Raw genomic sequence first — 57,671 nt, forward strand, 5'->3', positions numbered from 1 at the left:
GATCCGGTCAAGCTGAACTTGACGCTCAGCGCGGCCGCCGAGGCGCTCAACGGCCTGGGCACCAAGTTCGGCCAGTCGATCGTCAACGGCAACGCGGTGCTCGACGACGTCAACCCGCAGATGCCGCAGATCCGCAGCAACATCCGGCAGCTGTCGAACCTTGCCGACGTCTACATCAAGGCCAGCCCGCAGTTCTGGGACTCCCTCGACCACGCGGTCACCACCGCCCGCACGCTGAACGCCCAGCAGAAGGATCTCGACGCCGCGCTGTTGGCGTCCACCGGATTCGGCAACACCGGCGCCGACATCTTCGAACGCGGCGGCCCGTACTTCGTGCGCGGCCAGGCCGACCTGGTGCCGACCGCCCAGCTGCTCGACACCTACAGCCCGCAGCTGTACTGCCAGATCAAAGGTGAGGCCGAGGCCCTGCCGCAGGCGCTGGATGCGTTCGGCGGCAACGGCTATTCGCTGGACACCGTCACCGAATTCCTCGGTGCACCCAACCCCTACGTCTATCCGGACAACCTGCCCAGGATCAACGGGCACGGCGGCCCCGGCGGTGCGCCGGGTTGCTGGCAGAAGATCGATCGGAACTTCTGGCCGGCGCCGCACCTGGTGGTCGACGACGGAGCCTCCCTCGCGCCGTACAACCACTTCGAACTCGGCCAGCCCATCCTCACCGAGTACGTGTGGGGTCGCCAAGTCGGGGAGAACACGATCAACCCATGAGAATCACTGGCACAGCAGTCAAACTCGCGGCATTCTCGTTCGTGCTGCTGCTCTTCACGGCGGTCATCGTCATCGTGTTCGGGCAGTTCCGCTTCGACCGAACGACCGCGTACACAGCCGAATTCAGTAATGCGAGCGGTCTGCGGGACGGTCAGTTCGTCCGCGCCGGCGGCGTCGAGGTCGGCAAGGTGTCCGACATCAAGCTCATCGGCAACGGCGACCGCGTGCAGGTGACGCTCAACGTCGACCGCTCGTTGCCGCTGTACCAGTCGACCACCGCCCAGATCCGCTACCAGGACCTGATCGGCAACCGTTACGTCAACCTCGACCGAGGCACCGGCGAGGGCGCCGACCGGATCCTGCCGCCGGGCGGCTTCATCCCGATGTCGCGCACTCAGCCTGCACTGGATCTTGACGCACTCATCGGCGGATTCAAGCCGCTGTTCAAGGCGCTGGATCCACAGAAGGTCAACACCATCGCCTCCTCGCTGATCACCGTCTTCCAGGGGCAGGGCGGAACCATCAACGACATCCTGGATCAGACGGCTCAGCTGACCTCCGCGCTGGCCGATCGCGATCAGGCCATCGGTGAGGTGATCACCAACCTGAACACCGTGCTCGACACCACGGTCAAGCACGAGAAGGACTTCGATCAGACGGTCAACAACTTCGAGGTTCTGATCACCGGGTTGAAGAACCGCGCCGACCCGCTGGCCCAGTCCACCGCCGACATCAGCAATGCGACAGGAACGTTGGGAGATCTTCTGGCCGACGACCGCCCGCAGCTGCAGAACACCATCGCCAAGCTGGAGACCATTCAGCAGCCGCTGGCCGACGGTCAGGACCGGCTCGACGACCTGCTGACCAAGCTGCCCGCAGCCGTGAAGATGATCGGCCGCGCCGGCGGTATCTACGGCGACTTCTTCAACTTCTATCTGTGCGACATCAACCTGAAGCTCAACGGACTGCAGCCGGGTGGACCGGTCCGCACCGTGAAGATCACTCAGCAGCCCACGGGTAGGTGCACGCCGCAATGAGGACGCTAGAGGGTTCCAACCGCATCAGGAATGGCCTGGCGGGCATGCTGATCGTCATCCTGGTGATCGGCGTGGGACAAAGCTTTTCGGGCATTCCGCAGCTGTTCGCCCAGCCGAACTACTACGGCCAGTTCACCGACAGCGCCGGGCTGAACGCGGGCGACAAGGTCCGCATCGCCGGGATGGATGTCGGCACCGTGAAATCGCTGAAGATCGACGGCGACAAGGTGCTGATCGGATTCGACCTGGGCGCCAGGCAGATCGGCACCGAGAGCCGGCTGGCGATCCGCACCGAGACGATCCTGGGTAAGCGCGTCCTGGAGATCGAGCCCCGCGGCAGCAAGCTGTTGCGGGCCAGCGGAGTACTGCCCGTCGGCCAGACCACCACGCCATATCAGATCTACGATGCGGTGTTCGACGTGACCAAGGCCGCCGCCGGCTGGGACATCGACACCGTCAAGCGATCGTTGAATGTGTTGTCGGAGACCGTCGATCAGACCTACCCGCACCTCAGTGCGGCGCTGGACGGGGTGGCCCGGTTCTCCGACACCATCGGCAAGCGCGACGAACAGTTCAAGCAACTGCTGGCCAACGCCAACAAGGTCGCCGCCGTGCTGGGTAACCGCAGCGAGCAGATCAACCGACTCGCGGTGAACGCCCAGACGCTGCTGGCCGCGGTCAACGAACGCCGTGCCGAGGTCGACTCGCTGCTGTCCAACATCTCGCTGATCTCCCAGCAGTTCACCGGCTTCGTCAACGACAACCCGAACCTCAATCACGTTCTGGAGCAGCTGAAGACGATCAGCGATGTGCTGGTCAAGCACAAGACGGATCTGTCCGACGTGCTGATCACCGCCTCGAAGTTCATGGGCGCACTGGCCGAGGCCATCGGTTCCGGCCCGTACTTCAAGGTGCTCGTCGTCAACCTGGTGCCGTACCAGATCCTGCAGCCGTGGGTGGACGCCGCGTTCAAGAAGCGCGGCATCGATCCCGAGGAGTTCTGGCGCAACGCGGGTCTGCCGGCCTTCCGCTTCCCGGATCCCAACGGTCAGCGCCAGCCCAACGGTGCGCCGCCGCCGGCGCCGATCCCGTTGGAAGGCACGCCGGACCATCCCGGCCCCGCAGTCGGCCCCGGCTCGCCGTGCTCGTACACCCCGCCGCCGGACGGCATCCCGACGAACGCCAATCCGCTTCCGTGTGCCGGGCTGACCCAGGGCCCGTTCGGGGGGCCGGGTTACCCGAGCGCCGACGTGCCGATCTCGGCGCCCAACCCCGCCGCGGGTTACGCCCCCGGTGTTCCGAGCGCCGCCTTCCCGGGTGAACTCTCGCCGAGCATCCAGGGTGTGCCTGCCCCGCCGCTGGCACCCGGTCCGCCGGGGGCGCGCACGGTGCCGGTCGCCCCGACACCGGGCCCGGCCACTGACATCCCCGGATACGCCCCGCCGCCCAACGCCTTGATCGGCCCGATCCCGCCGCCGGGACCGGGACCGCAGGTGCCGCCGGTCGGTGACTTGGCGCCCGTCGACCAGGGAGGGGGAGCGTAAATGTCGACAGTCTTCAACATTCGTAATCTGGGCCTGCCCAAGATGTCTCGGACGTCGGTCATCGTCGGCACCCTCGTGGTGGTCATCGCGCTGGTCGTGGCGGTGGTCGGTTACAAGCTGTACGAGAAGCTGACCACCAACACGGTGGTGGCGTACTTCCCCGAGGCGCTGGCCCTCTATCCGGGTGACCGGGTGCAGATCATGGGCGTGCGGGTCGGCGGGATCGACAAGATCGAGCCGGCCGGCGACAAGATGAAGGTCACCTTCCACTACGACAACAAGTACAAGGTGCCCGCCAACGCGACCGCGACGATCCTCAACCCGAGCCTCGTCGCCTCCCGGGTGATCCAGCTGGCGCCGGCCTACACCGGTGGCCCGGTGATGGCGGACAACGCCGTCATCCCGATCGACCGCACCCAGGTGCCGGTGGAATGGGACGACCTGCGCAACCAGATCTCCGACATCGTCACCAAACTCGGCCCGACACCCGAACAGCCCAAGGGCCCGTTCGGTGATGTCCTGGAGTCCTTCGCCAACGGCCTCGAAGGCAAGGGCCAGCAGATCAACACCACGTTCACGGCCCTGTCCGATGCGGTGAGCGCGCTCAACGAGGGTCGCGGTGATTTCTTCGCCGTTCTCAAGAGCCTGGCGTTGTTCGTCAACGCGCTGCACAAGAGCGATCAGCAGCTGGTGGCGCTCAACACCGACCTGGCCACGTTCACGAACTCGTTCTCCAACTCCGATCAGGAAGTCGCCAAGGCGGTCAAGGACATCGACACCTTGCTGACCACCGCGCGCAAGTTCGTCAACGACAACGGTTCGGTGCTGACCAAGGACATCCAGAACCTCTCCGACACCACCACTCAGGTGTTGCAGCCGGAGTCGCGCAACGGTCTGGAGACGGTGTTGCACGTCTACCCGAACCTGGCCGCCAACCTGCAGAACATCTACCACCCGACGCACGGTGCGCTGGTGGCCATTCCGACGATCGCGAGCTTCGCCAACCCGATGCAGTTCATCTGCAGCGCGATCCAGTCCGGCAGTCGGTTGGGTTACCAGGATTCTGCGGAGATGTGCGCCCAGTACCTGGCGCCGATCATGGATGCCATCAAGTTCAACTTCCCGCCGTTCGGCGTGAACCAGTTCTCGACGGCGGAGACGCTGCCGAAGTACGTCGCCTACTCCGAGGAACGGCTGCGGCCGCCGCCCGGATACAAGGACACGACGGTGCCCGGCATCTGGTCCCGCGACACGCTGTTCTCGCACGGCAACCATGAGCAGGGCTGGATCGTGGCGCCGGGCATGCAGGGCGTCGACGTCCAGGCGTTCACCGCCAACATGCTGACCCCGGACTCGCTGGCCGCGTTGATGGGTGGACCTGATCCGGTGAACTACCCGCCGGGTGGTCCGAGGGGTGGCGCGCCGTCGAACTCGTATGACCAGAACAATCCGCTGCCGCCGCCGTGGTATCCGGGAGCGATCCCGCCGCCACCGCCGGGTCCGGACGTGGTCCCGGGACCGTTGCCGGTCTCGCAGCAGATCAACGGCGGGGCCCCGCCCCCGGCCGGGCCGGCACCGGCCGCACCCGCACCCGCGGGTCCGCCGCTGCCCGCTGAGATGGGAGGTGGACAGTGAGCACGATTCTGAGCACCACCCGTCGGTACGGCTGGCGTGGGTTCGTGCTGGTGCTGACGGCGCTGATCCTGACGTCGTGCGGGTGGCGCGGTATCGCCAACGTGCCGATCCCGGGTGGTCCCGGCACCGGTGAAAAGGCCATGACCGTGTACGTCCAGATGCCGGATACGTTGGCGCTCAACGTCAACAGTCGGGTCCGGGTCGCCGACGTCTTCGTCGGTACGGTGCGCGCCATCGAACTGAAGAACTGGATCCCGACGCTGACGCTTGGGCTGCAGCCGGGGGTGAAGCTCCCTGCCAACGCCATTGCGCGCATCGGCCAGACCAGCCTGCTGGGCACCCAGCATGTCGAGCTTGATCCGCCGCCGAACCCGTCGCCCGAGCCGTTGCGCGACGGTGCGACGATCCCGCTGAAGAACTCGCAGTCGTTCCCGACCACCGAACGCACCCTGGCCAGCATCGCCACCGTGCTTCGGGGCGGCGGCATCTCCAACCTGGAGGTCATCCAGACCGAGGTCGCCAACATCCTGGACGGCAACGGCGAACAGATCCGCGACTTCCTGACCAAGCTGGACACGTTCACAGATCAGCTCAACCAGCAGCGGGACGACCTGACCCGGGCGATCGACAAGACCAACGAACTGGTGTCGATCGTGGCTGCGCGCAACAACACCCTGGATCGCGTGCTGACCGAATTCCCGCCGCTGATCAAGTATTTCGCCGACGCCAGGGACCGGTTCACCGGTGCCGTCGAGGCGCTCGGCCGGTTCAGCAAGGTCACCGCCGACACCTTCTCGGAGGCGCGGGCGAACTTCGACACCAACCTGGCATTACTGCAGCGGCCGTTGAAGCAGCTCGGCCGGGCGGCGCCCTACCTGATCGACTCGCTGAAGCTGGTCATCACCGCGCCGTACCCGATCGACAACATCCCGAAGGTGATCCGCGGCGACTACATCAACACGTCGGCCACGTTCGACCTGACGCTCAGTTCGATCGACAACGCGTTCCTCACCGGTACCGGTGTGTCCGGAATGCTGCGTGCGCTCGAGCAGGCGTGGGGCCGCGACCCGCAGACGATGATCCCGGATGTCCGGTTCACGCCTCACCCGAACATGACCGACGGGGGACCGTATGTCGAGCGCGGCGAGTGAAGGGGTGACGGCTAGATGTTGACCCGTTTCATCAAGACGCAGCTCGTCATGTTCGGTGTGCTGACCGTGATCGCCCTGCTGGTGCTGGGCTGGTACTTCCTGCGCCTGCCCACGCTGGCAGGCATCGGGCAGTACGAGCTGAAGGCCAACCTGCCGTCCTCGGGCGGCTTGTACGCGACTGCCAACGTCACCTACCGGGGCATCACGATCGGGCGCGTCACCGAGGTGGAGCCCACCGAAAACGGTGTCCGGGCGACGATGAGCATCAGCGACAAGTACAAGATCCCGGCTGACGCCACCGCCAACGTGCACTCGGTGTCGGCGGTCGGCGAGCAGTACCTGGACCTGGTGTCGGACGGCAATCCCGGGCAGTACTTCTCGCCCGGGCAGACGATCACCAAGTCGACGGTGCCGGAGGAGATCGGCCCCGCGCTGGACGCCGCCAACAAGGGGCTTGCGGCGCTACCTGCCGACAAGATCCCGGTGCTGCTGAACGAAACCGCCCAGGCGGTTGGCGGTTTGGGGCCGGCGCTGCAACGTCTGGTCGACGGCACGCAGGCGATCGTCACCGACTTCAAGACGAACATCCAGGACGTCAACGACATCATCCAGAACTCGGCGCCCGTCGTCGACAGTCAGGTCAACTCCTCGGATGCGATCCAGCGGTGGGCGGCGAACCTCGACACCATCACCACCCAGACCGCCGCGCAGGATCAGGCGTTGCGCAACGGGTTGAGCCAGGCCGCACCGACCGCCGACGCGGTCAACGCGGTGTTCAGCGACGTGCAGGAAGCGCTGCCGCAGACGCTGGCCAACCTCGAGATCATCCTGGACATGCTCAAGCGCTATCACAAGGGCGTCGAGCAGTCGCTGGTGCTCCTTCCGCAGGGCGCATCGGTCGCCCAGTCGGTGTCGGCGCCATACCCGCACCAGGCCGCGCTGGACTTCGGTTTGACGATCAACCAGCCGCCGCCATGCTTGACCGGCTTCCTGCCGGCCAGCCAGTGGCGCGCGCCGGCGGACCTGCGGCCGATGCCGGTGGAGAACGGCCTCTACTGCAAGATCCCGAAGGACACCCCGGCCAACGTGGTCCGCGGCGCGCGTAACTTCCCGTGCGCCGACGTGCCCGGCAAGCGCGCCGCCACGCCGATGGAGTGCCGCAGCAGCGAGCCCTACACCCCACTGGGCAACAACCCCTGGTACGGCGACCCCAACCAGGTGCTGAACTGCCCCGCGCCCGGTGCTCGATGCGATCAGCCAGTGAACCCCGGTACCGTGATACCGGCACCGTCGATCAACAACGGGATGAACCCGTTGCCGGCCGATCTGCTGCCGGGCCCGACACCGCCCACGAGTGACCCACTCACTCCACCCGGGACCGGCACCGTTCAGTGCAACGGTCAACAACCGAACCCGTGCACCTACACCCCGGCAGCGGGTAACACGGCCGTCTACAGCCCGCAGAGCGGGGAGTTGACCGGTCCCGATGGCGTGAAATACGACGTCAAGAACTCGAGCAGTACAGGAGACGACGGATGGAAGGAGATGCTGGCTCCGGCCGGCTGACCCCACCGCCAGCCGACGATGCCGACCACAGTGCGGCTGAGGAGACGGCGAATCCGACCCCACCGGTCGACGAGACCGAACCGAGCGACGGCTTCGGGCCGCGCGGGTCACGACTGAGCGGACGCCGCCTGGCTGTGGTGTCGGTCGGACTGGTGATCGCTGGCCTGCTCGTCGCCACCGGCGGATTCTTCGCACTGCGGGCGCACGAGAAGAGCGCCGCCGCGGAGCGCGCGGAGGCCGTCGCGCTGGCCGCGGCCAAGGACTGTGTCACCGCCACCCAGGCGCCGGATGCGACCGCGATGGCAGCCAGCCAGCAGAAGATCATCGAATGCTCGACCGGCGATTTCGCGGCCCAGGCGAGCCTGTACAGCGGGCTGCTGGTCGACGCCTATCAGGCCGCCAAGGTCCAGGTTCAGGTCTCCAACATGCGCGCGGCCGTGGAACGCCACAACGACGACGGTTCGATGGACGTGCTGGTCGCGGTGCGGGTGAAGGTATCCAACTCCGCGGCCCAAGACCAGGAGCAGGGATATCGGCTGCGGGTCAAGATGGCGCCTGAGGGAGGCACGTACAAGATCGCCAACCTCGACCAGGTGAGCAAGTGACGGTGACGGTCCCCGAAGCGGACACCGGCGCCGAGGCCGACGTCGACGCAACCGAGATCGCCCACGAGGCCCCCGCCGGGGTGCCGGCCGGCTGGTCGGCACGGGCCGGTGCGTTCGTGGTCGACGTGTTCTTCGGTATCGGCGTGGTGATCACCTGCCTGCTGGTGGCGTGGACCGCGCCGCTGCGCGGATGGCTGTGGTGGGTCGCGGTCGCAGTGGCCGGCGTCGTGTTCTTGGCGGTCGCGGTCAACAGGCTGCTCCTGCCGGCCATCACCGGCTGGACGCTGGGCCGCTCGCTGGCCGGAATCGTCGTCGTCGGCAGGGACGGCAGCCCGGTCGGGCCGTGGCGGCTGCTGGTCCGCGATCTTGCCCATCTGCTCGACACGGCCGCGATCTTCCTCGGCTGGCTGTGGCCGCTGTTCGACTCGCGCGGCCGCACCTTCGCCGACCTGCTCACCCGCACCGAGGTCCGCCGCGTCGACGGCGAACGCCCCAACCGTCGACGACTGGCCGGTGTGGTGTTGGCGGTTCTCGCCGTGCTGGCCGCCTGTGCCACCGCGCTGGCCTACTTCGGGGTGTATCGACCAGAACTCGCGGTCGAACAGGCCCGCCAGCAGTTGGCGGTGGACGGCCCCCGGATCGTCTCGCAGATGCTGAGTTATGACGTCACGTCGATCGACAACGACTTCGCGCGGGCCCGCGGCCTGGCCACTGACGCCTACCGACCGCAGCTGGTTGCGCAGCAGGACGCCGTGCGCAAGGCCGGACCCGTCGACAACGACTACTGGGTGACCAACAGCGCCGTGCTGACCAACACCCGCGACAAGGCCGCCATGCTGCTGCTCATGCAGGGCCAGCGCGGTGAGGCGCCCAAGCAACGGCTGATCACCGCCACGGTGCGGGTGAACTTCGAGCGGTCGGCGGCCGGCCAGTGGCAGGTCGCCAATCTGTCGGTGCTGGCCAAGCCGAACCCGGCCGGGGAGCCGAAGTGAGCCCGCGCCGCAAGCTCGACGCCGACCACCGGGACCTGTTCCGGTTGCCCGACCCGCAACCGCGCCGCTGGGTGCTGCCTCTGGTCGAGGGGCTGGCGGCGGTGTTGATCATCGCCGCGATCACCGCCAGCACACTGCTGCTGGTCAAACGCGAGACCCAGCGGCACGACGCGGTCCGGGATGTGGCCGTGCTCAGCTTCGTTCGCGGCTTCGTCACGCATTACACGTCCATCGACCCGTTCCACGCCAACGACTACGCCGACAAGGTGCTGGCGCAGGGCACCGGCCAGTTCGCAAAGCTGTACCAGGACAAGATGAATGAGGTCGTCATCCAGGTGGCGCGGGCCGAGCCGACGACGGGAACCGTCCAGGATCTCGGTATCGAGCGCTGGAACCGCGACGGCAGTGCCGACGTGGTGGTGGCCGCGACCACCAAAACCCGTATGCCCGACGGCAAGACCATTGAAAGTGGCAGCCGCTGGGTGGTCACCGCAACCCAAGAAGGAGGTGCAGGAGGTCCGTGGAAGATCAGCAACCTGCTGCAGGTGATCTGACCGACGCCGCACCCGACGCCGCGCCCGAGGACGAGACGACCGACGCCGACGCCGGGACCGTGGAGCCGGCCGCCGCGGAACCGCCGAAGCAGCCAACCTGGTTGAGCCGCAACAAGACTGCGCTCGCTGTGGGGGCCTCGGCGGCCGTGTTCGTCGCCGGGGGCGCTTTTGCGGGTGCCGCCGTCCAGCCGTACCTGATGGATAAGGCCACCGTCGACACCAAGCTCGTGATCGCCCGCACCGCCGCCGACGCGATCACGACACTGTGGACCTACACCCCGGACGACATGGACAAGCTGCCGGACCGATCGGCGAAGTACCTGTCCGGCGATTTCGAGGATCAGTACCGCAAGTACGTCGACGCGATCGTGCCGACCAACAAGCAGGCGAAGGTCACCAACAGCACCGAAGTGGTCGGCGCAGCCGTCGAATCACTGACCGGCTCGGAAGCCACTGCAATCGTCTACACCAACACCACGTCGAAGAGTCCGCTCACCAAGGACATTCCCGCGACGAAGTATCTGTCGTATCGCGTCCAGCTGACCCGCGAAGGATCGCACTGGCTGGTCACCAAGATGACGACGGTGACCTCACTGGACCTGACGCCCAAGCTGTAACTCGTTGCGATACTGGGCTGATGGCCATCGCCTCGCCCGTCTCGCAACGCTCCACCGTGGTCGGGTTGCTGTTGCTGACGTTCGCGACCGGACTGGTCGACGCGATCAGTGTGCTGGTCCTGGGTCACGTATTCGTGGCGAACATGACCGGCAACGTGATCTTCCTGGGGTTCTGGTTCGTGCCGCATTCCGGGGTGGACATGACCGCCGCGGTCGTCGCGTTCGTCAGCTTTCTGGCCGGAACGGTGCTCGGCGGACGCTTCGCGCGCCACCTCGATCATGAGGTGGCGGTGCGGACCTGGCTGACCGCCGCGCTTGGCGCCGAGGTGGTGCTGCTGGCGGTCCTGGCCGCCCTGGCCGGTAGCGGTGTGGTCGACTACCACGACGACGGCAAGCTCATCCTGATCGCCGGGCTGGCGGTGGCGTTCGGTGGGCAGAACGCCGCGGCCCGACAGTTCGGCATTCAGGAACTGTCCACCACGGTGCTGACGACGACGCTGGTGGGGATCGGCTTCGACAGCCGGCTCGCCGGCGGCACCGGGCAGCGGGAGAAGTTGCGCTACAGCGTGGTTGCGACGATGTGCGCGGGCGCAACCATCGGCGCGACGATGTCGCGTTTCATGGTCGCGCCGGTGATCGCCCTGGCGGCGGTCGTGGTGGCAGCCGGCCTGGCCGTCTTCCGATACGGTCCGCCACCCGTGCCGGCTTCGGGCGAGGAGCACTAGAGTCGCGGCTATGCCCACTGTCCTGGTCACCGGCGCCGCCCGGGGAATCGGCAAGTCGATTGTGAAGCACCTGGCCGCGGCCGGTTGGGATGTCATCGGTGGGGTGCGCAACCCCGCCGATGCCGACGCGTTGGCGATGCTGCCGAGGGTCAGTGCGGTCACCCTCGACGTAACCGATGACGCCCAGGTCGCTGCGCTCGCCGACGCACTGCCCGCCCGGCTCGACGCGGTGGTCAACAATGCGGGTATCGCGGTCAGCGGACCGCTGGAAGGCTTGACTCCCGCCGAGATCCGTCGGCAACTGGAGGTCAATGTGGTCGGCCAACTCGCCGTCACGCAGGCGGTGCTTCCGCTGCTGCGCGAGTCGCACGGCCGGATCGTGTTCATTTCCAGTGTGAACGGCCAACTTTCGGCACCGATGATGGGCGCCTACAGTGCGTCGAAGTTCGCCCTGGAGGCGGCCGCCGACGCGTTGCGAATCGAGCTGCGGCCGTGGGGCATCGCGGTCAGCGTGGTTCAGCCGGCGCAGACCGACACCGACCTGTGGCGCGATGCGGATCGCAGTGTCGTCGAGATGGCGGCCGCGCTGTCGCCGCAGCATCGCGCGCTGTATTCCAAACATGTTGCGGGGATGCGTAAGTCGATCCCGGCGTCGCAGCGCATGGCGGTGGACCCGGAGAAGGTGGCCGCGGTGGTGCTCCAGGCGCTCACCGCCGCCAAGCCCCGGGCGCGGTACCCCGTGGGCCTGCCCGCCGCGCTGCAGATGACCCTGATGACCAAGCTACCGACCCGCGCCCGCGACGCGGTGCTGCGCCGGGTACTCGGCCAGCCCTGACAGCGCTGATCAGTTGAAGGCAAGCCAGGCGGGCAGCGCGCGCTCACGCGAATCGCACAGCACAGCCATCGTGTCGCACGAGCCCTTCGGCACACCGGCACCGGCCCACATGCCGCCGGTGTCGCGGCGAAGCACGATCGCCGACGAGCCGCCGCCGTCGAGCAGGATGGCGGTGTCGCTGCCCAAACCCCGGAACAGATCCTGGATCTGATCCGGGGTGTAACTGCCGCCCTGGAACACGTACATCTCGTCCTTGTCGCGGGCGTAGGCCAGCGCGGTGCGGGCGGCGCTGGGCCCGCCGTCATTCATCTGCCCGGTGTCACCCGGGGCCAGCAGGCCGAGCCCGCTGACCGCGACGAAGCGAGTGCCCTTGTCCAGCAGGCCTTGGATCACCGGGGTGGCGGCGTCGTAGTCGGTGGGTGATTTGGGCGTCACGACAAACGGCGCCCCGGCGACGGGCAGGATCATCGTGGTCAGCGCGGTCCACACTTCGTCGCCGCCGGACAGCGCCTGCTTGCCTGCGTAGGCGATGGTTCCGGTGACCGCGGCATTGGCCCGGCCCTGTCCCTGGGTGTTGTCGACGTACGCGCCCAGCGGGGAGCTGCACCCCGTCGACTTCCACGAACCGGCTTGCTGCCCACGGACATCGAAGAAGTTGGCGTTGATCGCGATGGTGGGCTGGCCGAGTGCCTGCCAGGCCTGTAGGGGGGTGTAGGTCTCCGAGGCCTGCACCAGGCCCTCCCGAGTGCGGGTGCCGGGCGTTCGTTCACAGCGCGCCTGATAGCCGGAGTGGCTGTCGACGAGCAGTCGCGGCGTCAGCCGACTCGAGGCCGCCTTGATGATCATCAGGTGGCCGCCGTTGGTGAGCTCGTACCAGTTGCCGCCGGCATTGAGCATCGGTGCGGGGAAACCGCTGCCGAAGTTGTACACCAGGTAACTGCCGCGGGTGGTGGCGATCGCCTGGGCCAGCTGCGCGCGCGCATCGGCCGCCGCGACGGGAGTGCCGGTGGTGGCTGCCAGGGTCAGACAGCTCACCGCGGCCATGCTGCCCGCGACCAGGCGGCGCAGCTTCGCGGCGATGGTTGGCACAGTTGCCCTTTCATGACGGTCGGCGCCCTACGGCACGTACACCATCATTCTCAGCAACCACACAGTCAACTTAGGTAACAGTCTCGCGGCGGTTCGGCACCGGCGTCGTCACGACCTGCAGCAATGCACTTCGACGACGGAAATTTACGCGGGAACGGTTATCCGTGCGGTGAGTGGGGAACCACTGATCCACGCGGTGCCCGCCTGGACCCGCCGGAACATGAGGAGCAGCAATGATCGGAACGATTATCGGAGCCATCGTCGTCGGCCTGATCGTCGGCGCGCTGGCGCGACTGGTTATGCCCGGTAAGCAGAACATCGGCATCATCATGACGATCCTGCTCGGTGCGGTGGGATCCTTCTTGGGCTCGTGGATCACCTATCAGGTCGGGTACGCCAACTCCAACGGCGGATTCGCGATCATCCCCTTCCTGGTCGGAATCGTCGTCGCCGCAGTGCTGATCGCGATCTACGTCGCGGTCACCGGACGCGGCAGCCGAGTTCACCACTGAGCGGTCAGCGGCCCGGTGGCGCAAGCCGGTACACCGCCCCGGCGTAGTCGTCGGTGATGTACACCGCGCCGTCCGGGCCGGCGACAGCAGCAACGGGTCGCCCCCAGCGCGAGCCGTCCTGGTCCTGGAAACCTCCGACCAGGGTCTGCTGAGGACCCAAGGCGCCAGCCAAAGGGCCTGCGCGCCAAGCGAAGAACGAAACCTCCGGCGCTCTGGGAGGGGTACGGTTCCACGAGCCGTGCACCCCGACCAGGGCGCCGGAGTCGTATGGGGCGGGGAGCGCTCCGGTGGTGAAACTCAACCCCAGCGGTGCGGAGTGCGCACCGAGGGTCTGCTCCACCGGCGGTAGCGCCGCGCAGTCGAGCTTGCTTCCGTCGGCGTTGGTCTGGACGTCCCGCACGAACGCCGGCGGCCCATCGATGTCGGGATTGCAATAGGGCCAACCGAGTTCGCGTCCCGGCGTCAGCCGCGCCACAGACTCCGGCGGGTGATCGTTGACGTAGTCGGTGACTCGGGAGTACGACGGCCCGGGACGCGGATCGGCAACTTGGTCGCGATTGTTGACCGCGGTCCACAGCGCTCCGTCGGGCGCGGTCGCGAGGCCGGTCCCGTTGCGCACGCCGGTGGCGAACGGCGCCGCCGGGCCACCCCCGGGCGGGACCCGCATGATCGTCGCCCGCGGCGGTTGCGCCGTCCGATCGTCGGCGGTGATGTTGCCGGTCGAGCCGATCGAGAAGTACACCGCGCCGTCGCGACCGACGGTCACGCTTTTGAGGGCATGGGCATACGCCCCACCGAGATCCGGACTGCGAGCGTCGGGCAACCCGGCAGCGACGACGCGGGGGCCATCGGCCCGGGTGCCGCGATAGTCGAAGGCGTCGATCTGATCGCTTTCGGCCACGTACAGGGTGCCGCGATCGAAGGCCAGGCCGTGCGGCTGGTCCAGCCCGTCGAGGAGGACCGTGCTCTGTGGTTGAGGGCGATCGGGTGCCAGTCGCAATACCTGGCCCGCCGCGGGGACCGACACCAGCAGCGCCCCGTCCGGTGCCCAGGCCGCCAGCCTGGCCCGTGGCACCCGGGCCCACACCGACAGTGTCCAGCCCGGCGGGACGAGCGCTTGGCGCGGCGTGTCGAACGGCGCGGCGTCGAGGCCGGCCGGGACGACGACGGCGACCGGCGCCAACCCGGTGGGAGCCGAGGCCGGGGGAGCCGGCGGCGCGGAATGTCCGCACGCCGCGGTCAGCACCGCGGCGGCCGCGCAGGCGGCCCTAGCCCGCCAGCCCGGCATGCATCTCCCACACGAGGATCTCGGACGGGGCGGTGGCGGTGACCCGCTGGCCGCCGGCGGCGGTGAATCGCACGGCGTCGCCTTCGTGCAGCTCGCCTGCGCCCTCGAGCGTCACCTCGCCGCGCGGAACGAACAGGTGCAGGTAAGGAGCCTCGGGCAGCTCCACGGCCGCACCGGGTTGCAGCCGGGCACCATGCAGCGCCGCGTTTCGGTTGCGGATGGCGATCGCGGTGTGGCCGTTGTGCTCGGGCATTCCGGAGGCGATCGTCACCAGCCCGCCGCGCAGCAACTCGTCGTCGATCTCCAGCTGCTGATAGCCCGGATCGATCCCGGATTCGTCGGGAACCACCCACATCTGCACGAAATGAACTGGCTCACTGTGGGTTTCGTCGCCGGTGAGCGTCCAGGAGTCGTTCTTCTCCGAGTGCAGGATGCCGCGGCCCGCCGACATCCGCTGCGCCAACCCCGGGTAGATCACGCCGGAGTGTCCGGTGGAGTCCTGGTGGACCAGGGATCCCTGCAGTACCCAGGTGACGATCTCCATATCGCGGTGCGGATGGGTGTCGAATCCTGTTCCGGGCTTGACGATGTCGTCGTTGTTCACCAGCAGCAGGCCGTGGTGGGTGTTGTCGGAGTCGTAGTGGTGCCCGAAGGAGAACGAGTGCTTCGAATTCAGCCAATCGATCTTCGTCGCAGCGCGGTCGGCGGCACGTCTGATATCGACGGTTGCGGCCATGTCATCACCCCTTGGGTCGTTGCCAGCCTAGGTGGCGGGCTTGCATGCGACAACATGGATGACGTGTCATGTATTCCGGTAGGGTGAGCGGTATGGCCCAGCGTTGGTTGACCGGCGACCAGCAACGGATCTGGCGCAACTACCTGGCGTTGAACGGCCGCCTGCAAGCCGCGATGAACCGCCAGCTGCAAGAACGGTGCGGACTGTCGCTCGCCGATTACGAGGTGCTGGTTGAACTTTCCGAGCGAGGACCGGCCCGGGTGCTCGAACTGGCCGGGTCGCTGGGCTGGGAGCAGAGCCGGCTCTCCCATCACCTCGCCCGAATGCGGGGCCGTGGCCTGATCGAGCGGAACGGCACCGAGCAGGACCGCCGAGGCGCCAGTGTCGAGATCACCGCTGACGGAAACGACGCGCTGCACGCGGCAGCCCCCGACCACGTCGCGCTGGTTCGTTCGGTGCTCTTCGAAGGGATGACGCAGACGCAACTGCGAGCCTTCGACACGGTGATCACCACGGCGCTTGACCGGCTCGAAGGCACCTAGTTGTTGCAACGATTCAGAACTCAGAGCGAGTTTTTCACAAAATTCTCGCTCTGAGTTCTGTCTCGATATCAATCAGTCCGTGAACGACGGCGTGACCGCCGCACTCAATCAGCCGGCCATGAACATGTCGTAGGCCGACGCCAGATCCGGCGGCAGCACCGTGACGTTGCACGCGCGCTGGGTGTCACCGATCGGGGCCAGGATGCCGCGCAGGTCGTAGTACTCGCCAGGGTTCGCGGTGAAATACCCGCGCACATTGGCTTCGGCCTGCGGGCGGGGCTGGGTGTATGCCGCAGTCAGAACCTGATTGGCGCCGGGATGTCCAGCCAGGTACTGGTGCGCCGAACCGGTCACCGAGCTGACGGTGCTGGCGACTCCGACGCTGCTGCAGTCCGGTGCTGCCGAGGCCATCGGCGCAGCCATTGTGGCCACCGCCATGCCCCCCATGAGCAAACCGGTACCCACGGCCGCGACCCTTTTGCTTGACGCGATACCGCTGAACTTCATGATCACTTCTCCCTCCGACGCGCGGTCGGTGATTGGTTCCCCCGTCCTGAAACCCAAAGTACCCATGAGGTTTTGCGGCAAACCCGCGCGCGGAGACGGGGGATAGCCGAATTGCGAAGTGTTACAGCCCAACCCGGTGACATGCCTCTCAAAACGAGCCAGACCGCGTCGCAAACGTTGCGTGGGCTCTGAGAAGACTTATTGGGTACGCCGGTCTCTTAATTGATCGCGAAGAACGGTGTTATCCAACTGTGACGCGGGCAAACGCTCGGCTACCTGAGGATGAATTACCAAGGGAATTGACGGTTTTGATAGTTACTCGTGGCCGGTGGTGCCGGTGTGGCCAGCGTTGTCCAGCGGTGTGAGATGGCTTGCAGAATGCCGTGAGCCGGCTCCGAAGCGCATACCGATCGGGGGGATCGGGTAGACGCCGTCACGAGGTGCAAACCCCGCGCCGGCACGAATCCGTCAACGCACTAGGGGAGAGACACAATGACAGAACCCGATACGACTACCTTGCTCGCCCAGCTGCGGGCCATTCTCGATCTGACCAACACGGAAGTTCAGATCGCCGAGACCAGGGTGACTCAGGCTCGCACCGACGCGGTGCGCACCGAGCTCACCCAGAACGCGGCCAACGGCCGCGAACGGGCGGAGGCCATCGAGAGCGCGATCCGCGACCTCGGCGGATTCCCGGACGTCATCGGCCCGTTCTTCGGGCGCGCCGCCGCAGCCGTCAAGGCACTGACCGAGCAGGCGCAGCCGTTCGACGAAGCCCTGTTGGGTGACCTCGCGCTCGAGGGGCAGCTGCTCGACCGCGCCCGCTACATCAAGGCGCTGGCGGTGGCCGCTCGCAAGCCCGACATCGAAAGCCTGGCCAACCGACTGATCACGGCACACTCCGCGACTGTCGACTGGCTGACCACCGTGCTGGCCGAGGACGCGCTGGGCGGCCCGGCGGCCCTGCGCCGCACGCCGCTGCAGATCCTCACCGGTCTGACCGTTCGGGTGGCCAACTGGCCGATGATCTCGTCGGCTCGCGGTATCGACCGCGCGCTGGAGGCACTGCGCAACACCCGGCCGGCCGTGGACCAGTTGGTCAATCGCGGCGCCCACGCCGGTGAGGTCGCCGTCAAGGCCGCGACCGGCGCCCGGGACGCGGCGCTGGAATCCGCCGAGAAGGTGGCGCGTCGCGAAGGCGCCGACGGCGCTGCCGACGCGATCCACTCGCTGCGGAGCTCCACCGGCATCCTGTCGCCGGAGGAACTGCCGATCGCCGGCTATGACGAGCTCAACCTCAGCGAGGCTGTCGCCGCGGTGAAGGAGCTGGAGGATGCGGCCGACATCCGGGCGATCATCGCCTACGAAGAGGCCAACAAGAATCGTCAGCGGCTGGTGTCGGCTGCCCAGACCCGGCTGGCCGCAATCGCTCAGGAAATCGTCGGTATCGACTGACCGCCCAGGGCCGCGCGCCGTGCCCGATGATGGTGAGGTGTTCGTACACCGGAACCGCAAAGTCGCCATCATCGGGGCCGGCAGCGTCGGCACCGCGATCGCCTACGCCTGCCTGATCCGCGGATCGGCAGGCGTTTTGGCGCTCTATGACACCAACCCGAAAAAGGTGCGTGCCGAGGTCCTCGACCTCAACCACGGCAGTCAGTTCGTTCCACACTGCACCGTGACAGGTTCCGACCAGATCGACGTCACCGCCGGGTCGGCGGTCGTCGTGGTCACCGCCGGGGCCAAACAACATCCGGGACAGAGCCGGCTGGACCTGGCCGCCACGAATGTGGCGATGGCGCAAGAACTCACGCCGCAGCTGCTGGAGCTGTCCCCGCACGCGGTCATCGTGTTCGTCACGAACCCGGTCGACGTCGTCACCTACGCCGCCGCACAGGCCGTCGACGCGCCGACCGGACGCATCTTCGGATCGGGAACGCTGTTGGACAGCAGCCGGTTTCGATACCTGATAGCTCAGCGCGCGGATCTCGCGGTCGGCAACGTACACGGGTTCATCGTGGGTGAGCACGGCGACTCCGAGATTTCGCTGTGGTCGAGCGTCTCGATCGGCGGTGTGCCCGCCGCGCAGTTCCGCGCCGAAGGTGCGGCGGTCTTCGACGAGGCGACTCAGAAGGCCATCTCAGCAGCCGTGGTCAACGCCGCGTACGAAATCATCGAGGGCAAGGGCGCGACCAATCTGGCGATCGGCCTGTCCACCGCGCGCATCATCGAAGCCGTGCTCGGAGACCAGCACCGGGTGCTGCCGATTTCCACAGTCCAGCGCGGTGCCTACGAAATCACCGATGTGGCACTGTCATTGCCGACCGTTGTGTCGGCGGCCGGCGCCGGTGAGGTGTTGGAGGTTCCGCTCGCGGTTCCCGAACTCCTCGGGCTGCAGGCCTCGGCGACCACGTTGCGACAAGCCCAGCATTCCCTGGGGCTGTAGCGGCTACGGAGAGCTAAAGCACTTCCGGCAGGCCGAATTTCGCGAACAAGCTGGTGTCCAGGAACGCCACCACGTGCGAGATGCCGTCGGCGCGCATGTCGAGAACGTGCAGCTGGAACGGCACATGCCGGCCGCCGGTATCCGGGAGCCGCATGTACATCGCCGCAGCGGGCTGGCCGTTGGCGGTCAGCGGCAGCAGCCGCATGTCGCCGGCCTTCTCCGCGGGGCAGTTCTGGTGAATGAGCGCCCCGATGACCGGGCCGCCCTGATACCAGCCGTCGAACGGCGGCATCTCCCAAATCGCTTCGTCGGTGAACATTTTCACCAGTCGATCGATGTCGTAGTCCTCGAAAGCCGAGATGTAGCAGGCCAACTTTTCGCGTGCCTCATCGGACTCCGGCGGCGAGAGTTCGTCGTCCTGGCTGGGACCGACGGTCTCCAGCTGGGCGCGCGCCCGCTGCAGCAGACTGTTGACCGCGGCCACCGAGGTGTCGATGGCGTCGGCCACCTCGGCGGCGCGCCACTGCAGCACATCGCGCAGCACCAGCACGGCGCGCTGGCGCGGGGACAGGTGTTGCAGCGCCGCGACGAACGCCAGCCGGACCGATTCCCGGGAGCCGACGATCACCGACGGGTCGGCCGGGTCCTCGTACAACGAATCGGGGAGCGGCTCCAGCCAGGGCACCTCGGCGCGCTCGACGAGATCGTCGTTCGGGTTCGAACTCGGCGCGCCCAATCCGGTCGGCAGCGGCCGCCGCTGCCTGCCTTCCAGCGCCGTCAACGAGGTGTTGGTGGCGATGCGGTGCAACCAGGTGCGCACCGACGACTTGCCCTCGAAGCGGTCATAGGACTTCCACGCGCGCAGGAAGGTCTCCTGCACCAGATCCTCAGCGTCGTGCAGCGAGCCGGTCATCCGGTAGCAGTGCGCCAGCAGTTCGCGGCGGTACGGCTCGGCTTGAGCCAGGAAATCGCCCCGGCCGGGGTCCAGCCCGTCATCGAGATTATGGGCGAGCACGCTCACCGTGCCGAGCTTACGCACGAGCACCGACAGCCGGAACCGACGTGTGCACGAGCACCCCGTTAGGCTCCCCTGATGGTCACAACGCGCACCGAGCGGACGTTCGACGGGGTCGGCGGCGTCCGCATCGTCTACGACGTGTGGACACCAGACACCGAACCGCGCGGCGTCGTCGTCCTCTCGCACGGCCTCGGTGAACACGCCGGCCGCTACGGCCACGTCGCCGAGCGCTTCGGCCAGGCCGGGCTGATCACTTACGCCCTCGATCACCGCGGGCACGGCCGCTCCGGCGGCAAGCGGGTGATGGTGCGCAGCATCGACGAGTACACCGGGGATTTCGGCACGCTGGTCGCGACCGCCACCGCCGAGCACCCAGATCTCCCGCGCATCGTGCTGGGCCACAGCATGGGTGGCGGCATCGTTTTCACCTACGGGGTGGAACACCCGGGGGACTACGACCTCATGGTGCTGTCCGGCCCGGCGGTCGCCGCCAACGTCGGCGTACCGCCCGTCAAGGCCTTTTTCGGCAAGGCGGTGGGCTCGCTGCTGCCGAACCTGCCGGTCGAGGAACTCGACGCCAGCGCCGTGTCCCGCGACCCCGCGGTGGTGGCCGCCTACAACGCCGACCCACTGGTGTGGCACGGCAAAGTTCCCGCCGGCATCGCCAAAGCGCTGCTGAAGGTCGGGGAGACCATGCCGCAGCGGGCACGCGGGCTCACCGCACCGCTTCTCGTCGTCCACGGCGGCGCCGACCGGCTGGTTCCCGCTGCCGGCAGCGAACGGTTGGTCGAGTGCGTCGGCTCGTCCGACGTCAACCGCAAGGTCTATCCGGAGCTCTATCACGAGGTGTTCAACGAGCCCGAGCGCGACCTGGTGCTCGACGACGTGACCACCTGGATCGAAGCAAGGCTGTGAGCCTGCGCCGTCGCCTCGCCCTCGCGGCGATGGCTGTGATGCTGGTCGCCGGATGCTCGTCGAACAGCCAGTCGGCCAACGCCTGGGTCGAAGACGAGGTGACCTTCGACGCCGCCGGGCTGACCGTGCACGGCACCTACCGCCACCAGCGCGCTGACAAGCAAGCGCCGGCGGCGCTGCTGATCTCGGAGAGCGGACGCACGGACCGCAACGGCGACAACAACGTCGCCGGGCCGATCGGCAACATGCGCCAGCTCGCCGAATACCTCTCCGACCACGGAGTGGCCTCGCTGCGCTACGACAAGGTCGGCACCGGAAAGACCGGCCTGGGACCGTACGCCGACCACCCGGCCGACGTCGGCAGCGCCGTCTACACCACCGGGGCCAAGGCCGCGGTGCGGTTCCTGGCAAGCGAGGCCGCCACCGACAAGAACCGCATCTCGGTCTACGGCCTCGGCGAAGGAACCGTGCACGCGATGACGCTGGCCGACGACACCTCCGCCGACGCCCCCAAGATCCACTCCGTGGGTCTGTTGCAGCCGCTGGCCGGCCGCTACCTCGACCTGATCACCAACCGGGTCAGGGCCGACGTCGCGGCCGCGGTCAAGGCGGGACAGAAGAACCAGCAGCAGGCCGACCAGACGATCGCGGCATGGACCGCCGCCGTGGAGCAGGCGCGGAAGACCGGTACCGCGCCCGCCCAGCTGCCCGACGGTCTGAGCGCGATCCTGAACCCCGGCAACGTCAAAGCAGTCGTCGAGTCCGACGCGATCGACCCGCTGAAGCTGGCCGCGGCCATCCCCGCCGCCACCCCGGTGCTGCTGACCTGCTCGGACTCCGACGGTCAGGCCAACTGCGCGGACATCACTCCGCTCGCCGACGCTCTGGAGCACACGTCGTTGTCACTGGTCGCGCTCAAGGGCGTCAACCACGTACTGCGCGACGACCCAAGCGACAACGTCGGCAACTACGCGAAGCCGGGACCGCTGTCACCGCAGCTGACGGCGGCGCTGAACGGGTTCATCAACAGTTGACTCAGCTGCCGGCGCACCGATGTCACGGGGCTCGGCTAGGTTGCCAAGCGTGACCGACGACAAGATGCTGGCACGTATCGCCGCGCTCCTGCGCCAGGCCGAGGGCACCGACAACGCCCACGAGGCGGAGGCGTTCATGGCCGCCGCCCAGCGGCTGGCCACCGCCACGTCGATCGATCTGGCCGTCGCACGGTCGCATTCAGCCACCCGCAGTGCCGCGCAGGCGCCGACTCAGCGCACGATCACCATCGGTGAGCCGGGTGCCCGCGGTCTGCGCACCTACGTGCAGTTGTTCGCCGGGATCGCCGCGGCCAACGATGTGCAGTGTGACGTCGCGTCGAACTCGGCGTTCGTCTACGCCTACGGGTTCGCCGAGGACATCGACGCCAGTCACGCCCTGTACGCGAGTCTCGTCGTGCAGATGGTGCGGACCTGCGACGCCTACCTTGCCACCGGCGCGCACAAGCCGACGCCGACGATCACCGCGCGGCTGAATTTCCAGCTGGCATTCGGCGCCCGCGTCGCCCAGCGCTTGGCGCAGGCGCGTGAGGAGGCCCGCCAGGAGGCCACCCGCGATCGCACGACCGCCCCGGGAACCGCTCTGGCACTGCGCAACAAGGAACTCGAACTGCGCGAGCACTACCGCCAGACGTCCAAGGCGCGCGGTACCTGGCGGGCCAGCCGCGCCTCCGCGGGGTATTCCTCGGCGGCCCGCCGCGCGGGAGACCGTGCGGGCAAGCAGGCCCGGTTGGGGTCCAGCCCCGAGTTGCCGGGGGCGCGGACCCGGCTGCCGCGGTGACGGCGCGCGACAGTCAGCGCTCCCGCGTCTACGCGGCCGAAGAGTTCGTCCGGACACTCTTCGACCGTGCCGCCCAACACAGTTCACGCACCATCGACTTCTTCGGCACCCAGCTCACGCTGCCCCCGGAGGGGCGGTTCGCCTCGATGCCGTCGGTGCAGCGGTATGTCGACGAGGTGCTCGCGCTGCCCGCGGTGACCTCGCGATGGCCCGCCCCGGGCCCGCTCACTGTGCGCCCCCGCCGCGCCGCCACCGCGGCCCACTACGAAAACAGCGATGGCACAGGAGTTATCGCCGTTCCTGACCGCTCGACCGCTGACTGGGCCATGCGAGAGCTGGTGCTGCTGCACGAGATCGCCCACCACCTGACCCCGCAGGGTCCCGCCCACGGTCCGGGATTCGTCGCGACGTTCTGCGAGCTGGCCGCGCTGGTGATGGGACCGGAGGTGGGCCATGTGCTGCGCGTGGTGTACGCCAAGGAAGGTGTCCGCTGATCGGCGCGGTGGAGGATACTGAGGCGATGCATCGTGAAGTGACGACCGTTGCCCAACTGCGGGAGATCGTTGGCGAACCCGACCACTACGTGGCGAACAAGGTGAAGGACCGGCTGTCGCCGGTGCAGCGCGACTGGTTGGCGCATTCACCGCTGGCGTTCGTGGCGACTACCGATGCGCAAGGCCGCGTTGATATTTCGCCGAAGGGGGATCCGGCGGGATTCGTCCACGTGATCGACGACCGCACCATCGCCATCCCGGATCGGCCGGGCAACAAGCGCGTCGACGGGTATCTCAACGTGCTGCAGCGTCCCGGCGTCGGCACCCTGTTCGTGATCCCGGGCCGCGGCGACACGCTGCGGATCAACGGCCGGGGCCGCATCCTGGCCGACGCCGACTATTTCGACGCCATGGCGGTCAAGGGCAAGCGGCCGCTGCTGGCGTTGGAGATCGACATCGACGAGGTGTTCTTCCACTGCTCCAAGGCATTCCTGCGCTCGGACACCTGGAAGCCGGAATCCTGGAATCCGACCGCGCTGCCCAGCGTGGCCCAGATGGCCAAGGCGTTGCGGCACGACTGGTCCGACGCCGAACTCGAGGAACGCTACTGCGAGGACAACATTCGCAAGGTGTTGTACTAGCCGGCCGGAGCCACCTCCACCGGCAGCGCGTTCAATACCGCGGTGCCCGACAACGGATCCAGCAGTGTGCCGTCGTTGAGGTTGTTGACGTTCACGCCCGGGTGCTGTGCGGCCACCCGCATCCGGGTCCCCGGTTCGGTGTGCCCCCACCCATGCGGCAGTGACACCACGCCGGGGCGGATCGCATCGGTGATCTCCACGGGCACTTCGAGTTTCCCGCCCGGGCCGGTGACCACAGCCATCTCCTCGAGGCCGAGCCGGGCGGCGTCGTCCGGATGGATCTGCAGTGTGCAGCGGTTGGTGCCGCCGGACAGGGCGGGCAGATTGTGCATCCAGCTGTTGTTGGACCGTAGGTGTCGCCGGCCGATCAGCAGGAATCCCGGCTCCGACGTCAGCGCGGCCTGCAGCCGCGGGACGTCAGCGAGGATCGGCTCAGGATCCAATTCGATTGTGCCCGAGGGGGTCCGGAGAATCTCCGGGATCCGCGGGGTCAGCGCGCCGAGGTCCACCCCATGCGGGGTGTCCTTCAGCCGCTGCAGGGTCAGGCCGTCCGGCTTCGCGCCGAAACCGTCCCCGAACGGGCCCAGCCGCAGCATCATGTCCAGCCGTCGTTCGAAACCGCGGCCCTCGGGCAGCATCGCGGTCAGTTCCTCGACGGATCGGCCCGCCACCGGCGAGTGCTCGTCGGCGACCTCCTTGCCCAGGGTGGTCGCGATCACCTGCTCGTCCACCAGGGCCGGATCGGCGTCGGGGCCCATACCCAGCACGATCAGCGCCAGCCGCGCCAGGATCTCGCACTCGTCGGGCCTGCCTTCGGGCAGCGGCAGTACCGGCGGTGAATACCGGGCGTTGTTGCGCACCGCCGCCCCACTGAGCGCGAGGTCGTAATGCGCTGCGCGAGAAGGCGCAGGCGGCGGCAGGATCACGTCGGCGTGCCGGGTGGTCTCGTTGAGATACGGGTCCACCGACACCATGAAGCCGACGCCATCGAGGGCGTCGGACAGCCGGGCGCCGTCGGGCGCCGATAACACCGGGTTGCCCGCGATCGTGATCATCGCCCGCACCTGCCCGTCGCCGGGGGTCTCGATTTCCTCGGCAAGCGCGACCGCGGGCAGTTCGGACAGTGCCTCCGGATGGCCGGAGACCCGGCTGCGCCAGCGTCCGGTGGCGAATCCGCGGCCCGGACGCGGCGGGCGCGGCGCCCCGGCGATCGGCGAGCTGGCGAACATCACCCCGCCCGGGCGGTCCAGGTTGCCGGTCAGGATGTTCACCACGTCGACCAGCCAGCTGGTCAACGTGCCGAACTCGACGGTCGAGGTGCCGATGCGACCGTAGACCGCTGCGCTCGGGGCCGCGGCGAGTTCGCGTGCCAGCGTGCGGATTTCGTCGGCGTCCACCCCGCAGTGCCCGGCCACCGCCTCCGGCGGGAAGTCCTGCGCCGCCGCCCGCACCCGCTCCAGACCGGAGACGTGCTCGGCCAGCCTGCCCAGCTCGACCAGGTCCTCATCGAAGAGCACATGCGCGACCGCGAACAGCAGTGCCGCGTCGGTGCCGGGGCGGGGCGCGATGTGCCGGTCGGCCAGTTCGGCGGTGCGGGTCCGGTTGGGATCGATCACCACCAGGGTGCCGCCGCGACGGCGCAATGCCTTGAGCTTGCCCGGGAAGTCGGCGGCGGTTGCCAGAGAACCGTTGGACACCAACGGGTTTGCACCCATGACGACGAGGTAGTCGGTGCGATCGAGGTCGGGCAGGGTGAAGGCCAGCGGGTTGCCGAACAGGTATCCGCAGGACACGTGTTTGGGCATCTGGTCCAGCGTGCTGGCCGAATACACCTGCCGGGTGCCCAGCGACTTGATCACGACCGGCCCGTACAGCGACCCGGCGATGGTGTGCGCGTTTGGGTTGCCCAGGTACACCGCGACCGACGAGCCGCCGGTGTCGGTGATGACGCGCTGCAGCCCGTCGGCGGCCGCGGCGAAAGCCTCCGGCCACGAGGTCTCGACCAGTTCACCGTCGCGGCGCACCAGGGGTTTCTGCAGCCGGTCGGGGTCGTTGTCCAACTCGGGGAAGCTGGCGCCTTTGGGGCAGATGAAGCCGTGACTGAACACATCGTCACGATCGCCTCGGGCGGCACTGACCCGGTCGTTGTCGTCGATGGTGAGGACCATCCCGCAGGTGGCCTCGCAGAACGGGCAGATTCGCAAAGCGGTGCGGCTCATCTGGCCCCCTCGCAGGCTCGGGTCCCAGATGTCGGCTGTTGATTCGCTCCGCAAGCGTCGCTCATGGTTGCCACTGTGCTCTGCGATCGACCCCGGTGGCAAGCCCAACCAACCGGATGGTCAGAATTGATTCAGTCCGTCCAGACCGGTGACTCCAAAGCCTCGCGCAGGGCGGCGACGATGCGGTCGGAGTGGGCGTTGAACCGCCCGGTGGGGGCGGGCACCGAGATCGCGACGATGTTGCCGCCGGCCGCGCGGCCCGCGATCCCCGCGGCCGAGATGCCGTCGGTGTGCTCGTCGCGATCGAACGCCACCCGCTCGGTGCGCACGGTCCGGATCTCGGTGCGCACCCGATCGGCCTGGCCCGGGTCGAGGGCGGCGAGCGCCTGCTCGAGGTCGTCATCGTCCAACAACGCCAGCGCGGCCTTGCCATTGGCTGTGTCGCACAAGGTGAATCGCCCGCCGATCGCCGAGACCGCGCGTAACCGGTGCGGCGACTCGATCTGGTCAATGAACAGCATCTGGCCACCGCGATGCACCGAGAGGTCGACCGTCTCACCGGTTGCCTCGGCCACCCGCTCCAACGTGGACCGGAATGCGGACGTGATGTGGGCGGCGTCGGCATTGACCAGAGCGAGCAGGCGATCCCCGAGCACGATGCGGCCGTCGTCGTCCACCGCGGCGAACCCCACCTCGACCAGACCGACGAGCAGCCGCCGCGCGGTTGACTTGGCCAGCCCCAGTCGGCTGTGCAGGTCCACCAGGCGCAGCCGGCCCGGCGCGGTGGCGATTTCGTCGAGCGCGGCCGCGGCGCGGCGCAGTACCTGAATGCCGTCGTCCCGGGCATTCGAGGGACGTTCGGCGCCGACCATAGAAATTTTCGCGTCAGTCAACTGACATCCCTTCCGTCGGCGTGGCCGCAGCGGTAATGTGCCGCATTACGGATCATAGCGATTCGCTATGTGAACCATAGGAGGCTTCGGTGGGGTCACTTCCTGAGGGTCGGCATTTCTTCCGCGGTGACGACGGGTACGAGAACGCACGCCGGGCGACGGTGTGGAACCAGCGGGTGCCCGACCGCTATCCGGACGTCATCGTCCAGGCGGTCGACGCCGACGACGTCGTCGTGGCCGTGCGCTACGCGAAGGCCAACAACAAGCAGATCAGCATCAAGTCCGGCGGCCACAGCTGGGCGGCCAGCCACCTGCGCGACGGCGCGGTGCTGCTGGACATGAGCCGAGTCGACCAGACCAGCATCGACGTCGACGCGATGACCGCGGTCGCGGGGCCGGGCAAGGGCGGCAGCGTGCTGGCCGCCGAGCTCGATGCGGTCGGACTGTTCTTTCCCGCGGGGCACTGCAAGGGCGTCTGCATCGGCGGTTATCTGCTGCAGGGCGGTTACGGCTGGAACAGCAGGGTGGTCGGGCCGGCCTGTGAAAGCGTGACCGGGCTGGACGTGGTGACCGCTGACGGCGACCAGATCTACATCGACGCCGACCACCACCCGGACCTGTACTGGGCGGCCCGCGGCGCCGGACCGGGCTTCTTCGCCGTCGTCACCGCGTTCCACCTCAAGCTGTATCCGAAGCCGGCGGTGCTGGGCAGCAGCTTCTACGCCTACCCGATCGAGCTCGCCGACGAACTCTTCACCTGGGCCCGTGGCATCTCCGCCGACGTCGACCGCCGCGTCGAGTTGCAGATCGTCGCCACCAGGAGCGTGCCGAACGCGGGCATCGACCGGCCGGCGATCGTGATGGCCTCACCGGCGTTTGCCGACACCGAGGCCGAAGCCAAGGAGGCCTTCAATCTGCTCGACCAGTGTCCCGTCGTCGACAAGGCACTGATCGCCGTTCCGTATGCGCCGATGGCCCTTGCGGATTGGTACACCGCGGTGATGAGCAACTATCTGGAGGATCATCGCTACACCGCCGACAACATGTGGACCAACGCCTCGGCCGCCGAGCTGATGCCGGGTATCCACCGCATTTTGGACACCCTGCCGCCCCACCCCGCGCACTTCCTATGGCTGAACTGGGGCCCGTCGCCGCAGCGCCAGGACATGGCCTACAGCTTGGAAAGCGAGATCTACCTGGCGCTGTATGCCGGTTGGCTGGACCCGGCCGACGACGACAAGTACAGCGACTGGCCACGATCCAATATGGCGTCGATGGCATCGCTGGCGACCGGAATCCAGCTGGCCGACGAGAATCTGGGCCGCCGCCCCGCCAAATTCGTCACCGATGAGAGCATGGCCCGGCTCGATCGGGTACGAGCCCAGTACGACCCCGACGGCCGGTTCCACAGCTGGATGGGACGACCCTGATGGCCGAGACGTATCTGGGTTACCGCCCCGGTGACGGGGACACCGGGTGGGGCAAGTACTTCGATCCGCAGATGGCCGATCTGCCGCGGCACGCCGTCGTCGCACTCGAGCACGGTCCGCAGGCCGATCAGACGATGCTCGGATTCGATTCGGCGGCAACGCTTCTCGACGAGGGGTATCAACAGACCGAGAACGGCTACGGCGCGCTGCGCGGCGGCGGATTCCACGTCGCGATCCGCACCGACATGCCCGGGGTCACCCCGGCGATGTGGGACTGGTGGTTCGGCTGGCACGGCAGCGAGTCCAGCCGCTACAAGCTGTGGCATCCGCGTGCGCATGCCTCGGCGCACTGGGGTGACAGCGGGCCCGACGGCAGCTACGTCGGACGGACCTCGATCATCGAGGAATACCTGGGCTCGGCCTACGCCAAGGCGGCCATCGCATTCCTCGAACCGTCGGCGCTTGGCCTCGACGCATCCCGGCTGGGCGCCGACGTCGCGGTGTGCGCGCGGCTGGGGTCCAGCGAGGTGCCGGTCGACATCGGCTGGTTCATCCACCATGTCCGGGCAGTGCCAGGCGGGGCGGAAATGCGATCGCGGTTCTGGATGGGTGGTCCCTACATCGGGGTGCGCCGCGGCAACCGGCTGGCCGATTCGGTGATCCGCCCGATCGCCGCACATCAGCTGCCCGAGCCGCGGGATCTGCTGGTGCACTGTGCGCAGGAGATGAACCACCTCGCGAGCTTCCTGCCGAGAATTTACGCGGAGTTCGCTGAAACCTGACGGCTGTCACCGCTGGCAACAGAGATTGCCAAATCCCCACCACCGCCGACCTGAGGGGTTATCTTCGCAAAACAGCCTCGTGGGGGCGGCGATCGGGGGTTTCAGATGGTAGCTGTGGCGTTTTCAAACAAGATCCGGCGGGCAGTGACGGCCGGGAGCAGGAAGTCCGCGTTGCTCGGCGCAGCGGCTGCCACCGCCGTGGCGATGACGATGGGCACCGTCGCCGAACCCGTGGCGCCCGCCGCAAACGCCCTGACCCTCGACACCACCACGACCGGGCCGCTGCTGTGGCTGATCAACGAACTCGGGGTGGACAGCTTCACCTTCGACAACATCCCTGTCATCGGGTCCATCACGCTGGCCTTCGACTGGCAGAAAGCGGACCCGGTCGGACTGAACAACACCCTGAACGCGGCGCCTTTCGGTGGCTACGTTCTCGGCACCGCGACCCGGCCGAACATCCTGGCGAGCAGTCCTACCGGTCCGCTACTGATCGCCTCGGGCACAGGCGTTCCCGCTGCGCTCCAGACCTATCAAGCCCTACTGTCCAGCGCCAACGGCAACACGCTGCCGGGATACGATCCGCTGGTTGCCGCCGGCAAGGTCAGTTCAATCACGGGCCAGCCGTGTTCGTCGGGCGTCACCTGCGTCCAGGGCACCAACGTCACCAACCTGCCGATTGCGTTGGTGCGCAATCCCGAGACTCCCAATGGGGGTCTGTACGCGCGTTTCGCCCCGATCTTCAACCTGTTCGGGACGAACCCGGTCAGCCCGAACGCCGGCTCCGGTTCGAGCCTCGGAATCAAGTTCAACGGTGCGTTCGTCAACGTCGCCCTCGGCTATGACATGCTGTCGGATTTTCCGGAGACGCTGAACCCGTTCTCGCTGGCCAACTCGTTCATGGCGAGCGTGCTCCCGACCTACCTGCTCGGCGGCGCGGAGCTGCAGGGCGCCAGCATCAACACGATCGAGGGCAACCTCATCGCGTTGCTGACCCTGGGCGCCCCCAGCACCACGTACAGCACACTGGTGCCCACCGACCTGCCGCTACTGGAGCCGCTACGGCTGCCGTCGCGCATCCTCAACGCGGTCTTCAAAGCGGCGAAGATCCCGATCACGCTGGGCACCCCGCTGGCCGACGCGTTGCAGCCTGCGCTGTCCATTCTGGTGAACATCGGCTACACCGACGTGCAGACGCCCAGCGAGGGCGGCACCTACAACCGCACGTATGACCAGTCGTCGCAGTACATCCCGTTCCTGTCACAGGCGACGCTGACGCCGCAGGAGTGGGCCGCGGTGCCCGGCGACGTGGCCAAGGCACTGTTCACCGGATTCAGGGATGTGTTGAGCGGCAAGTCGACGACGACGACGCCAGCACCGGCGCCGGAGCCCACGGTGACGGCGGCCGCGGTGGCCACGCCGTCGACAGTGACGCCGTTGGCGCCCAGCGCGAAATCGGGCAAGCCGTCGAAGAAGTCGACTACGACGTCGAGCAAGAAGAGTTCAGCGCCGAAGGCATCTGCCAAGAAGGGCGTGGGCGGGTCCAAGCGGGCCAGCTAGTCGCGGGTGCTCCCGCGCCGAGGGGCACCATGTGTTTGTTCAGAACGCGATATCACTGGTGCTATCACGTTCTGAACAACACACACCCGCACCAGCAGGCGGCGGCTGACCGCGGGATCACCTACCCGCAGACCGCGCCGTTCGCTGCCGAGCCGACCAGCTTGCGGTACTTGGCCAGCACACCGGTGGTGTACTTCGGCGCGGGCGGGGTGAATCCCGCCTTGCGCGACTCGAATTCGGCCTCATCGACCAGCACGTCCAGCGTGCCGTTGCCGACGTCGAGACGGATCCGGTCACCGTCGCGCACGAACGCGATGGGGCCACCGTCGACCGCCTCCGGCGCGATGTGCCCGACGCACAGGCCGGTGGTGCCACCGGAGAACCGGCCGTCGGTCATCAACAGCACGTCCTTGCCGAGCCCGGCGCCCTTGATCGCGCCGGTGATCGCCAGCATCTCGCGCATGCCGGGGCCGCCCTTGGGGCCCTCGTAGCGGATGACGACGACGTCATTGGCCACGATCGTGCCGTCCTCCAAGGCGTCCATCGCTGCGCGTTCGCCGTCGAAAACCCGTGCGGTGCCCTCGAACACGTCGGAGTCGAAGCCGGCCGACTTCACCACCGCGCCCTCCGGTGCGAGCGAGCCGTGCAGGATCGTGATGCCGCCGGTCGGGTGGATCGGATTGCTCAGCGCGCGAAGCACTTTGCCGTCCGGATCCGGCGGCGCGATGTGGGCGAGGTTGGCGGCCATGGTCTCACCGGTGACCGTCATGACGTCACCGTGCAGCAGGCCAGCGTCCAACAGTGCTTTCATGACCACCGGCACACCGCCGATGCGATCGACGTCGAACATCACGTGCTTGCCGAACGGCTTGACGTCGGCCAGGTGCGGCACCTTGGCGCCGATGCGGGTGAAGTCCGCCAGGTCCAGCTTCACGTTGGCCTCGTGCGCGATCGCCATCAGGTGCAGCACCGCGTTGGTGGACCCACCGAACGCCATCACGACCGCGATCGCGTTCTCGAAGGCTTCCTTGGTCAGGATGTCGCGGGCGGTGATCCCGCGGCGAAGCAGCTCCACGACCGCCTCGCCACTGCGCCGGGCATAGCCGTCGCGGCGACGGTCGGTGGCAGGCGGTGCCGCGCTGCCCGGCAACGACATCCCCAGCGCCTCAGCCGCCGACGCCATCGTGTTGGCGGTGAACATGCCGCCGCAGGCACCCTCGCCCGGACAGATCGCCCGCTCGATGGTGTCGACGTCCTCGCGCGACATCAGCCCCCGCGCGCACGCGCCGACAGCCTCGAACGCGTCGATGATCGTCACGTCCATCTCCGTGCCGTCCGACAGCTTGGCCCGGCCCGGCAGGATCGAACCCGCGTAAAGGAACACCGCGGCCAGATCCAGTCGCGCGGCGGCCATCAGCATGCCGGGCAGCGACTTGTCGCAGCCGGCCAGCAGCACCGAGCCGTCCAGCCGCTCGGCCATCATGACCGTCTCCACGCTGTCGGCGATCACCTCGCGCGACACCAGCGAGAAGTGCATGCCCTCGTGGCCCATCGAGATGCCGTCGGACACCGAGATGGTGCCGAACTCCATCGGGTAGCCGCCCGCGGCATGCACGCCGTCCTTGGCCGACTGCGCGAGCCGCTGCAGCGACAGGTTGCACGGCGTGATCTCGTTCCAGGACGACGCCACCCCGATCTGCGGCTTGACGAAGTCCTCGTCGCCCATGCCTACCGCGCGGAGCATCCCGCGGGCGGCGGCCTTCTCCAGACCGTCGGTGACGTCGCGACTGCGGGGCTTGAGATCGGGGGTTTGGCTCACCGGACAAGTATGCCGTGGTCGGGGGTGCCCACCAAATTTCTTTTTATACCCCCGAGGGGTATTGAAGGTACGGTGAAAACATGACATCCACGCTCAGCCGCATCGTGGCGGTTGCCGCAGCCCTTGCCACTGCCGTCGTCGTCTCGTCCTGCAGCAAAACCGAGGGCATGAGCGAGCACGCCACGTCGACCGCACCGGCCAGCCAGGCGGTGGCCGCGCACAACGCCGACGATGTCATGTTCGCGCAGATGATGATCCCGCATCACCAGCAGGCCGTGGACCTGGCGGCGATAGCCGCCGTACACACCACCAACCAGGCCGTCCGCAGGCTGGCCGGCAAGATCTCGGACGAACAGCAGCCGGAGATCGACGCGATGAAAGCGCTCCTGGTGCAGTGGGACGTCGACCCCACGATGGGAGACCACAGCGGGCACGGCGCGGCGATGCAGGGCATGGTCGACGACGCCACGATGACCAGACTCAAATCGCTCAACGGGCCGCAGTTCGACACACTGTGGTTGCAGGCGATGATCGGCCACCACCAGGGCGCCATCGAGATGGCCAAGGCCGAGATCGCCAACGGTCAGAGCGCCGACCTGACCGCGATGGCCAAGTCCATGGTCACCGCGCAACAGGCCGAGATCGACCAGATGAAGCAGATGCTTGGAGGCTAAATGACTGGCGCACATGGTTATTCGTCGCAGAAAGACAACTACACCAAGCGGCTGCGGCGCATCGAGGGCCAGGTCCGCGGCATCGCGAAGATGATCGACGAGGACAAGTACTGCATCGACGTGCTGACCCAGATCAGCGCCGTCAACAGTGCGCTGCAGTCCGTCGCGCTCGGCCTGCTCGACGAACACCTCGGGCACTGCGTCAGCCATGCGGTCGCCGAGGGCGGTGACGAGGCCGACAAGAAGCTGGCCGAGGCCTCCGCCGCGATCGCGCGCCTGGTCCGTTCCTGAGGCGGCACTGCCCGGCGACATAGCCGGTCAGATAAGCCGGAGCCGGCGCGGGAGCCGATACCGTGAACCCGTGCCCACAGTGCAGCGCACGTGGACACCGCGAGTCGCCACAGCGCTGGCCGTGCTGGCCGCCGCGGCGTTCATCTACGTCACCGCCGAGATCATGCCGGTCGGTGCGCTGTCCGCAATCGCGCGCGATCTACACGTCAGCGAAGCGATGGTGGGCACCCTGCTGGCCAGCTACGCCCTGGTGGCCGCGCTGGCCACGATGCCGCTGGTGCGCTGGACGGCGACATGGCCGAGACGGCGCACGCTGCTGTGGACCCTGGCCTGCCTGTCGATCTCGCAACTGATCTCCGCGCTGGCGCCCACCTTCACCGTGTTGGCCGTCGGCCGGGTGCTGTGCGCGCTGACCCACGGATTGATGTGGTCGGTGATCGCGCCGATCGGTGCGCGGCTGGTGCCGCCGAGCCACGCCGGCCGCGCCACCATGGCGGTGTACGTCGGCACCGGCCTGGCGCTGGTGGTCGGCAGCCCGCTGACGGCTGCGATGAGCGAGCTGTGGGGCTGGCGGCCCGCGGTCGGTGTCATCGCCGTGGCGTCGGTGCTCGTCCTGGTGGCGGCACGGCTGGCGCTTCCGGTGATGGCGTTGACCGACACGGCCGGCGGTGCGCGGCCCCGCAGAGTGATCCACCACCGCAACCGCCCACTGCTGATGCTGAGCGTGCTGACGCTGGTGGGTGTCACCGCACACTTCATCTCCTACACGTTCATCGTGGTGATCATCCGGGATGTGGTCGGCGTGCACGGGGCGCAGCAGGCCTGGCTGCTCGCGGCGTACGGGGTGGCCGGCCTGACCGGCATGGCGTTGCTGGCCCGGCCGGGAGACCGGCGGCCCAAGGCCGCGGTGATGGGTTGTCTGGCCGCATCGTCGCTGGCGTTCGCGGCACTGGCGGCGCTGGGTCACCTGAGGTGGCACACCGTCGCCGTCGCAGCTGCCGGGGCGGCGGCGATCGTGCTGTGGGGTGCGACCGCCAACGCGATGCCGCCGATGCTGCAGACCGCCGCGATGCGGCATTCGCCGCAGGATCCCGACGGTGCCTCCGGGCTCTACGTCGCGTGCTTCCAGGTCGGCATCATGGCCGGATCGCTGACCGGCGGACTGCTCTACCAACGAGCGGGAGTCGCGGCGATGCTCACCGCGTCATGCGTGCTGATGCTGGGCGCATTGGCTTGCGTGGTGGTCAGCCGCGGGCTGTTCGCGGACCACCCGGCTACCAGCGAAAAGTAACGCTTGTCACCCCACGCCCGACGATCTGCACAGTTCAGGGCAGTGACGGAGTTCGCGGCCGGGTTCGCTGGCGAATGAACTCCAGAAGTGCACCCAGCGTGTTATGTCAGACTGGGTCAAAGTCGGTTTCGAGGGAGTTTTGGTTATGACGCTGCGGGTGAAGGGGCCCATCGCCACCACGCTGTGCGTGGTCGGAATGGCCGCCGGAATCAGTCTCGGCAGCGGTTCGGCGCTCGCCGATCCAGACCAGGCGCCCGCCGATCCGGGGATCGCCGACGTGCCGCCCGCGCAGGTGCCCGCGCCCGATCCGTTCGCGCCGCCAGCGGTCAACCCGGCGGCGTTCCCGCCGCCCGCCCCGGCGGGTGACCCGGCCGTCCCGCCGCCCGACCCCTTTGCTCCGCCGCCACCGCCACCGGTCGATCCGGTGGCCGCTCAGCAGGCCGCCGCCGCGGCCGCCGGTCCGGTGAAGGGCCAGAACCCGACGCCCTACACCGGGGATCCGGTGTTCGCGCCGCCGTCATTCAACCCGGTGAACGGCGCCATGGTCGGCGTCGCCAAACCGATCATCATCAACTTCGCCCGTCCGATCGCCAATCGGCCGATGGCCGAGCAGGCCATCCACATCTCCTCGGTGCCACCGGTTCCCGGCGCGTTCTACTGGACCACCGACACCCAGGTGCGGTGGCGGCCGTACAACTTCTGGCCGCAGGGCACGGTCGTCAACATCGACGCCAGCGGCGCCAAGTCCAGCTTCCGCGTCGGCGACAGCCTGGTGGCCACCGTCGACGACAAGACCCACCAGATGACGATCACGCGAAATGGCAAGGTGGAGAAGACCATGCCGGTCTCGATGGGCAAGCCGGACGGCAAGCACGAGACCAAGAACGGCACCTACTACGTGCTGGAGAAGTTCCCCGACATCATCATGGACTCCTCCACCTACGGGGTTCCGGTGAATTCCGCCGAGGGTTACAAGCTGAAAGTCCAATGGGCGGTGCGTATCGACAACAGCGGCGCGTTCGTGCACAGTGCGCCGTGGTCGGTGGCCGATCAAGGCAAGCGCAATGTCAGCCACGGCTGCATCAACCTGTCTCCGGACAACGCCAAGTGGTTCTACGACAACTTCGGCAGCGGCGACCCCATCGTGGTCAAGAACTCCGTCGGCACCTACAACAACCCCGACGGCGCCGACGACTGGCAGTGGCAGCTGTCCTAGCCAGTCGTCAACTGGCCTAACCGGTCTCAAAGCTTAGGCACAGAAACGAACTCCACAATGGGGTTCGTGCCGCCCACCCCGACACCGCCGCCGACGCCGACGGCACCGCTGCCTCAGCTGCCCGCGCCTGATCTGCACCAGTACGCGCACGGAGTTTCGCTGCTGGGCGGCTGGCTGCCGCTGACCATCGAAATCGTCGCCGCTGTAGCGCTGATCGTCGCGATCGGATGGCGGCGCAGCAGGCGCTGGTGGCTGCTGTGGCTGCCGGTCTGTGTGGTCGTCGGCCTGCTCGGCGCGCTCGCCGCGCGCCTCTACGTCAACTCCGAGGGGCTGGCCTCAGATCCGGCACCGTTCTATTTGTGGGTCTGGATAGGGGTTTTCGCGGCCGGGGTCGCGGTGGCGGTACTGGGCTGGCGCGGAAATTCCTGGTGGCGACGAGGTGTCGCCGTCCTGGCGATTCCGTTGACCTTGGTGGCGGCGTTGCTGGCGCTGAACAAGTGGGTCGGGTACTACCCCAGCGTGCAAACCGCCTGGGGCGCCCTGACGGCCGGGCCGCTGCCCAACCAGATCGACGCCGCCGAACTGCCCGGCCTGCGCAACACCGTGCAGACGACCGGCAAGCTCGTCGAGGTCGACATCCCGGCAGACGCAAGTGGATTCAAGCACCGCAGTGAGTACGTCTACCTGCCGCCGGCCTGGTTCGCCGGCGCGACCCCACCCCGGTTGCCGGTCATCATGATGGTGGCCGGCGAGTTCAACACCCCAGCCGACTGGATGCGCAGCGGAAACGTGATGCCCGTCATCGACGGCTACGCGAAAGCCCATGGCGGACAAGCACCCATCTTCGCGTTCGTCGACTCCGGCGGCAGCTTCAACAACGACACCGAATGCGTCAACGGTCCCCGCGGCAACGCCGCCGACCATCTGACCAAGGACGTCCGGCCCTATGTGGCACAGCATTTCGGCGCATCTGATCAGGCGGCCAACTGGGCGGTGGTCGGCTGGTCGATGGGCGGCACCTGCGCGATCGACCTGACCGTCATGCATCCGGATCTGTTCAGTACCTTCGAGGACATCGCCGGCGACCACGGCCCGACCTCAGGGACCAAGGACCAGACGATCAGCCGGCTCTACGGCGGCGACGCCGCCAAGTGGGACGAGTTCGACCCGCGGACCGTGATGATGCGGCACGGCCCGTATCAGGGTGTCGCAGGCTGGTTCGAGGACACCGTGACGCCGACCAACACCGCATCGCCGTACGGCGGGGGCGGTGGGCACCGACCGCAATCCGACGCACCCACCGGCTTCGGCGGGCACGACGAGTTCAAGGACTCCGATGAGGCCGGGGCGGCCGACGATCTGTGCGCGACGGCGAAGACCGTCGGCATCTCCTGCTCAGTGCACCGCATCATCAGCTTCCACACCTGGCAGTTCGCCGAGCGGGCCTTTTCCGATGCGCTGCCGTGGCTGGCGGCTCAGATCAAGACGCCGGGCGCGACGGACTCGCCGGCCTGACGTCATGTCTGAAGCCGACCGCCGCAGCACCCAGGCAGGCCAACGCCACGATCAGCGCGAACCACGGGAACACCTGCGCCAGAGGCCATTTCGTGGCAGCCCAGCCCGCGGCGATCGTCGGTAGCGCCATCGCGGTGTAGGCCAGCAGGTAGAACGCCGACATCGTTTCGCCGCGGCGGTCCGTGGGCACCACGTCGGACAGGTGGCGCAGCGAGCCGCCGAAACCGAGTCCGAACGTCGTACCCAGTAGAGCCGCGGCGGCGAACACCAGGGGCCAGCGGTGGGTGAGCAGCACCGGGATCGTCAGCAGCAGCGCGACCGCCATGCCGATGTCGCCGATCACCGCCGAGCGCCGGGCCGGAAGTCGGGTGGCCACCAGCTGCGCCATCGCCGCGGAGAACGCGGTCACCCCGACCACGCCGCCGCCGAACACCAGGTTGTGCACGTGGGTCTGCTGCGCGGCCAGCGACGGATACAGCGACAGCAGCACCCCGAGCACCGACCAGGACGCCATCGCGCCCAGGGCCGCGAACCAAAAGTCCTCACGGATCGCCTGTGGCACAGCCGGTTTGCTGATCCGGATTCGGCCGCCGGTGCGGCCTTCGTGGGTTTCCCGCAGCGCCACCACACCGATGCCGACGATCGCGCACACCACCGCGACAACCGCGTAGGGGGTGCGCAGCGGATGCGCGACGTACTGCGCCAGCAGCGACGAGCCGACGATCGCCACCGTCATGCCGATGTTGAAACTCACCCCGCTGAGCTGGCCGCTGCGCACCCCGTGGTGCGGCCGTAGGTCGAGCAGCGCCGCGGCGGAGGCGACGACGATCGAGCCGACGGCGGCGCCGTGGATGGTGCGGGCCAGTAGCAGCATCTCGATGCTGTCGGCGATCAGGAAGATGCCCAGACCGGCGATCAGTGCGATCAGCGCGCCGAGGAGTACCGGCTTGCGGCCGACCACGTCCGAGATGCGGCCGGACACCAGCACCGCCGCCAGGGCGGCGAAGGCGTACACCGCGAACACGATGGTGGTGGCCAGCGGCGAGAGATGCCAGTTCGATTCGTAGATGCCGTACAGCGGCGCGGGCAGGCCGGAGACGCCGAGCGCGACGCCGCTGAGCACCAGAAGCAGGGGGTACGCCCAGCGCTGGCCGGTGACGTCAGCGGGCGGGGTGTCCTGCACACAGGCCATGACAACTCCGGAGTAGTTTGATGGTCATCGAACTCGTTCGAGCGTACGCTAGGTTTGATGTTGATCAAACTTCGCAGGCCGTGACGGCGAACACAGGAGACAACCGTGGTTGAGGTGCAGGCATTCCCTGCCGACGGCTATCCCGTCCATCAGGTCGGCCCGTTGCACCAGGTGCTCGCGGCGCTACAAGATCCGGCCCGGCTGGAGATGGTCCGGCGGCTGCGCAACGCCGGAGCACCCCTACAGTGCAGCGCCCTGTACGACGGCATCAACAAGTCCACCGCCACCCACCACTTCAAGATCCTGCGCGAAGCCGGATTGCTCGAACGATTGGTCGTGGGCGGCCTCACCCATCAGCGGCTGCGCGCCGACGAAGTCGACGCGGTACTACCCGGGCTGCTGGCCTCGGTGGTCGACGGCGCCAACCGCGAGGCCGCCGCCCACCCCTTGCCGAGCCTGTAGTCAGCGTGCTGCTTACTCGAACTCTCGCTCGATAACTACAGCCTGGGCCACTGTCTGGGCGCTGACCTACCAGCTGCCGCGGTGGACGACCTCGTCGAACGGGCGACGCTTGGGCTTGCGAATCGGTGTGAGCGGACGGTCTTCGGGATAGCCGAGGCCCAGCAGATAGGCGACCAGATAACCCGGCGGGACATCGAGGATCGATCGGGCCTTGTCCTGTTCGCCGATCGCCGAATGTCCGGTGCCGATACCCAGGTCGGTCGCGGCGATCGCCATCGCCATGGTGGCCTGGCCCAGGTCGTACTGGTCGAGGAGCTTCGTCCGCTCGTCAGGCGGTTCGGGAATCACCAGTGCGATCGCGGCGCGGGCCTTCGCGATGTGGCCGGCGCCGACCCAGACCGTTGAGAGTTCTTGCAGCGTGGCCGCATCGGTGACGATCACGAAATCCCAATGCTGGTTGTTGCGCGCCGAGGGTGAGCGCCATCCGGCCTCCAGAATCCGGTCGATGTCGTCGCCAGGTATCGCGTTCGAGGTGTACGTACGCACATTGCGCCGCGCGCAAATGGCATCCCAAGCTTCCATGGCGTTAGCTCCAGATGCGGACGCGCCGTTCGGGTTCCAAATACAGTTCGTCGTCCTCGCTGACGTCGAACGCATCGTAGAACGCGTCCATATTGCGGATCACGCCATTGCAGCGGAACTCCGGCGGCGAGTGCGGGTCGGTCGCCAGGCGTCGAATCGCCTCGGCCTCACGAGATTTCGTACGCCAGACCTGCGCCCAGCCGAAGAACACCCGCTGCCGGCCGGTCAGCCCGTCGATCACCGGGGCTTCCTTGCCGTCCAGCGACAGCTCGTAGGCCAGCAGCGCGATCGACAGCCCGCCCAGGTCGCCGATGTTCTCGCCGACGGTGAACGCACCATTGACGTGCTGAGACGGCTGGAGCCCACGCGGCACGAACGTCTCGTACTGCTCGATGAGCGCCTTGGTGCGCGTACCGAACTCGGCGCGATCTTGGTCAGTCCACCAGTCGACCAGATTGCCGTCGCCGTCGTACTTGGCGCCCTGGTCGTCGAATCCGTGACCGATCTCGTGTCCGATCACGGCGCCGATTCCGCCGTAGTTCGCCGCGTCGTCAGCCTCGGCATCGAAGAACGGCGGCTGCAGAATCGCCGCGGGGAACACGATCTCGTTCATGCCGGGGTTGTAGTAGGCGTTGACCGTCTGCGGGGTCATGAACCACTCGTCGCGGTCGACCGGGCCGCCGAGCTTGGCCAGTTCCCGGTCGTGGGCCACCTCGGCACCGCGAATCACATTGCCGTACAAATCAGTTCGATCGATCACCAGCGTCGAGTAGTCGCGCCACTTCTTCGGGTAGCCGATCTTGGCGGTGAACTTGTCCAGTTTGGCGAGTGCGCGCTGACGGGTTTCCGGCGTCATCCACTCCAGGTCGTTGATGCTGACCCGGTAGGCCTCGCGCAGGTTGTCCACGAGTACGTCCATACGGGCCTTGGCATCCGGCGGGAAATGCCGCTCGACGTAGAGCCGTCCGACAGCGTCGCCCATCAGGCTCTCCACCAGCGACACCGCCCGCTTCCAGCGTTCGCGGATCTGCTCGGTGCCGGACAGGGTGCGACCGTAGAAGTCGAAGTTCGCCTCCACCACCGCCTCGGTCAGGTAGGCGGCCCTGGCGTTGATCAGTCGCCAGCGCGCCCAGTCCTGCCAGTCGGCGAAGTCGTGACTCGACCACAGCTCGGCGAACGCGGTGAGGTAATCAGGTTGGCGCACAACCAGTTCGGCCACCACGTCCGGGGTGGTGCCCTGCGCGCCGATCCAGCCGGCCCAGTCGAAGCCGGGCGCCTCGGCAGGCAGATCGGCGAAGTTGCGCAGGTTGTAGGTCAGGTCCGCGTCGCGGCGCTTGACGACATCCCAATGTGCGGCGGCCAGTTTGGTCTCCAGTGCGACGATCCGCGCGGCCCGCTCGGTGTGATCCTCGGCGGTGCCGCCCAGGACGAGTGCGAACATCGCGGCGATATGCGCCGGATACGCGCCCAGGATGGAGGCGTGCTGCTCGTCGCGGTAGTACGACTCGTCCGGCAGACCGAGACCCGACTGCGTGACGTGCAGCAGGTAGCGCGTCGAGTTCTTGGAATCGGTGTCGATGTAGAGCCCGACTCCACCGCCCACACCGGTGCGCTGCAGCGAGCCGACCACCGCGGCCAGTGCAGCCGGATCGGCCGCGGCATCGATGTGCGCCAGCTCGTCGAGCAGCGGCTGCACCCCGCGTCGCTCGACGGCCTCGGCGTCCATGAAGCTGGCATAGAGGTCGCCGATCCGCTGCGCATCGGTGCCGGCCGAACCGCTCGCCTGCGTGATGAGCTCGCGCACGTGCTCCTCGGCCCGGTCGTACAACGTCCGGAACGCGCCGTCGGTGGCCCGGTCACCGGGGATGGTGTACTCGGTCAGCCAGCGCCCGTTGACGTGGCCGAACAGATCGTCTTGGGGGCGAACTTGGGCTTCGACATGGGACAGGTCGATACCCGAGCGCAGCGTTTCTACCGTCACCCAACCATCCTTACCAGAGGTCCGACCTCGGCGTCCGGCCCGCAGGTGGCCGCCCGGTAGCCTCGCCTTCATGCCTGAGGCCGAACCGACCGATGACGGTGCCGACGAGCGGACCTTCACCGGCTACGGCGTCGCCTCCGCCGTTCTCGGTGTGGTGGCCATCGCGGCCGTCGTATTGGGCGTACTGATCTGGTCCGGGCACCACGACGCCGCCGACGAGCGGGCCTATCAGTCCAAGGTGATGTCGGCCGCCGCGAACTGGACCAGCGTTCTGATCAACATGAACGTCGACAACGTCGACGCCAGCCTGGCGAAACTGCACGACGGCACCGCCGGCCAGCTCAACTCCGATTTCGAAGCCGCCATCAAGCCCTACCGCGAGGTGGTCCGCACCCTGCAGGCCCGCACCACCGGACAGATCGAGTCGGTGTCCTTCGAAGCGGTGCACCATGACCTGAACGCCAAGCCGGGTCAGGCCCCGCAGGCACCTGCCCTGCCGCCGGAGCTGGCCACCCGCACCGACTCCGTGCTGGTGATCGCCACCTCGGTCAGCGAGAACTCCGGCAACAAACCCACGACCGTGCGCTGGAACCTGCGGCTGGGTGTCTCCGATGTGGACGGCAAGCCGATGATCTCGCGGCTGGAGTCGCTGCGATGAGGAACCTGGCCCGCGTCCTGGCCTTCGACATCGTGGCACCACTGGCCGCCATCGCGGCCCTGCTCGCGATCGGTGTCGTGCTCGGCTGGCCGCTCTGGTGGGTGGCGGTCAGCTCGATGCTGTGCCTGCTCATCGTCGAGGGCGTGATCGTCAACATCGTGCTGTTCCGCCGGGATTCGGTGACCGTCGGTACCGACGACGACGGCCCCGGCCTACGCCTGGCCGTGGTCGCGGTGGCCACCACGGCGCTGGTCGCCACCGTCGTCGTCGGCTACACCCAGTGGACGCGGCCGGACCGGGATTTCACCCGCGATTCCGCCGAGGTGGTGCGCATCGCCACCGCCGCGTCCGAAGCCACCGCGACGTTCACACCGGCCGACCCGATGTCGTCGATCGACCGGGCCGCGACGTTCATGGCGCCCGACCGGGCCGATGCGTTCAAGAACGAATTCGGCAAGTCCACTTCGGATCTGGCCAAGAAGAACATCTCCGCCACGGCGCAGACCATGTCGGCCGGGCTGGAGGCGCTGGGTCCCACGGCAGCCAGTGTGGCGGTGGTGATGCGGGGCACCCAAAGCCAGCCGGGTCAGCAGCCCAGTACCGCGGTACTGGCGTTGCGGGTCAGCCTGGCCAAGCAGGACGGCCGGTGGCTGGTGCTCGACATCTCGCCGATCAACGCCCGATGAGCCTGGCGTAGTCCACCTTCAAACACCGGTCCATCACGACGCGCAGCCCGGCGGCGCGCGCCTGCTCAGCCACCTCGCCATGCCACAGACCTTGTTGCAGCCACAGGTATTTCGGCTGCGGGCTCAGCGCGAGCGTGTCCGCCAGTACCCCCGGAAGATCGTCGTGGCGGCGGAACACGTCGACCATGTCCGGCACGACGGGCAACTCGGCCAGCGACGGATAGACCCGGGCGCCGTCGATGTCACTGATGTTGGGGTTCACCGGATACAGCTCGAAATCGCTGAACCGCGCCAGATACTGATACACCTCGTGGCTCGGCCGGGCCGGATTGTCGGAGGCGCCCACCACCGCGACCGTGCGGGTGTCACGCAGAATCGCTTCCAGCTCAGCCGAATTCGGATTCACCGGCTCAATCTCCGCCGGACGCGCGCTGGGCGCGCATCTTGGCGAACCGGTCCGAGAGCCTGCGCATCCGGATCATCAGCGACGCAGGCGGACTGACCGTGGCGTCGAGGTAGGAGTCCAGATCCGATTGGGCCACCCCGATCCGGGAGGCGAATTCCTGCTCGGCCAAGCCTGACCGGTCGAGCAGCAACCGGACGTGCCGGGCGGCCTCGGCGCGCTCGTTCGCCTCCAGGTGGCTGCGGGCACGCAGCAGCACCTCGGCCAGTGCTTTGGAGATGCCATACGGCTGGGAGTGTTCGAGCACTTCCTCGACCTGGCGGGCGGTCCGGCCGTAGGGATCTCGCTTGATGGCCATCACGATCCGCTGCCAGACGGTGATGTCGCCGCTCTCGAGCGCCTCGCGGATCGAGGCCGTGGGCCAGAACTCGACGGGACGGGGGTCGATGAATGATTGCGCGGCCGCTGCGGGTACGGCATCGCGTTCCGCTGCCACCGTCACCTCGCCTCCTCCAGGATCGCCACCGCCACCGCAAGGCAACGCTGCCTGATCCGCTCCCATTCGGCGGCCCCCTCCGGCCCTGCCCACCGCTCGTCGTCGCCGACATCGGACGGGTCGGGGTCGGCCAGCCGGCGGACCAGCTGAGTCGCCACCCATTGTCGCTTAGGTTGTCCAGAACAGTAATACCGGTCCATCCCTGCGAGTACCACCGCGGCGGTCTCGGTATCCATCCCACCGACCAGGTCGGCGAACTCGGCGAAATCCGACCGGCTGTTGCGGCACATGATCAGGAACGCCTGCATGCGCAGCGTCTCCGCACACGTCGGGATCTGCAGCCGGTCACCCGTCGACAGCTGGACGTGGGTGGTCTCCACCGGGCTGAGCCGCTCCACGCCGCCGCGCCGGTCGCCGGCGGCCCCGGTCTCCAACGCATCGAGTGCGATCGCCAGCCGTCCCCGCCACATCGTGACCGGATGGATCGGCCGCGGCGTCGACGTCCGCGCGCTGCGGTAACCGCGGATCAGCTTGACGGTCGACGTACCGCCCGGGCCGAGGCGGACCGGGCGGGCGCGGGCGTCGTCGCTGCCCTTGACCTTGCCGGCCAGCTCGCTGCATCCCGTGAACGCCAGCGGATCTGCCACGCTGACGGCGTCCGGGGCCAAGGTCTTCAGCTTGGCGGCGCCCTTGACCACCATCTTCAGATCGGCGGCGGGCGGCGCCAGCGACGAGATGTCGTCGGGGATGACGACGAGGTCGCCGAGGTCGACCTTGGGCAGCGGCTTTTCGAAGTCGACCGACGGCAGGATCCGGGCCAGCCACGCCGGCAGCCACCAGTTCCACTGGTCGAACATCGCCATCAAGGCGGGCACCAGGATCAGCCGGACGATCGTGGCGTCGACGGCGATGGCCACCGCACACGCCACCCCCAGCTCGGCGACCAACGGCATGCCCGCGAACGCGAACCCGATGAACACCGCGATCATGATCAGCGCGGCGCTGGTGATCGTGCGGGCGCTGGTGGACACGCCGTAGGCGACGGCGTCACGGGTGTCACCGACCTGCACGTAGCGCTCCCGGATCCGGGTCAGCAGGAAGATCTCGTAGTCCATCGACAGGCCGAACGTCATCGCCAGCACCAGTGGCGGGATCGTCGAGTCGATCGAGGTGATCCGATGGAAGCCCAGCCCTTCCAGCCAGCCCCACTGGAAGACCATCACCAGGCTGCCGTAGGCCGCGGCGACGGACAGCACCGTCATCAGCACGCCCTTGAAGGCCAGGAACACCGACCGCACCGAGATCAGCAGCATCACGAACGCGATCGCCGCGACGAACACGAACACCAGCGGTTGGGTGTGCCCGACGCGGTCGTCGAAGTCCTTGATCAGTGCGGTCGGGCCGCCGACGTCGATCTGCGCGCCCTTCGCCGCGGGCAGCGCGGTGAGGTGGCTGCGCATCCAGTCGATCGAATTGCGGGCGGCGAGGTCCTCGGGGTCCACCGACAGGATCGCCGAGATCAGTGCGCTGCTGTTGTTGTCGGCGAACACCGGCGTCGACACCGAGACGACGTCGGGCGCCTTCGAGATCTCGGTGTTGATCGCGTCCAGCGCGGCGGCGTTCTTCGGGTCGGAGGCCGCGCCGCCCGGGAAGGTGACCAGCACCCGTACCGGGCCCAGCGCGCCGGGCCCGAGTGCCTGGGCGGCCGCGGCCACCCCGCCGCGGACCTCATGGGTGGCCGGGAACTGGCGCTGCATGCTGTTGCCGAGCACCATCGAGAACGCGGGTGCGGCCATCAGCAGGAGCACCGCCGTCGCACCCAGCGCCGACAGCCACGGCCGGCGCATCACCTCGCCGACCCAGCGGGTCCAGAACCGCGATTGGGTGGCCTCGGCGCGGCGCGACCACTGCAGCGCCCGCGAACGTCGGGCCACCGGTCTGCCGAACGTGGCCAGCACCGCCGGGGTCAATGTCGTGGAGGTCAGCACCGCGACCGCCACGGCCAGGATCGCGCCGGTGGCCATCGACCGCAGCACCGGTGTGTTGATCAGGTAGATGCCGGTCAGCGAGGCGATCACGGTCAGACCGGACAGCAACACCGCCAGCCCCGAGGTGCCCATCGCGGCGTCGGCGGCCTGCTGCGGGTCGCGGCCCGCGCGCAGTTCCTCGCGGTAGCGCATCAGGATGAACAGTGAATAGTCGACTGCCAGTGCGATGCCGAACATCGACACCGTCGACGTCACGAACACCGACATGCTCATCACGGTCGACAGCAGATAGACCACGCCCATGGTCACCACGACGGTGCACACCGCCAGCAGGAGTGGGACCGCCGCGGCCGCCAGCGAGCCGAACACCGCGAGCAGCACAATCAGAACGATCGGCAGGTTCCATCGCTCGGCCTCGGCGATGTCGTGTTTGGTGCTGGTCTGGGCGGCGGCGCCGAGCGCGCCCTGACCGATCACATAGAGCTTGACCCGGCCGTTCTGGATCTGGCCCGGCTGATCGCCGGTCACCCCGATCTTCTGGCGCAGCTGTCGCGCGACGTCGACAGCGCCGGTGTTGTTGAAGTCCAGCCGCAGCGACACCACGTAGGGCCGGTCCGGGGCGGGTGCGGGCTGACCCTGGTTGGGCACCACCACGACGCTGGGAACCTGCTTGGCCGCCTCCTCCAACTGCGCGACGGCGGTGTTCATGTCGGCGTAGCTCGCGTCGGCGCGAGGCGCGGCCACCATGGCCAGGGGGGAGGCACCCTGGTCGGGGAAATGGTCCTCGAGCTGATACTGCACATGCAGCGACTGGGAGCCGGCCACGTCGAAGCCACCACCGGTCAGGTGATTGGACTCGGTGAGGGCCAGATAAACCGACGGCACCAATGCCAGCAACCAGCACGTGAACACCAGCCAGCGGAATCTGCGCAGGTTGCTGCTGAGGCGCATCATGAACTGCTGGATGGCTGTCTCCCCGCATTCTCCCCGGATTGCGTGGTTGCGAGCGTACCGCAGATGCCTGTGCGCTGACCTGTCGTGACCGGCGGTCTTAGCTGGATTGAGACCTGCTGATCAGGCGCTCGTTACCTGCGCACGAGTGGCGTCCCGGCCGTTGCCGATGGCAGGATGTCCACCGACCACGTCAGGGGTCGGGGACCGTGCCGAGTCGTAGCGACGCTGCGCCGCGGCGTGACGTCAGTCAAACGTCAGCGAAGTCGAGGAGTCCCCATGTCTGCGTCCACCATCTCCGCGACCGCGGGCCTGCGCCGCGGGGTGTGTGCCGTGCTGGCCGCCACTGCCGCCGGCGGTGCCGCCCTGCTGGCGCTGTCGACATCGGTGTCGATGTCGGAGGCGGCCGCCGCCCCCGACCCGTGCGCGGCCAGCCAGCTCGCCAAAACGATCGGCACGGTGGCCACCAACACCGGGACCTATCTGGACGCGCACCCGCAGACCAATCAGGCGCTGACGACGATCTCCCAGCAGCAGGCCGGTCCGCAGACCGTGGTCGCGCTGAAGAGTTATTTCGACGCCAACCCGCAGGCCGCCAAGGACCTGCAGGCCATCCAGCAGCCGCTGACGAGTATGTCCACCCAGTGCAAGTTGCCGGTGAGCCTCCCGCAGTTGCTCGGCCTGCTGCAGTCGGCTCAGACCGGCGGCCTGCCCGCACCGGCGCCGGGTGCGCTGACGTCCACGACACCGGCGCAACAACTCTCCGGCAGCCAGACCGCGCTCGGCAACGGCCCGCTGCCGGGCCCGGCCACGATCGGTACTCGCTGAATCGGCACGCTCGGCGCCCACTCAGAAGCTGCCCTGAGCAGCCACATCGGAACATTCTTACGATTGGTTAAGCTCAAGGCGCGAAAGTCTGCAGCAATTCTGCTTAGCTTTCTTCTGTCAGTACCGGTTACTGGCAGTGCTTCTCCCAAACGCTAAGGAGTCCGAGCATGTTGCTTAATGCCCGTCTGGCCCGTCGCGCGGTCGTCGGAGCGATCGGCACGGGCGCCGTCGCCGGCGCGATGCTGATTGGCGCAGCCCCGTCGGCGCTGGCCGACCCGCCGCCGAACTGCACCGCCGCCGACCTGGCCGGGGTGGCCGCGGGTGTGTCCGCGGCGACGTCTGCCTACCTGTTCACGCACCCGGACGTGAACGCGTTCTTCACCGGTCTGGAGGGTGCGCCGCGCGACACCATCCGGTCCGAGGTGAAGCAGTACCTGGACTACAACCCCTCGGTGAAGGCCGACCTGCAAGGCATTCGTCAGCCGCTGGTCGATCTGAAGAACCGCTGCGGTAACGCTCCTGACGTTCCTGGCGCCTAACCCGCGGTGCGGGTAGGACAGCAGCCCGCCCAGGAAGGCGCAGGCCGCACCGTCCTGATGGTCGACGACGACCCGGATGTCCGGACTTCGGTTGCCCGCGGATTGCGGCACTCGGGGTTCGACGTCCGGGTCGCGGCGACCGGCAAGGAAGCGTTGCGGCTGTTGGCGAACGAGAATCACGACGCGTTGGTCCTCGACGTCCAGATGCCGGAGCTCGACGGTGTGGCGGTGGTGACCGCGCTGCGTGCGCTGGGCAACGACATTCCGATCTGCGTGCTGTCGGCGCGCGACACCGTCAACGACCGGATCGCCGGCCTGGAGGCCGGCGCCGACGACTATCTGACCAAGCCGTTCGATCTGGGCGAGCTGGTGGCCAGATTGCATGCGCTGCTGCGGCGGGCGTCGCATTCACACGAGGGCTCCGACGCCGTCACGATCGGACCGCTGACCATCGACACCGCCCGGCGGCTGGTGTTCGTCAACGGCGACCGGGTCGAGCTGACCAAACGCGAATTCGACCTGCTGGCGGTGCTCGCCGAAAACTCCGGTGTGGTGCTGTCCAGGCAGCGGCTCCTGGAGTTGGTGTGGGGCTACGACTTCGACGTCGACACCAACGTCGCCGACGTGTTCATCAGTTATCTGCGCCGCAAACTCGAACGCGAGGGTGTGCCGCGGGTGATCCACACAGTGCGCGGCATCGGATACGTCCTCCGGTCGGAGCCGTGATCCGGTCGTGAGTTCGCTGGGCCAGAGCCTGTCCCTGCGCAGCCGGGTCGCCCTGGCTGCCGCAGTGGCCGCCGCGATCGTGGTCGCGCTGCTGGCGGTGCTGACCTCGATCGTGCTGGCGAACAACGATGAGGCGCAACTGGACAAGCGTCTGGACTCGATCGTCGACGCCAGCATGTATCCCGAACAGCTGCGCGATCCCAGCCGGGTGGTGACGACGGGACGATCCCGGCGTACCGGCCAGGTGATGTTCCAGCGCGGGTTCCAGTTGCCGCCGCTGCCGCCCGGGACCGCGACGGTCACCGTCAACGGCTTCGACTATCGGGTGCGGACGGTGAACGTCGACCAGTCCGGCGGGATCTTGGTCTCGATCGGTATCCGCGCCGACAGCATCCTGTTGAGCCGCGCCAGAATTCCGCTCTACGTGTTGATCGTCTGTCTCGCGGTGATGGTGGCGTTGGCGCTCGGCTGGATCTTGGCCGGGCCGGCGATCCGGCCGCTGCTGAAGCTCACCGAGCAGACCAGGCGGTTGGGAACCGGCCACGATCGCCTTGATCCGGTGCACGGTTCCCGCGAGGCCGAGGACCTGTCCGAGGCGATGATCGCGATGCTCAACCGATTGGCGGATGCCCAGGCGGCGACCACGAATTCGCTTCAGGCGGCCCAGGATTTCGCTGCCAACGCGGCCCACGAACTGCGGACCCCGCTGACCGCGATGCGCGCTGACCTGGACACGCTGCGCATCCACGACCTGCCGCCCGAAGAGCGTGAGGAGGTGGTCGCCGATCTGGCGCGCGCGCAGCGCCGGGTGGAGGCGATCATCACCGCGCTGGGGCAGTTGGCGTCCGGGCAGCTGGCCCGCGCCGAGGACCGCGAGCCGATCGATGTCGCCGAGATGCTCGATCGGGTTGCGCGGGAGAACATCCGGTCCGGGGTAGGGGAGATCATCGTGGAGGCCGACGAGGCCGGCACGGTGTGGGGCTGGCCGGCCGGGCTGCGGTTGGCCGTGGACAACCTGGTGCGCAACGCGATCACCCACGGGGAGGCCACCCGCATCGTGCTGCGGGCCCGCCGCCAGGGCCCGCTGCTGGCCATCACCGTCGACGACAACGGTCGCGGCCTGCCGGCCGAAGAGCATCGAAAAGTGTTGGGCCGCTTCGCCCGTGGCAGCACCGCCACCGCGGGCGGCTCAGGTCTGGGCTTGGCGCTGGTGGCTCAGCAGGCCGCCCTGCACGGTGGCGACATCGAACTGTCCGACGGCCCACTCGGCGGGTTGCGTGCCGTGTTGACGGTCTCGACCGCACCGGAACCCGTCGCCCCGGCGGCGCAGGCTTAACCGCTGCGTTTGGCGACGACGGCCGCGACGCCGCGCCAGCCCAGCAGCAGTACCGCCGTCACCACCGACGCGACGATGATGAAACTCACCGCAACGCCTTGAGAGCTGGCCTTGCGCAACAACATTCCCACCACCACGGTGCAGAGCCAGACGATCACGCCGGTCGGCGCGATCGCGGTGGGTGCGCGCCAGGCCCGGGAGATCAGCCAACCGGCCACGGTGCCGGACAGAAACGGCCATGCCGTCTCGGCGATTCCGGCGAGCGTCAGGCCTTCAGCGTGGCTGCGGCGCCCGATCGCGCAGAACACCACGACGCAGACGATGTCGCCGGCCAGCGCCAGCAGGGCCGGGCGGGTGTCGCTACGAACTGCCATGTTCGGATTCAAGCACACGCCCCGAATCAGGGCGGCGTGCCGTCGTCGGGGTCCGGGCAGGGCGGCGGCACCGGGCCCTGGAGCGCGCTGTCGGCCGGATCGTCGACGGTCGCGCTGCCGCTTTCGGCTTCGGCTGCGGCGATCTCGTCGGCGACCGCGTCCGGGTCCAGCGGACCCTCGGTGCGGAACAGGAAGAAGAACACCACCCAGCCGATCGCCGAGATGAAGATCCAGCTGACCAGCCGATAGATCAGCATGGCCGAGATCGCACCGGACAGGGCCATCCCGCTGGACACCAGGCCGGGTACCAGCACGGCCTCCACGACCAGCAGGCCGCCCGGCATCAACGGGATCGAGCCGACGGCGCGGGCGGCGGCGTAGGCGACGGTCAATCCGGCCAGCGACGGCCTGCCGCCGGTGGCGTAGGCGGCGAACGCCAGGCACGCCACGTCGCACACCCAGTTGAAGAACGACCAGCCGAACGCCACCCCGAGGGTGCGGCGACTCAAGCTGACCGATTCCAGTTGGTTCAGCGTTTCGCGCCACTTGCGCAGGCCGGTGTCGGTGGGCTTGCCGCGCACCGAGTTGACCCAGCCGAGAACCTTGACGCCGATGCCGTCGATGAGTTCGGGACGGGTCGCCACCGCCTGCGCGAGCAACAACAGGGCGATGAACCCGCCGAGGGTGAACAGCAGCGAGAACGGATTGTTCTTGGCGCCCAACAGAAATGCGCCACCGAGGCCGAGCAGGGCCAGACCAACGACCTGCAGCGCGCCCGACATCACCAACTGCCACGATGCGACCACCGGGGAGGCGCCCCACAGCCGCTGCTGCCGATAGACGAACGTCGCCGAGAGCACGGGACCACCGGGCATCGTGGTGCTCAACGCATTACCCGCATAGAACGCCGCTTCGGAGCGCCACTGGTGGACGATCACCCCGGCCGACCGCAGCAGCGTCCGCTGGATCTGGGCGAAGCTGTGCATCGACAGCATGGCCGCGGCAGCCGCCGCCAGCACCCACCAGCCGTTCGCCGAGATCAGGCTTGTCCAGGCCTTGGCCAGCTGATCCCACACCAGGGTGGCCTCGACGACCAGAACGATCAGCGCGACGCCGAGCAGCGCCCAGCGGACCCACCAGTACTTCCCGCGCGCCGGGGGGCCGTGATCCTCGCGGGCGGCGTTCACCGACGCGTCGTAGGACACGCCGATCAGAGTAACGCCGCCAACATCCCGCGACGGTGTCCGCCGCGGGATGTCGGGGTGGTTACCGCCTTAGACGACGGTGGTCGGTGCGTTCGGAGTGATGATCGTCAAGTCGTAGCCGGCGGCCTGCCACCCGCTCATGAACACGCCGATCGGCAGCGCTTTGGCCTGCCCGACGCTCACACCGTTGTTCTGCATCGAGCTGTCGTTGACGTACACCACACCGTTCTTCAGGTCGACCTGTGTCACCACCGCGGCGTGGTCGGCGGTCCAGTAGCTGTCCTTCGGCTCGGGCTTGAAGTCGGTGACCGCCGTCCACACGATCGAGACCGGGTAGGCCACCATCGCTGATTTGCCTTCGGCCAGTGCGGCTTCCAGATCCTGCAGCGCTTGCTCGCCGGCCTCCTGCGTCTTGTCGTATTCACGATAGGTCGCGGTGACGTTGAAGTACTTGTTGATCAGCGCGACGGCATCCTGGGTTGCGACACCCTCCGCGATGTTGGCGTCCAGATACATCTTCGCGCCCGGCGTCACCACGGAATCATTGGTCTTCGCCCAGTCGACCCAGGTCTGCTCGGTGTCCGCCGTCGGCAACTGCTTGATCGCCTGCAGGACCGCGGACGCGGCGGCCTGCAGCTGGCAGTTGGAGTAGCTCTGGTTCACCCAGTAGGCGGCGGCGGTGGTTGCGTTGCCGTACTGCTTGGTGCCGTCGACGGTGACTTCGATCTCCTCGTCGAAGGTGTCGGGCTTGGCCGCACCGACCATGATCGCGAAGGAATGCAGCATGCCCTGCACCATCCCGGCCAGGCCGGGCAGCTTCGCCGCCGTGCCGTTGTTCACCGTGATCGTGAAGTGGTCGACGATTCCCGGCTGGATGAGTGCGTCGTTCGCGGTGTAGATGAACGTTCCGGGCGTGTCGCCGGCGACGACGCTGCCGTATTTCGGATCCACCTTAACGGTGTAGCTGACGCCGTAGCCGTTGTTGCTTTCGCCCTTGACGGTCACCTGGATCTGCTTCGTCGGTCCGGCTTGGCCGCCGACCTCGACGATGACGCTGGGCGCGCGGTTGAAGAAGACGTAGGCGATCTGGCGGCTGAGTTCCTCGAAGAACGCCGCCGGGCCCGCCGGCTGAGCAGCGGCCGACTTCACCGCGACTGCACTCGCTGCGACTGTCGACGAACCGTTGGCGCCGCGTACGCCGGGGGTTCCGTCGTCCCCGACCGAACCGCCCCGGGTGCCGGCCCCGGCGCCGCCCTCGCCCCCGTCGCCGCCCAGGCCGCCGACGCTGCCGTCGCCGCCCTGTCCGCCGTTGCCGCCGTTGCCGCCGTCCGCGCCGGGACCGGCATCGATCGCGGCGTAGCCGCCGGCAGCGCCGTCACCGGCCGAACCGCCCGCACCGCCGCGGCCCGCCGCGGCAGTGTCGGTCGCTTCGCCACCGTCACCGCCGGCGCCGCCGCTACCGCCGGAGCCACCCTGGCCGCCGCCGTATGCCCCGGCGCCGCCGGCGCCGCCGTTGCCGCCCGCGCCACCGTCGGCACCCGCGCCACCCGCGGCCCCGGCTCCGCCGTTGCCGCCGTTGCCGCCGGATCCACCGGTCACGTCGTTGATCGAACGGCCGTACCCGCCGGCACCGCCTTGGCCGCCCTTGCCGCCTTGGCCGCTGCCGCCGGCGGTTCCGTTGGAGGCGAGCAAGAACAGCACCCGTCCCGTGCCGCCGGCACCCCCGGTTGTTCCGCCGAGGCCGCCGGCTCCGCCGTTACCGCCGTTGCCGCCGTTCAGTCCGGGGTCGATGGTCTCCTGGTCCGGGGTGTACCCGGTGCCGCCTTGGCCGCCGTCACCGCCTTGGCCGCCGTCGCCACCGAGGCCGCCGGTGCCGATGATCCAGCTGCCGTTGCCGCCGCGACCGCCGGAGCCGCCCGCACCGCCGGGTGCCCCGTCGCCGCCGTTGATCGAGTAGGACGGATTCTTGCCGGGATCAGCCCCATTGGTTCCGACGATGCCGGCCTGGCCGAGGCCACCCGCACCGCCGTCACCGCCCGCGCCGAAGACCGACAGCATGCCGACGCTCCCGCCGTTGCCGCCGTCGCCGCCGCCGACTCCACCGGTTCCGCCGTCGCCGCCGCTGCCGGCCCACAGGCCGCCGCGTCCGCCGTTGCCCCCGTTACCGCCGTGGTCGGTGGCGGTCACGCCTTTCGCCGGGCTGTCGCCACCGGCCCCGCCGTCACCGCCAAAAGCGAAGAGCGAGAACAGACCACCGTTGCCGCCATTGCCGCCGCGACCGCCGAACGTGGCCTTACCGCCGGCACCGCCGTCACCAGAACTGGCACCGCCGCCTTCGCCACCGTCGCCGGCGATGCCCCAGAACGAGACCAGCCCGGTGTCGCCGCCGTTGCCGCCCGTGCCGCCGGTCTGGCCGTTCAGGATGGCATTGCCGCCAGCGCCGCCCTTTCCACCGTTGCCGACGTACAGGCCGCCTGTGCCACCACGACCACCGGTGCCGCCCTGGTAGTCACCGGTCGACGTCCCGCCTTCGCCGCCATCGCCGCCGTTGCCCGTCAGGCCGGCCGAGCCACCCCGGCCGCCAGTCGAACCCGTCGCTGTCGTCGCGCCCGCGCCACCGGCGCCGCCGTTACCGGTGATCAGCCCGCCGTGTCCGCCGTTTCCGCCGTTGCCGCCGTTGACGCTCACCAGGCCGGCGCCACCGGCCCCACCGTTGCCGAACCAGCCCGCGCTGCCGCCGTTTCCGCCGTTGAAACCGTCGCCGCCGTTGCCGAAGACGCCGCTGTTGCCGCCCTTGCAGGAGGTGTTCGATGCGCATGTGTCGGCGGTCCACGTGTAGCCGTTGCCGGAGAGGATTCCGGCGTTCGGGTGTGCCGCGGTCCCGTCGCCGACGAAGAAGCTGATGATTGTCTGGGCTGCGGCTTCCGGCGTGGGAAGCGCGGACGCCCGCGGAGTCGCGCCCGCTGCGGCGGGGCTCGCCAGCCGTGTGCTGATCGTCGACTTCTTGCTCGAGGTTGCTGTCGTGCTGGCCGGGTCGGAGCCGGAAGGAATCGACGAGACCGTGTTGTCCGACGACTTGGGTCGGACATTTTTCTTCGGCGCCGCTGAATGTCCGGTGGATTTCGACGACCCGCCTGCCGACGAGCTACTCGATGTCGAGGGTCCCTTGGATCCGGCGGAGCCGGTTGAGTCGGCGGCGGCCACCGCGGGCATCGAGGCGATCGCGGCGCCGACACCCAGGGCCACCGCGGACGCGCCAAGCCATGTCAACGCGTGCGAATTAGCAAGTGCCGCAAGGCCAAAGTCAACGCGGTTCAATTGCATCCGGTTGGTTCGGTCGCCGCGGCGACCCTTCAACTCCGTGCGATCAACGCCGTGATGACCTGATTTTGAGCCGACAGAATCCACGAACCCACCCCCCGTTTGGGTATGAACCGACTGGAAGCCAACCGTCGCAACTGGACCTGTACGACGTAGCAATGGGGAGCATAAAGGCAATTCACACCCCCGTCCATAACAACGCTTACTTTCGTTGTGAGCGCAAGCTTGCGGTGTCCAATATGTTTTGCTCGCGAACGCCCGCAGAATCGCGTCGGACGGAGTTCCGCAAGCATTCGGACCATCTCCTACTACGCTTGGCCGCATGCCGGCCACGCGCGTTTCGGACGACGACTCGGTCGATCCCTTCCTCCGTAAAACCGCAGCGTGGTCCTGGCGCCTGCTGGTCGTCGGGGCGGCCATCGTGGCCCTGCTCTGGGTCGTCAGCCGCCTCGAGGTCATCGTGGTTCCGGTGGCGCTGGCCACCATGCTGGCGGCGCTGCTGCTGCCTGCCGTTGACTGGCTCGACCGTCGCGGAGCTCCCCGCGGCGGGGCGGTGGCCCTGATCCTGCTCGGCGGCTTCGCCATCTTCGGCGGGATTCTGACTTTCGTTGTCAGCCAATTCGTTTCGGGCCTGCCGGGCCTGGTGGAGCAGGTCACCTACAGTATCGACGGCTTGCGTAGGTGGCTCGTCGACGGCCCTGCGCACCTGAGTCGCGAACAGATCGACAACGCAGGCAACACGGCGATCAAGGCGCTGCGCGACAACCAGGAGCAGCTGACCACCGGCGCGCTGTCGACGGCGGCCACCCTCACCGAACTCGTCACCGGCGCACTGCTGGTGCTGTTCACCCTGATCTTCCTGTTGCACGGCGGCCGCAACATCTACAGCTTCGTCACCAAGATCATTCCGTCGCACGCCCGCGAACGGGTGCGGGACGCAGGCCGGGCCGGCTTCGGCTCGCTGATCGGCTATGTGCGCGCCACCGCGCTCGTCGCTTTGGTGGATGCCGTCGGTATCGGCACCGGTCTGGCGATCATGGGCATCCCGCTGGCGTTGCCACTGGCCTCACTGGTCTTCCTCGGCGCGTTCATTCCCCTGGTGGGCGCCGTCGTCACCGGATTCCTCGCGGTGGTGGTGGCGCTGCTCGCCAAAGGCGTGGTCTACGCGGCGATCACGCTGGGGCTGATCATCGCGGTACAGCAGTTGGAGGCGCACATCCTGCAACCGCTGGTGATGGGTCGCGCGGTGTCGATCCATCCGCTGGCGATCGTGCTCGCCATCTCCGCCGGCGCCGTGCTGGCCGGCATCGTCGGCGCGCTGCTGTCGGTGCCGTTGGTGGCCTTCCTCAACAGCGCCATCCGGGTTCTCGTCGCGGACGACCCCGCCGAGGAGGCGGCCGAACTCGAGGAGAACGACGACGGCATCATCCTCAATGCCGAACCCGACGTCGTCCCGCCGAAGCGCGAGAAGGACTGACGCCGAGATCGACGAAATGTCGGGAATTATTCCGACTTTCGCGCCCGTTCGTCGGTTTGGGCGCTCAGAGATCGGTTGGGTTGGCCTTAACGCCGACGGCCCAAATTCCTGACGTAGTCATCACATAGGTCGTGTCCCCGACGCCGAAGATCGGATCTGCGTATTCGGGAGCAATTTCGGGGAACGGGTCGCTGACCACCGGGCCGTCGGCGGTCAACGTGATCACGTAGGTCGTGACGTCGTCGAGCGTGTCGACATCATCGGGATACGAAAGGGAGATGAGGTATGTGGTGCCGTCCACGACGAACGGAGTTGACAAATTCCCGATCTGCCTGAGTTGCGCCGGGCCGTGGGGTGTCAGCGCCACGACGTAGTTCTCCGTGGTATCGGACGTGGCTCCGACATCGTCTGGATACACCGTACTCATCAGGTACGTGGTGCCGCCGACGGAGATCGTTTGGTAGCCGTAGTACGAGGGAAGGTTCACCGATACGGGACCGGCGGCCGTCATCGCGGTGAAATAGACGCGATCTGTGCTGTAACTACCTTCGCCCGTTTGCTTCCATCCGTTGGTCTTCACATAGGTGAGATCACCCACCACAACGAGTGGTTCAAAGGCCAACTCGCCGGAGACGCTGTAGGTCGACTGCAGGACACCCTGGGGGTCCAAAACGGTGAAATATGTAGTCGCAGAACTATATTCGCCAGTCTGCGTCACCAGATAGGTGGTCTCGCCGACGGCAACCGGGGCGCTGACCGGGTGTC

55 protein-coding genes (1 of these 55 running past the window's edge) are annotated in these 57,671 nt (G+C 67.8%); 37 read left to right on the plus strand and 18 right to left on the minus strand.

The window, feature by feature from the left end:
* From AB4879_RS06490 to AB4879_RS06545, 12 genes are all read left to right on the plus strand, one after another.
* Positions 1-729 (plus strand): MCE family protein (locus tag AB4879_RS06490; protein ID WP_370506939.1); only part of this gene is annotated, 729 nt, incomplete at its 5' end.
* Positions 726-1,766 (plus strand): virulence factor Mce family protein, encoded by a 1,041-nt coding sequence (locus AB4879_RS06495; protein ID WP_102810250.1) that lies wholly within the window; start codon positions 726-728, stop codon positions 1,764-1,766. The genes AB4879_RS06490 and AB4879_RS06495, both read left to right, overlap by 4 nt.
* Positions 1,763-3,310 (plus strand): MCE family protein, encoded by a 1,548-nt coding sequence (locus tag AB4879_RS06500; protein ID WP_370506940.1) that lies wholly within the window; start codon positions 1,763-1,765, stop codon positions 3,308-3,310. Before AB4879_RS06495 ends, AB4879_RS06500 begins: the two co-directional genes overlap by 4 nt.
* On the plus strand, positions 3,311-4,945 hold the full coding sequence (locus tag AB4879_RS06505; protein ID WP_370506941.1) for a virulence factor Mce family protein: 1,635 nt from the start codon (positions 3,311-3,313) through the stop codon (positions 4,943-4,945).
* Positions 4,946-4,950: 5 nt separating this feature from the next.
* Positions 4,951-6,096 (plus strand): virulence factor Mce family protein, encoded by a 1,146-nt coding sequence (locus tag AB4879_RS06510; RefSeq protein WP_233209566.1) that lies wholly within the window; start codon positions 4,951-4,953, stop codon positions 6,094-6,096.
* Between the two features lie 15 nt (positions 6,097-6,111).
* The gene (locus AB4879_RS06515; protein WP_102810252.1) at positions 6,112-7,662 is read left to right on the plus strand and encodes a virulence factor Mce family protein; all 1,551 of its coding nucleotides are present in this window, start codon (positions 6,112-6,114) and stop codon (positions 7,660-7,662) included.
* The gene (locus AB4879_RS06520) at positions 7,632-8,267 is read left to right on the plus strand and encodes an Mce protein (RefSeq protein ID WP_102810253.1); all 636 of its coding nucleotides are present in this window, start codon (positions 7,632-7,634) and stop codon (positions 8,265-8,267) included. Before AB4879_RS06515 ends, AB4879_RS06520 begins: the two co-directional genes overlap by 31 nt.
* Positions 8,264-9,259, plus strand: a complete 996-nt coding sequence (locus tag AB4879_RS06525) for an RDD family protein (protein ID WP_370506942.1) — start codon at positions 8,264-8,266, stop codon at positions 9,257-9,259. Before AB4879_RS06520 ends, AB4879_RS06525 begins: the two co-directional genes overlap by 4 nt.
* A complete protein-coding gene (locus AB4879_RS06530) occupies positions 9,256-9,813 on the plus strand; it encodes a mammalian cell entry protein (protein WP_370506943.1) in 558 nt (185 codons plus the stop codon). Before AB4879_RS06525 ends, AB4879_RS06530 begins: the two co-directional genes overlap by 4 nt.
* Entirely contained in the window at positions 9,780-10,430 is a 651-nt protein-coding gene (locus AB4879_RS06535; RefSeq protein WP_370506944.1) for an Mce protein, read from the plus strand. Before AB4879_RS06530 ends, AB4879_RS06535 begins: the two co-directional genes overlap by 34 nt.
* A 20-nt stretch (positions 10,431-10,450) precedes the next feature.
* The gene (locus AB4879_RS06540; protein ID WP_370506945.1) at positions 10,451-11,155 is read left to right on the plus strand and encodes a YoaK family protein; all 705 of its coding nucleotides are present in this window, start codon (positions 10,451-10,453) and stop codon (positions 11,153-11,155) included.
* Between the two features lie 10 nt (positions 11,156-11,165).
* Positions 11,166-11,990, plus strand: a complete 825-nt coding sequence (locus tag AB4879_RS06545) for an SDR family oxidoreductase (protein WP_370506946.1) — start codon at positions 11,166-11,168, stop codon at positions 11,988-11,990.
* A 9-nt stretch (positions 11,991-11,999) separates the two neighbouring features.
* Here the strand turns inward: AB4879_RS06545 and AB4879_RS06550 are convergent, their stop codons facing one another.
* Positions 12,000-13,079: a phosphodiester glycosidase family protein gene (locus AB4879_RS06550; RefSeq protein ID WP_370506947.1), complete on the minus strand. Its 1,080-nt coding sequence runs from the start codon at positions 13,077-13,079 to the stop codon at positions 12,000-12,002.
* 233 nt (positions 13,080-13,312) lie between these two features.
* Between AB4879_RS06550 and AB4879_RS06555 the strand changes: the two genes are divergently transcribed.
* A complete protein-coding gene (locus AB4879_RS06555; protein ID WP_102807873.1) occupies positions 13,313-13,591 on the plus strand; it encodes a GlsB/YeaQ/YmgE family stress response membrane protein in 279 nt (92 codons plus the stop codon).
* Between the two features lie 4 nt (positions 13,592-13,595).
* Here the strand turns inward: AB4879_RS06555 and AB4879_RS06560 are convergent, their stop codons facing one another.
* Both AB4879_RS06560 and AB4879_RS06565 read right to left on the minus strand, forming a co-directional pair.
* Positions 13,596-14,879, minus strand: a complete 1,284-nt coding sequence (locus AB4879_RS06560; protein ID WP_370506948.1) for a sorbosone dehydrogenase family protein — start codon at positions 14,877-14,879, stop codon at positions 13,596-13,598.
* A complete protein-coding gene (locus AB4879_RS06565) occupies positions 14,860-15,615 on the minus strand; it encodes a pirin family protein (protein ID WP_370506949.1) in 756 nt (251 codons plus the stop codon). The genes AB4879_RS06560 and AB4879_RS06565 overlap by 20 nt, the downstream gene beginning before the upstream one ends.
* Positions 15,616-15,707: 92 nt before the next feature.
* Between AB4879_RS06565 and AB4879_RS06570 the strand changes: the two genes are divergently transcribed.
* The gene (locus tag AB4879_RS06570; RefSeq protein ID WP_102807890.1) at positions 15,708-16,157 is read left to right on the plus strand and encodes a MarR family winged helix-turn-helix transcriptional regulator; all 450 of its coding nucleotides are present in this window, start codon (positions 15,708-15,710) and stop codon (positions 16,155-16,157) included.
* A gap of 108 nt (positions 16,158-16,265) precedes the next feature.
* On the opposite strand, the gene AB4879_RS06575 is transcribed toward AB4879_RS06570, so the two are convergent.
* Positions 16,266-16,664 (minus strand): heme-binding protein, encoded by a 399-nt coding sequence (locus AB4879_RS06575; RefSeq protein ID WP_370506950.1) that lies wholly within the window; start codon positions 16,662-16,664, stop codon positions 16,266-16,268.
* Positions 16,665-17,156: 492 nt separating this feature from the next.
* Here AB4879_RS06575 and AB4879_RS06580 point away from each other — a divergent pair, with 492 nt between their 5' ends.
* Positions 17,157-18,119 carry a ferritin-like domain-containing protein gene (locus AB4879_RS06580; protein ID WP_370506951.1) on the plus strand — a complete coding sequence of 321 codons (963 nt, stop codon included), beginning with the start codon at positions 17,157-17,159 and terminating at the stop codon, positions 18,117-18,119.
* 19 nt (positions 18,120-18,138) lie between these two features.
* Complete coding sequence (locus tag AB4879_RS06585) at positions 18,139-19,110, plus strand: L-lactate dehydrogenase (protein WP_370506952.1); 972 nt, start codon at positions 18,139-18,141, stop codon at positions 19,108-19,110.
* A 13-nt stretch (positions 19,111-19,123) separates the two neighbouring features.
* Here the strand turns inward: AB4879_RS06585 and AB4879_RS06590 are convergent, their stop codons facing one another.
* Positions 19,124-20,131, minus strand: coding sequence for a sigma-70 family RNA polymerase sigma factor (locus AB4879_RS06590; RefSeq protein ID WP_370506953.1), 1,008 nt, complete (start codon positions 20,129-20,131; stop codon positions 19,124-19,126).
* Positions 20,132-20,203: 72 nt separating this feature from the next.
* Here AB4879_RS06590 and AB4879_RS06595 point away from each other — a divergent pair, with 72 nt between their 5' ends.
* From AB4879_RS06595 to AB4879_RS06615, 5 genes are read left to right on the plus strand one after another with little or no spacing between them, the layout of a single operon-like run.
* Positions 20,204-21,043 (plus strand): alpha/beta hydrolase, encoded by an 840-nt coding sequence (locus AB4879_RS06595; protein ID WP_102807869.1) that lies wholly within the window; start codon positions 20,204-20,206, stop codon positions 21,041-21,043.
* Positions 21,044-21,072: 29 nt separating this feature from the next.
* Entirely contained in the window at positions 21,073-22,077 is a 1,005-nt protein-coding gene (locus AB4879_RS06600) for an alpha/beta hydrolase family protein (protein ID WP_370507114.1), read from the plus strand.
* Between the two features lie 49 nt (positions 22,078-22,126).
* On the plus strand, positions 22,127-22,876 hold the full coding sequence (locus AB4879_RS06605; RefSeq protein ID WP_370506954.1) for a DUF2786 domain-containing protein: 750 nt from the start codon (positions 22,127-22,129) through the stop codon (positions 22,874-22,876).
* Positions 22,873-23,370, plus strand: a complete 498-nt coding sequence (locus tag AB4879_RS06610; protein ID WP_102807867.1) for a TIGR04338 family metallohydrolase — start codon at positions 22,873-22,875, stop codon at positions 23,368-23,370. Before AB4879_RS06605 ends, AB4879_RS06610 begins: the two co-directional genes overlap by 4 nt.
* A 26-nt stretch (positions 23,371-23,396) precedes the next feature.
* Entirely contained in the window at positions 23,397-24,011 is a 615-nt protein-coding gene (locus AB4879_RS06615) for a pyridoxamine 5'-phosphate oxidase family protein (protein ID WP_370506955.1), read from the plus strand.
* On the opposite strand, the gene AB4879_RS06620 is transcribed toward AB4879_RS06615, so the two are convergent.
* On the minus strand, positions 24,008-26,230 hold the full coding sequence (locus AB4879_RS06620; protein WP_370506956.1) for a molybdopterin oxidoreductase family protein: 2,223 nt from the start codon (positions 26,228-26,230) through the stop codon (positions 24,008-24,010). The two genes, AB4879_RS06615 and AB4879_RS06620, sit on opposite strands and share 4 nt — an antisense overlap.
* A 131-nt stretch (positions 26,231-26,361) precedes the next feature.
* Entirely contained in the window at positions 26,362-27,102 is a 741-nt protein-coding gene (locus tag AB4879_RS06625) for an IclR family transcriptional regulator (RefSeq protein WP_370507115.1), read from the minus strand.
* A 110-nt stretch (positions 27,103-27,212) separates the two neighbouring features.
* On the opposite strand from AB4879_RS06625, the gene AB4879_RS06630 reads away from it, so the two are divergent.
* From AB4879_RS06630 to AB4879_RS06640, 3 genes are all read left to right on the plus strand, one after another.
* Entirely contained in the window at positions 27,213-28,553 is a 1,341-nt protein-coding gene (locus AB4879_RS06630; RefSeq protein ID WP_370506957.1) for an FAD-binding oxidoreductase, read from the plus strand.
* A complete protein-coding gene (locus AB4879_RS06635; RefSeq protein WP_233209351.1) occupies positions 28,550-29,335 on the plus strand; it encodes a DAPG hydrolase family protein in 786 nt (261 codons plus the stop codon). The genes AB4879_RS06630 and AB4879_RS06635 overlap by 4 nt, the downstream gene beginning before the upstream one ends.
* Before the next feature lie 114 nt (positions 29,336-29,449).
* On the plus strand, positions 29,450-30,895 hold the full coding sequence (locus tag AB4879_RS06640) for a PE-PPE domain-containing protein (RefSeq protein ID WP_370506958.1): 1,446 nt from the start codon (positions 29,450-29,452) through the stop codon (positions 30,893-30,895).
* A 121-nt stretch (positions 30,896-31,016) separates the two neighbouring features.
* Here the strand turns inward: AB4879_RS06640 and ilvD are convergent, their stop codons facing one another.
* A complete protein-coding gene (ilvD, locus tag AB4879_RS06645; RefSeq protein WP_370506959.1) occupies positions 31,017-32,714 on the minus strand; it encodes a dihydroxy-acid dehydratase in 1,698 nt (565 codons plus the stop codon).
* An 80-nt stretch (positions 32,715-32,794) separates the two neighbouring features.
* On the opposite strand from ilvD, the gene AB4879_RS06650 reads away from it, so the two are divergent.
* The 5 genes from AB4879_RS06650 to AB4879_RS06670 all read left to right on the plus strand — a co-directional run bounded on the left by AB4879_RS06650 (position 32,795) and on the right by AB4879_RS06670 (position 37,701).
* Positions 32,795-33,388: a DUF305 domain-containing protein gene (locus AB4879_RS06650; RefSeq protein WP_370506960.1), complete on the plus strand. Its 594-nt coding sequence runs from the start codon at positions 32,795-32,797 to the stop codon at positions 33,386-33,388.
* The gene (locus AB4879_RS06655; protein ID WP_102807858.1) at positions 33,389-33,679 is read left to right on the plus strand and encodes a metal-sensitive transcriptional regulator; all 291 of its coding nucleotides are present in this window, start codon (positions 33,389-33,391) and stop codon (positions 33,677-33,679) included.
* Between the two features lie 79 nt (positions 33,680-33,758).
* A complete protein-coding gene (locus AB4879_RS06660) occupies positions 33,759-34,970 on the plus strand; it encodes an MFS transporter (protein WP_370507116.1) in 1,212 nt (403 codons plus the stop codon).
* A gap of 145 nt (positions 34,971-35,115) precedes the next feature.
* The gene (locus AB4879_RS06665; RefSeq protein ID WP_370506961.1) at positions 35,116-36,186 is read left to right on the plus strand and encodes a L,D-transpeptidase family protein; all 1,071 of its coding nucleotides are present in this window, start codon (positions 35,116-35,118) and stop codon (positions 36,184-36,186) included.
* A gap of 57 nt (positions 36,187-36,243) precedes the next feature.
* Positions 36,244-37,701, plus strand: a complete 1,458-nt coding sequence (locus tag AB4879_RS06670) for an alpha/beta hydrolase (protein WP_370506962.1) — start codon at positions 36,244-36,246, stop codon at positions 37,699-37,701.
* Here the strand turns inward: AB4879_RS06670 and AB4879_RS06675 are convergent.
* Entirely contained in the window at positions 37,667-38,893 is a 1,227-nt protein-coding gene (locus tag AB4879_RS06675; protein WP_370506964.1) for an MFS transporter, read from the minus strand. The two genes, AB4879_RS06670 and AB4879_RS06675, sit on opposite strands and share 35 nt — an antisense overlap.
* A gap of 105 nt (positions 38,894-38,998) precedes the next feature.
* On the opposite strand from AB4879_RS06675, the gene AB4879_RS06680 reads away from it, so the two are divergent.
* On the plus strand, positions 38,999-39,355 hold the full coding sequence (locus AB4879_RS06680) for an ArsR/SmtB family transcription factor (protein ID WP_370506965.1): 357 nt from the start codon (positions 38,999-39,001) through the stop codon (positions 39,353-39,355).
* A gap of 66 nt (positions 39,356-39,421) precedes the next feature.
* Here the strand turns inward: AB4879_RS06680 and AB4879_RS06685 are convergent, their stop codons facing one another.
* On the minus strand, positions 39,422-39,937 hold the full coding sequence (locus AB4879_RS06685; protein WP_370506966.1) for a nitroreductase family protein: 516 nt from the start codon (positions 39,935-39,937) through the stop codon (positions 39,422-39,424).
* Between the two features lie 4 nt (positions 39,938-39,941).
* Positions 39,942-41,918 (minus strand): M13 family metallopeptidase, encoded by a 1,977-nt coding sequence (locus AB4879_RS06690; protein WP_370506967.1) that lies wholly within the window; start codon positions 41,916-41,918, stop codon positions 39,942-39,944.
* A gap of 70 nt (positions 41,919-41,988) precedes the next feature.
* On the opposite strand from AB4879_RS06690, the gene AB4879_RS06695 reads away from it, so the two are divergent.
* Entirely contained in the window at positions 41,989-42,576 is a 588-nt protein-coding gene (locus AB4879_RS06695) for a hypothetical protein (protein ID WP_370506968.1), read from the plus strand.
* Positions 42,573-43,262, plus strand: a complete 690-nt coding sequence (locus AB4879_RS06700) for a hypothetical protein (protein ID WP_370506969.1) — start codon at positions 42,573-42,575, stop codon at positions 43,260-43,262. Before AB4879_RS06695 ends, AB4879_RS06700 begins: the two co-directional genes overlap by 4 nt.
* On the opposite strand, the gene AB4879_RS06705 is transcribed toward AB4879_RS06700, so the two are convergent.
* The 3 genes from AB4879_RS06705 to AB4879_RS06715 are packed head-to-tail and all read right to left on the minus strand — an operon-like array spanning position 43,249 to position 47,103.
* Positions 43,249-43,668 (minus strand): CoA-binding protein, encoded by a 420-nt coding sequence (locus tag AB4879_RS06705; RefSeq protein ID WP_370506970.1) that lies wholly within the window; start codon positions 43,666-43,668, stop codon positions 43,249-43,251. The two genes, AB4879_RS06700 and AB4879_RS06705, sit on opposite strands and share 14 nt — an antisense overlap.
* Before the next feature lie 4 nt (positions 43,669-43,672).
* The gene (locus AB4879_RS06710; RefSeq protein WP_370506971.1) at positions 43,673-44,167 is read right to left on the minus strand and encodes an XRE family transcriptional regulator; all 495 of its coding nucleotides are present in this window, start codon (positions 44,165-44,167) and stop codon (positions 43,673-43,675) included.
* Positions 44,164-47,103, minus strand: a complete 2,940-nt coding sequence (locus AB4879_RS06715) for an efflux RND transporter permease subunit (RefSeq protein WP_370506972.1) — start codon at positions 47,101-47,103, stop codon at positions 44,164-44,166. Before AB4879_RS06715 ends, AB4879_RS06710 begins: the two co-directional genes overlap by 4 nt.
* A gap of 276 nt (positions 47,104-47,379) precedes the next feature.
* On the opposite strand from AB4879_RS06715, the gene AB4879_RS06720 reads away from it, so the two are divergent.
* The 4 genes from AB4879_RS06720 to AB4879_RS06735 all read left to right on the plus strand — a co-directional run bounded on the left by AB4879_RS06720 (position 47,380) and on the right by AB4879_RS06735 (position 50,529).
* Positions 47,380-47,928, plus strand: a complete 549-nt coding sequence (locus tag AB4879_RS06720; protein ID WP_370506973.1) for a hemophore — start codon at positions 47,380-47,382, stop codon at positions 47,926-47,928.
* Positions 47,929-48,095: 167 nt separating this feature from the next.
* Positions 48,096-48,467, plus strand: a complete 372-nt coding sequence (locus tag AB4879_RS06725) for a heme-binding protein (RefSeq protein WP_083117495.1) — start codon at positions 48,096-48,098, stop codon at positions 48,465-48,467.
* Between the two features lie 57 nt (positions 48,468-48,524).
* Positions 48,525-49,193 carry a response regulator transcription factor gene (locus AB4879_RS06730; protein WP_170310646.1) on the plus strand — a complete coding sequence of 223 codons (669 nt, stop codon included), beginning with the start codon at positions 48,525-48,527 and terminating at the stop codon, positions 49,191-49,193.
* 7 nt (positions 49,194-49,200) lie between these two features.
* The gene (locus AB4879_RS06735; protein WP_102807841.1) at positions 49,201-50,529 is read left to right on the plus strand and encodes a HAMP domain-containing sensor histidine kinase; all 1,329 of its coding nucleotides are present in this window, start codon (positions 49,201-49,203) and stop codon (positions 50,527-50,529) included.
* Here the strand turns inward: AB4879_RS06735 and AB4879_RS06740 are convergent.
* The 3 genes from AB4879_RS06740 to AB4879_RS06750 all read right to left on the minus strand — a co-directional run bounded on the left by AB4879_RS06740 (position 50,526) and on the right by AB4879_RS06750 (position 55,378).
* Positions 50,526-50,903 carry a DUF3054 domain-containing protein gene (locus AB4879_RS06740; RefSeq protein ID WP_102807884.1) on the minus strand — a complete coding sequence of 126 codons (378 nt, stop codon included), beginning with the start codon at positions 50,901-50,903 and terminating at the stop codon, positions 50,526-50,528. The two genes, AB4879_RS06735 and AB4879_RS06740, sit on opposite strands and share 4 nt — an antisense overlap.
* A 26-nt stretch (positions 50,904-50,929) precedes the next feature.
* Entirely contained in the window at positions 50,930-52,108 is a 1,179-nt protein-coding gene (locus AB4879_RS06745; RefSeq protein WP_102807840.1) for a YbhN family protein, read from the minus strand.
* Positions 52,109-52,177: 69 nt separating this feature from the next.
* Positions 52,178-55,378, minus strand: coding sequence for a hypothetical protein (locus AB4879_RS06750; RefSeq protein ID WP_370506974.1), 3,201 nt, complete (start codon positions 55,376-55,378; stop codon positions 52,178-52,180).
* A gap of 373 nt (positions 55,379-55,751) precedes the next feature.
* Here AB4879_RS06750 and AB4879_RS06755 point away from each other — a divergent pair, with 373 nt between their 5' ends.
* Complete coding sequence (locus AB4879_RS06755; protein WP_370506975.1) at positions 55,752-56,906, plus strand: AI-2E family transporter; 1,155 nt, start codon at positions 55,752-55,754, stop codon at positions 56,904-56,906.
* 64 nt (positions 56,907-56,970) lie between these two features.
* Here the strand turns inward: AB4879_RS06755 and AB4879_RS06760 are convergent, their stop codons facing one another.
* On the minus strand, positions 56,971-57,671 hold the final stretch of the coding sequence (locus tag AB4879_RS06760) for an Ig-like domain-containing protein (protein ID WP_370506976.1). The gene runs 2,809 nt beyond the window's last position; only the last 701 of its 3,510 coding nucleotides appear in the window; its start codon lies off the right edge, out of view; the stop codon is at positions 56,971-56,973.

This window comes from Mycobacterium sp. SA01 (assembly GCF_041287105.1).
GTDB lineage: Bacteria > Actinomycetota > Actinomycetes > Mycobacteriales > Mycobacteriaceae > Mycobacterium.

Bases quoted from the DNA above. Each gene is read 5' to 3' on its own strand.
- AB4879_RS06720 (WP_370506973.1), top strand. From the start codon at position 47,380: ATGTCTGCGTCCACCATCTCCGCGACCGCGGGCCTGCGCCGCGGGGTG.
- AB4879_RS06595 (WP_102807869.1), top strand. From the start codon at position 20,204: ATGGTCACAACGCGCACCGAGCGGACGTTCGACGGGGTCGGCGGCGTC.
- AB4879_RS06570 (WP_102807890.1), top strand. From the start codon at position 15,708: ATGGCCCAGCGTTGGTTGACCGGCGACCAGCAACGGATCTGGCGCAAC.
- AB4879_RS06685 (WP_370506966.1), bottom strand. From the start codon at position 39,937: ATGGAAGCTTGGGATGCCATTTGCGCGCGGCGCAATGTGCGTACGTAC.
- AB4879_RS06500 (WP_370506940.1), top strand. From the start codon at position 1,763: ATGAGGACGCTAGAGGGTTCCAACCGCATCAGGAATGGCCTGGCGGGC.
- AB4879_RS06600 (WP_370507114.1), top strand. From the start codon at position 21,073: ATGGCTGTGATGCTGGTCGCCGGATGCTCGTCGAACAGCCAGTCGGCC.
- AB4879_RS06700 (WP_370506969.1), top strand. From the start codon at position 42,573: ATGAGGAACCTGGCCCGCGTCCTGGCCTTCGACATCGTGGCACCACTG.
- AB4879_RS06655 (WP_102807858.1), top strand. From the start codon at position 33,389: ATGACTGGCGCACATGGTTATTCGTCGCAGAAAGACAACTACACCAAG.
- AB4879_RS06725 (WP_083117495.1), top strand. From the start codon at position 48,096: ATGTTGCTTAATGCCCGTCTGGCCCGTCGCGCGGTCGTCGGAGCGATC.
- AB4879_RS06555 (WP_102807873.1), top strand. From the start codon at position 13,313: ATGATCGGAACGATTATCGGAGCCATCGTCGTCGGCCTGATCGTCGGC.
- AB4879_RS06665 (WP_370506961.1), top strand. From the start codon at position 35,116: ATGACGCTGCGGGTGAAGGGGCCCATCGCCACCACGCTGTGCGTGGTC.
- AB4879_RS06495 (WP_102810250.1), top strand. From the start codon at position 726: ATGAGAATCACTGGCACAGCAGTCAAACTCGCGGCATTCTCGTTCGTG.
- AB4879_RS06545 (WP_370506946.1), top strand. From the start codon at position 11,166: ATGCCCACTGTCCTGGTCACCGGCGCCGCCCGGGGAATCGGCAAGTCG.
- AB4879_RS06670 (WP_370506962.1), top strand. From the start codon at position 36,244: ATGGGGTTCGTGCCGCCCACCCCGACACCGCCGCCGACGCCGACGGCA.
- AB4879_RS06505 (WP_370506941.1), top strand. From the start codon at position 3,311: ATGTCGACAGTCTTCAACATTCGTAATCTGGGCCTGCCCAAGATGTCT.
- AB4879_RS06560 (WP_370506948.1), bottom strand. From the start codon at position 14,879: ATGCCGGGCTGGCGGGCTAGGGCCGCCTGCGCGGCCGCCGCGGTGCTG.
- AB4879_RS06625 (WP_370507115.1), bottom strand. From the start codon at position 27,102: ATGGTCGGCGCCGAACGTCCCTCGAATGCCCGGGACGACGGCATTCAG.
- AB4879_RS06650 (WP_370506960.1), top strand. From the start codon at position 32,795: ATGACATCCACGCTCAGCCGCATCGTGGCGGTTGCCGCAGCCCTTGCC.
- AB4879_RS06520 (WP_102810253.1), top strand. From the start codon at position 7,632: ATGGAAGGAGATGCTGGCTCCGGCCGGCTGACCCCACCGCCAGCCGAC.
- AB4879_RS06580 (WP_370506951.1), top strand. From the start codon at position 17,157: ATGACAGAACCCGATACGACTACCTTGCTCGCCCAGCTGCGGGCCATT.
- AB4879_RS06515 (WP_102810252.1), top strand. From the start codon at position 6,112: ATGTTGACCCGTTTCATCAAGACGCAGCTCGTCATGTTCGGTGTGCTG.
- AB4879_RS06715 (WP_370506972.1), bottom strand. From the start codon at position 47,103: ATGATGCGCCTCAGCAGCAACCTGCGCAGATTCCGCTGGCTGGTGTTC.
- AB4879_RS06575 (WP_370506950.1), bottom strand. From the start codon at position 16,664: ATGAAGTTCAGCGGTATCGCGTCAAGCAAAAGGGTCGCGGCCGTGGGT.
- AB4879_RS06695 (WP_370506968.1), top strand. From the start codon at position 41,989: ATGCCTGAGGCCGAACCGACCGATGACGGTGCCGACGAGCGGACCTTC.
- AB4879_RS06755 (WP_370506975.1), top strand. From the start codon at position 55,752: ATGCCGGCCACGCGCGTTTCGGACGACGACTCGGTCGATCCCTTCCTC.
- AB4879_RS06565 (WP_370506949.1), bottom strand. From the start codon at position 15,615: ATGGCCGCAACCGTCGATATCAGACGTGCCGCCGACCGCGCTGCGACG.
- AB4879_RS06540 (WP_370506945.1), top strand. From the start codon at position 10,451: ATGGCCATCGCCTCGCCCGTCTCGCAACGCTCCACCGTGGTCGGGTTG.
- AB4879_RS06615 (WP_370506955.1), top strand. From the start codon at position 23,397: ATGCATCGTGAAGTGACGACCGTTGCCCAACTGCGGGAGATCGTTGGC.
- AB4879_RS06730 (WP_170310646.1), top strand. From the start codon at position 48,525: ATGGTCGACGACGACCCGGATGTCCGGACTTCGGTTGCCCGCGGATTG.
- AB4879_RS06620 (WP_370506956.1), bottom strand. From the start codon at position 26,230: ATGAGCCGCACCGCTTTGCGAATCTGCCCGTTCTGCGAGGCCACCTGC.
- AB4879_RS06675 (WP_370506964.1), bottom strand. From the start codon at position 38,893: ATGGCCTGTGTGCAGGACACCCCGCCCGCTGACGTCACCGGCCAGCGC.
- AB4879_RS06740 (WP_102807884.1), bottom strand. From the start codon at position 50,903: ATGGCAGTTCGTAGCGACACCCGCCCGGCCCTGCTGGCGCTGGCCGGC.